The organism is Cohnella xylanilytica (assembly GCF_014212175.1).
Lineage (GTDB): Bacteria > Bacillota > Bacilli > Paenibacillales > Paenibacillaceae > Cohnella > Cohnella xylanilytica.
The window spans coordinates 1-57,671 of the sequence record NZ_JACJVR010000024.1 but is presented as its reverse complement, the minus strand read 5'-3'; the positions used below and the strand labels follow the sequence as shown (position 1 = coordinate 57,671).

Below are 57,671 nucleotides of genomic sequence, written 5' to 3'. Positions count from 1 at the left end.
TCGTGCTCGGCGATCGGACGGAGGGAGGCGCCATCCGGACCTCGCAAGAGGAGCCGGAGGGCAAGCTGCTGGCCAAGGGCGGCACGCTGCACGGCTGGATCAACTCGGATTGGAAGGTCGTCGGCCTCGACCGGGCGGCGCCGGACGTCTACGAGCTGCTTCGGAGAACGGCGGAGGGCGAAGCGAAGTAACGGCGGCAACGGATCGTCGGCTCGGGAGAGACCGGAACGCCTTCGTCCGCCGAACGTACAACATAAGATAAGATCCGTCTGTGGAAAAGGAGGAGGATGGCCATGTGGCTGCGCAAAGCGGCTTGGCTGTTCGTCATCGCGTTCGTCGCCGAGCTGGCGGGCATCGTCGCGATGGGCCATTGGATCGGCGCATGGCCGACCTTCGGCCTTCTGTTTATCGGAGCCGCGCTCGGAGGCATGCTCGCCCGCTCGGAAGGACGCAAGAGCTGGGAGGAAGCCCGCCGGCTCCTGCAGGAGGGGAGGCCGCCCGGCCACGCGGTGCTCGACGGCCTGTGCGTAGTGGCGGGAGGCGTGCTCCTCGTCATCCCGGGCTTCCTGTCCGACATCGTCGGCCTCACCCTGCTTCTGCCGTTCACGAGGCCGCTCTACCGCGCCGCCATCTTCGTGTGGCTGGAGAAGAAGTTCCGTTCCGGGGCGGTTCGGATCTACCGCGGCCCCTTCGGAAGAGGATAGACCGGGAGAATGCGGCCGGGAACGCACGAACCGCAAGCGCCGGAGAAGGCGGCTGGCCGCGGCCGGCTTCCTTCTTTATGATTTTCCCCCGTGCAGAATAAACCTTCCGATATCCCGGAACACGTTCGCCCGGTGGCAGGCCGTCAGCACGACGATCGTCACGGGCCCGACGATCAGCCCCAGGAACCCGAACAGCTTCAGCCCGACGAACATGGCGACGAGAGTCGGCAGCGGATCGAGGCCGACGCTGGTGGCGAGCACCTTCGGCTCGATGATCTGCCTGGCGACCAGAACGATGCCGTACAGGATCGACAGGGCGGTTCCGAGTCTCCAATCCCCGACGATGAACTGGTACGCGATCCAGGGCAGCATGGCCGCGCCGACTCCCAGGTACGGGAGCAGGTCCACGAAGCCGATCAGCAGGCCGATCGACACCGCGTTTTTCACCCCGATGACGAGCAGCCCCGCGATGACGACGACCGCGGTGATCGTGATCATGATCAATTGGGCGCGGACGTACCCGAGCAGCGCCTGCCGCAGATCCCGCGAGACGGCTCCCGCCCGCTTGCGAAGCGGCGCCGGGAACCATTCGGCCATCCGGCCGAGGTAGCGGTTCCAGTCCTTGCTGATGAAGAAGGACGCCAACAGTACGACGACCGCGATCGTGGCGACCTGCGGCAGCGAGGACAGCACGGTCACGATCCCGTTCAGGAACAGCCCGATCAGGCTCGAGCCCTGCTCGGCCACCGCCTTCGCCGTGTCGGAGATGCGGCTGTTGATCGTCTCCTGGTAATTCGGATTGTCGCGATAGAAGGCGTTGATTCGCTCCACGAGCCCTTGAATGTCGGGGCGGCTCAGGAAGGCGTCGATCGACTCCTCCGCCCACGCGACCATGCTCTGAAGCGAGCCGGATAAGTTCATGATCTCGCTGACGAGCCGCACGACGAGAGCGGAGACGACCGTCAGCATGGACGCGGAGAACAGAAGAAGGGTCGCGGTGACCGCCAGCCAGCGGGGGAAGCGAGCCTTCGCGTGGAGCCATCCGACGAACGGATTCAGGGCATAGGCGAGCAGCCACCCTAATAGAAATGGATAAACAAGAGGCACCGCCCAGCCGATAACAAAGAATAAACCCGCCGCCGCGGCCATGACCGCGAGCAGCCGCAGCCATTGGCCGCCGATCCGTCGATCCACGGGCCCGCCCTCCTTGCGCCGTTCGCTACTTCCATTTTAGAGGAAGGAGCCGGATATCCGCGCAAGGCTAGACGCTCATTTCCCCGAGTTATTTCGACGCGCGGGGTCGAAGGCTGCTCCATTTTACACCGCGTTAACATTACGCGAACGTTCGCTTTACATTTCTCCAACATAATGAAGGGACAAGGAAGCCGCATCGAAGGCGGTTCGAGGGGGATCCGAAGAATGACGGTGTCCAAAAAATACATCAACAGGGACCTGAGTTGGATCGAGTTCAACCGGAGAGTGCTGGAGGAAGCGGAGGACGTCTCCGCTCCCCTGCTCGAGAGGTTCCAATTCCTGTCCATCGTCTCCAGCAATTTGGACGAGTTCATGAGCGTTCGCGTCGCGGGCCTCAAGGACCAACTCAAGGCCGGCTTCAATAAATCGGATTTCACGGGCTATACGCCCCATGGCTTGACCAAGAGAATCATGAAGCGAACGAGCCAGATGGTGAGGCAGCAGTACAAGACGTACCGGGAGCTGATGCGCTCCCTCGCCAAGGAAGGAGCCGTCCTCGTCTCGTGGGAGGACCTCAGCGCCGAGCAGGAGAGAGCGATGACCGAATACTTCCAGGACATCGTCTATCCCGTCTTGACGCCGATGGCGGTCGACGTCAGCCGGCCGTTCCCTCTTCTGCACAGCAAAGAGCTGTACCTGGCCGTCGTGCTGCGCCCGAGCCTCGGCGACGAGAAGCTGACCGATCAGGAGTTCTGCGCGATCGTCCAGGTGCCGTCGATTCTGCCGCGCACGATCCGCGTCCCGGGCCGCAAGAACGCGCGCCGTCAGACGTACCTGCTGCTGGAGGATCTCATCAAGGAGCAGATCGGCCAGCTGTTCAGCGGCTATGTCACGGAAGCGGTGCACGCGTTCCGGGTGACGCGCAATTCGGACCTCGCCCTGAACGAGGAAGGGGCCGAGGATCTTCTGCAGGAGATCGAGAAGGAGCTGCGGCGCCGCCGCAGAGGCTTCCCCGTCCGCCTCGAGATCGAGAAGGGAATGCACGGGCACGCGAGGGAGCTGCTGTGCGACGAGCTCGACATCGCGGAGGACGTGTTCGAGATCGACGGCCCGCTGGACCTGACCTTCCTGTCCAAGTTCGCCGGATCGCTTCAGAACTTCGACCATCTCCGGTACGCGCCGATCGATCCGGTCTATCCGCTCGAATTCGAGGAGTCGGACGACATTCTGCCGGTGCTTCGCGAGCGGGACGTGCTCGTCTACCATCCGTACGAATCGTTCGAAGCGGTCAACGACTTCATCTGCGAGGCGGCGGACGATCCGGAGGTGCTCGCCATCAAGATGACGCTGTACCGCGTCAGCGTCAACTCCGTGCTCGTCCAGGCGCTCGCGAAGGCGGCCGAGTCCGGCAAGCAGGTGACCGTCGTCGTCGAGCTGAAGGCGAGGTTCGACGAGGAGCGCAACATCGCGTGGGCGCGCCAGCTCGAGAAGGCCGGCTGCCACGTCGTGTACGGCCTCGTCGGGCTGAAGACGCACGCGAAGATCACGCTCGTCGTCCGCCGGGAAGCGGGTTCGCTCAAGCGGTACGTGCACGTGGGGACGGGCAATTACAACGAGAACACGGCGCGGCTGTATACCGACGTCGGCCTGTTCACCTGCCATCCGGATATCGGGGCGGACGCTTCCGCCCTGTTCAACGAGATGACCGGCTATTCGACCCCGCACGACTGGCGGGCGTTCGCCGTCGCTCCGGCAGGCCTCAAGCCGAAGCTGTTCGACCTGATCGACCGGGAGATCGCCCACGCGAAGGCGGGGCGGCCGGCGAGAATCGTCGCGAAGATGAACTCGCTGTCCAACCAGTCGATGATCGACAAGCTGTACGAGGCGTCCCAGGCGGGCGTCGCGATCGACCTGATCGTACGGGGCGTCTGCTGCCTGCGTCCGGGCGTCGAAGGGCTGAGCGAGAACGTGCGCGTCATCAGCATCGTCGACCGGTTCCTCGAGCACGCGCGCATTCTGGCGGTGTCGGGCGGCGGGGAAGAGGAAGTGTACATCTCCAGCGCCGACTGGATGACGCGCAACCTGAGCCGCCGGGTCGAGCTGCTATGCCCGGTCTACGACCCGAGTCTGAGGCAGATGCTCATCAACCTGCTGAATCTGAACCTGCACGACAACGTGAAGGCCCGCGAGCTGCAGCCGAGCGGCAACTACGTCCGGGTCGGCCTCAAGGAGGATCCGCTGCGCAGCCAGTTCGACGCGGCCGACATTCCTCTCTGGAAGACGGTCGCGGCCGCTCTGGAGGAGTAGGCGGGAGCAAGGGTCGGAACGGACGGGTTATCGGAAGTCGAAAAGCAAAAGGCCCCGCCTCTCTCTTCATGAGGGAGGCGAGGCTTCTTTTATTACTTTATGGAGAACGCGCGTCGCGTTGCGATTCCGTCTTTCTGCCTAAATAACGTCTCCTGAGTTCGTAAGAGAACGGAGCCGATGAACCGGAACCGGTTGGCCGTAGCGCACCAGCACGTGCCACAGGTATTTGAGCTCCTGCAGAACTTCGGCATAGCTCCCCCTGTCGCTCCACGCCTCCGGGTTCCGCTTCAGGTCGAAGGCGGCGGCCCCGATCGCGGCGGCGTCGACCCGGCCGTTCCGGGCGATCCGTCCGGCCAGGGAAGGCATGCCGGGTCCCCGGAAGTCCGCCGGAACCCGGTCGGCGCGAAGCTCGAAGCCCCTATGCCAGCGCAGGTCGAGGCTATGGAGGGACGCCAGCCGCTCCAGCGTCCGCCCCGCGTCCGTGCCCCGGAACGACGGATCGGCGACGAGAACGTCGGCATCGTCCGACAGCGAGACGGCGCCGTGAACCTGGGCTTCGATATAGGCGTTCAGGTTCCGCCGGGCCGAGCGGGACGAAGGGTCCGGCCGCGGCTTGCCGAGCCCGTTCTTCAGGCGGTTGAGCAGCCGCCGCGGAGTCAGGGGCCGTTCGCCGAGCGCGCCCTCCTCCAGGAAGGCGTCCCGGAGCAGAGCGGCCATGACGTCGTCGAATTCGTCCAGCGTCCCCTTCTCGTCGGGGTCTTGGTGGGAGTCCAGGTAGGTGAACGTGCACCGGCGGGAGACGCCGGGCGCCAAGAGCAGATAACACGATCCGAACCGCGGAGCCGGACCGTCCGGATGCGACAGCAGGTCGAGCGCGCCGTACTTCGGCCGTTCGGCGTTCGCCGCGCCTTCGCGGTGGTACGCGCCTCCGAAGAGCTTCCGCTCCCAGAGATCCCGGGCCCCGCCCGGGTAGGCCGAGACGCTGCCGTTCGAGATTCCGGTATCGAACTGGCTCCTGTACATTCCGTCCTCGAGCAGGGACTCGGCGACGCTTCGGCCGTCGGCGGCCGGGCGGTCGGGGTGGAAGTGCAGGGCGACCCGGGCGTTCGCTCTGATCGAGGAGAGGGCATCTTCGTACGCTTCCCATGGAAGGTTCGACATCCGCAGCACGTCCCCGATCTCTCTCCTCGCGTCGTCCGCCCGGCTTCTCGCGCAGGCCTCGACATGCCGAATCGCCAGGCTCTGGAAGGAAGACCGTTCCTCTCGTTCGGACATCCGCTTCACCTTCTTTTCGATCCTGGCCTTATTTTACATAATTCTGCCGTTCCCGAGAATCTGCGCTAACATTAGACCTCTATGATAGAAGCAACGACCGACGAGAGGAGAGCGTTCATGATCGTATACGACGTCATCGTGGGCGGGAAGATCCAGGAGACGATCCGCCCGAAGCGGCAGAAGCTCAGAGAGATCTACGACTATGTGAACGAGCAGATGAAGGACATGAAGCGCAAATACGGGCAAGGCGTTCAAGTCAAAAGAAGAATGGTTTACTGAAAATAAGGTCCGCCTCGGGGCGCCTTATTTTTTTATTGCCTGGAAGCCGCGTGCAGCTTCGGCGTCAGCCCCCAGTTCTTCTTGAAGTCCTTCGCGATCGATTCGACCTCCATCTTCTCCACGGGGAGCGGATGGCTCGAGGCCGCGGCGAGCCGCAGCTTGTTGCCGCCCTGGACGGACACGTCCAGCGACGAGATCGCCTGGGATTCGCTGCGGTCCAGAGCCGCCGCGAGCTGGAGCAGGGAGCCGAGCTTCGCCGCGGTGTCGTAATCCCCTTCCTTCAGGATAGAGCGGTAGGACGCCAGCTTGTTGCGGAGCGGGCCGGGGCCCTTGTACGACGCGACGGCCGCGGTCAGCAGGATGTCCCGATGGGACAGCCCGTTCCAATGGGCGTGCATCAGAATATAGAACGTATGGTCGGAGCTGTCGTTGAAGTCGATGATCGCGCCGATGCGGAACAGGCGGGACGCGGCGTCCAGCAGCTTCCGCGACGATTCGGGCAGCCCGGCGGCGGGGGCGAGCCGGTCGTACAGCGTCATGGCGAGCCGGTTCACCTGCGCCAGATGCTCCTCCGGGGCGGAAGGATACAGGGCGATCAGGTTCCGGATGCTGTCCTCCAGCACTTGGCCGGGGACGGTCGGCTCCCGCTTCGGGAGGCACGTCTCGAAGAACAGGCCGTCCCGGAGACCGGCGCCGCAGATGACGATGCGGGAGGCCGAGCTCTCGCGGAACACCGCGCGGAGAATGGCCAGCCCGGGAACGATGACGTCGGCGCGGTCCTTGGAGAGGCCGGGGATCTTGCGGCGCTTGTCCACGTTGAGCGGCGCCAGCTTCGCGATCATGTCGTCGAGCGCCCGGTCCGGCGGCTCGTAGCCGTGCAGGTTGGCGTAGGGATAATCGCCCGAGCGCTGGCACAGCTTGGCGAACGCCCGGGTCGTGCCGCCGAGGCCGATCAGGGGCAGGCCGGGGTTCTGCGCGATCCAGGGCTCCGAGCGAAGCCGGGCGCGGATCTCCTCCTGAATGAGCTCGAGCTGGGCGGCGGAGACGGCGTTGCCCTGCAGCGAATGCCGGGCCGCCGTGTTGACGCAGCCGAACGGGAACGAGACGGCTCGAACGAGCTTGCGGTCGCGGAGAAGGCTGATCTCGGTGCTGCCGCCCCCGATGTCGACGAGGAAGGCTTCGCGGACGTCCATCGTCCGCAGCATGGCGACGCTGCCGTAGCGGGCTTCGTCCTCGCCGGACAGCAGCTCGATGGACAGCCCGGTGTCGCGGTTCAGCTTGTCCAGCACCTGGCTCCCGTTGGCCGCCTGCCGGATGGCCGCGGTGGCCACGGCGCGGATGCGGGAGGCGCCGTGCATCGTGCAGATGCGCCGGAAGTGCCGCAGCACTTCGGCCAATTCTTCTATCGCTTCGAGGGGAAGAATGCCGTCCTCGTTCAGCTTCTGGCTGAGCCGGGCCGGCCAACGGCCCTGGTCGATGACGCGGTGCGCGCCGTTCTCCGCCACTTGATAGACGGCGAGGCGAACGGTGTTGGAGCCGATGTCGATCATGCCGGTCACTTGCGCGGAATCCTTCAAAGCGGGTGCGCCTCCTTCGGTATGTCAAGCGGAACGGACGCGGCTGCCTGAGCCGCCGCGGAGTGCCCTCGCTGTCGGAATGGTGGAATGGGTGTCGGGTCTGAACCTATTTTAACATCCGGGGCCTTGCGGCAAAAGAACCTTTCTGCCGCCGCCGATCGACGTCCGGGTTCATTTCGACGCGAGGGGCCCCGATCCAGAATCAGGAATACGGGGGCGGCCGGCGGGGCACAATGAAGCTCGGCGTTCGCCCGCCGCGTCCCTTTTCTCGCGGGCGCTCATCGCATTTTTCTATGGCGTCGATAAAGCATTTTTATTCCCCGTTCGGTTCCATTCAATGTCAAAATCGTTTATCATTAAAAATGACTGAAATTCCGTAGCAATTTCCGTTTTCCGGTCCTAATCGCGCGGGATATCCGCCATGCGCGGGCGGAGCGCGGTTTATGTCGCTCTTATGCGCGTTCCCGATCGCCTTAGCGCGATTTCTTCAATTTGCGAACGAAGGAGAGAATCCCCATGACGGCAACGAAAGGTCTTGAAGGCATCGTGGCCGCGGCCTCGTCGATCAGCTCCATTATCGACGGCGTGCTGACGTACCGCGGCATCGACATCGACGAACTGGCGGAGAAGGCGACTTTCGAAGAAGTCGCTTATTTGTTGTGGCACGGCAAGCTCCCGACCCAATCGGAGCTGGACGCTCTAATCCGCGAGCTCGGCGAGAACGCGGCCGTTCCGGAGGAGGTCATCGCCGGACTGCGCCTGTATCCGGCCGGAAGCAACTCCATGGCCGCCCTCCGCACGGTCGTGTCGAGCCTGGCGCTCTACGACGCCGAAGCGCAGGACATGAGCCGCGAAGCGAACATCCGCAAGGCGGTCAAGCTGCAAGCCCAGCTGCCGACGGTCGTCGCCGCGTTCGCGCGCATCCGCCAAGGCAAGGACCCGATCGCTCCGAAGAAGGGCGTCTCCATCGCCCATAACTTCCTGTACATGCTGACGGGCGAAGAACCGGCCGCCGTCGCGGTCGAAGCGTTGGACAAGGCTCTCGTGCTGCACGCCGACCACGAATTGAACGCCTCCACGTTCGCGGCCCGCGTTACGGTCGCCACGCTGTCGGACATCTACTCCGGCGTCACGTCCGCGATCGGCGCCCTGAAGGGTCCGCTGCACGGCGGCGCCAACGAAGCGGTTATGGTCATGCTCGACGAGATCGGCTCGCTCGCGAACGTCGAGCCGTACATCCAGGCGAAGCTGGACAAGAAGGAGAAGGTCATGGGCTTCGGGCACCGCGTCTACAAGAACGGCGACCCGCGCGCGAAGCATCTGCAGCAGATGTCCCGCCAGCTCGGCGAGCTGAAGGGCGACATGACGCTGTACGAGATGTCCGTGAAGATCGAGGACCTGGTCACCGGCCAGAAGGGCCTCAAGCCGAACGTCGACTTCTACTCCGCTTCGTGCTACACGATGCTGGGCATCCCGCGCGACCTGTTCACGCCGATCTTCGCGATCAGCCGCGTGTCCGGCTGGACGGCCCATATCCTCGAGCAGTACGATGACAACCGCCTCATCCGTCCGCGCGCCGAATACGTCGGCCCGGTCGGCCAGCACTACGTTCCGATCGCCCAGCGCGGCTGAACCGATAAGGGTTAACGCCGGCGGACCGTTCTTGGCGCCTCTCGCGGGAGAATCGCCCAAGGACGGTACGCCGTTGTTGCGGTCATACGCACCAATCAGATCTTTTTCTAGGAGGAGAACACACACATGGCACAATTCGAGAAATTCGCGGCTCCGGCTTCCGGCCAAGCCATCACGGTCGACAACGGGGTCCTGAACGTCCCGAACAACCCGATCATTCCGTTCATCGAAGGCGACGGCACGGGCCGCGACATCTGGCGCGCTTCTCAGCGCGTTCTGGACGCGGCGGTCGAGAAGGCGTACAAGGGCGAGAAGAAGATCGCCTGGTACGAAGTGTTCGCCGGCGAGAAGGCCTTCAATACTTACGGCGAGTGGCTGCCTAACGACACTCTGACCGCGATTCGCGAATACATCATCGCCATCAAGGGACCGCTGACCACTCCGATCGGCGGCGGCATCCGCTCCCTGAACGTCGCTCTGCGCCAGGAGCTCGACCTGTACGTCTGCTTGCGCCCGGTCCGCTACTTCGACGGCGTTCCTTCGCCGGTCAAGCGTCCGGAGCTGGTCGACATGGTCATCTTCCGCGAGAACACCGAGGACATCTACGCGGGCATCGAGTACCAAGCCGAGACGGCCGACGTGAAGAAGGTCATCGAGTTCCTGCAGAAGGAGATGGGCGTCAAGAAGATCCGCTTCCCGGAGACGTCCGGCATCGGCATCAAGCCGGTCTCGTCCGAAGGCTCGAAGCGTCTCGTGCGCGCCGCGATCGAATACGCGATCAAGCATAAGCGCAAGTCCGTCACCCTCGTTCACAAGGGCAACATCATGAAGTTCACGGAAGGCGCGTTCAAGAACTGGGGCTACGAAGTGGCCGAGACCGAGTTCGCCGACCAGACCTTCACGTGGGGCCAATACGACAAGATCAAAGCCGAGCAAGGCGAAGAAGCGGCCAACGCGGCTCAGAAGGCGGCTCTTGACGCGGGCAAGATCCTGATCAAGGACGCCATCGCCGACATCGCGCTGCAGCAAGTTCTGACCCGTCCGACCGACTTCGACGTCATCGCGACGCTGAACCTGAACGGCGACTACCTGTCCGACGCCCTGGCCGCTCAAGTCGGCGGCATCGGCATCGCACCGGGAGCCAACATCAACTACGTGACCGGACATGCCATCTTCGAAGCGACTCACGGCACCGCGCCGAAGTACGCCGACAAGGACGTCGTCAACCCGGGCTCCGTCATCCTGTCCGGCGTCATGCTCTTCGAGCACCTGGGCTGGCTGGAAGCGGCCGACCTGATCTACAAGGGTCTGGAGAAGTCCATCAACAGCAAGATCGTCACGTACGACTTCGCCCGTCTGATGGAAGGCGCGACCGAAGTCAAGTGCTCGCAGTTCGCGGACGAGATTATTAAGAATATGTAAGCAAACGCCCCCCTAGCTCCCCCTTCCCTTTCCAAGGGGGACCGAGGGCTCTCGCCCTCTGGAGACCCGTCCGAATAACGTCGGGGAGACAGAGGCGCGATGGCTAAGGGGCTAGAGGGGAGAGCTGAACCGCATTCGGATGGATCCGAATGCGGTTTGTGCTTAGTACGGGACAAAGAGTTGGCAAAAATCGGGTTAAGGGCGTTATGGAAAGGCGAAAATAGGTAGTGAGCAGTAAAAGCGAAACCGAGCGCGGAGATAAAGATCGTTATATTAGTGCGAAGACCGAGCGAAAGACATGGCGGCCGTTAGGCAGGATGGCGCCTGACCCCATGGCGCAGAAATAAGCGAGACCGAGCCGGTAAAGGCGGCGGTTGGCGATCGATAAGGAGGCAATAGGCGTATGGCTATTCAACGCGCGAAAATTACGGTTGTCGGGGCGGGCTTCACCGGCGCGACGACCGCATTGATGCTGGCCCAGAAGGAACTGGGCGACGTCGTTCTGCTCGACATTCCCCAGCTCGAGAACCCGACCAAGGGCAAGGCGCTGGACATGCTCGAATCGACTCCGATCCAGGGCGTCGACTCCCGCATCGCGGGCACCGCCGACTACGCGGATTCCGCGAATTCCGACGTCGTCGTCATTACCGCCGGCATCGCCCGCAAGCCGGGCATGAGCCGCGACGACCTCGTGAACACGAACGCGGGCATCGTCAAGTCCGTGTGCGAGCAGGTGAAGGCATCCAGCCCGAACGCTTATGTCATCATCCTGTCCAATCCCGTCGACGCGATGACCTACGTGGCCTACAAGACGCTCGGCTTCCCCAAGAACCGCGTCATCGGCCAGTCCGGCGTCCTGGATACGGCCCGCTACAACACGTTCCTGGCGCAAGCCCTGAACGTCTCCGTCGAAGACGTCCGCGGCGTCGTGCTCGGCGGCCACGGCGACGACATGGTGCCGCTCGTCCGCTACACGACGATCGGCGGCATTCCGGTCGAGAAGCTGCTTCCGAAGGAGCGGATCGACGCGATCGTGGCCCGCACGCGCACCGGCGGCGGCGAGATCGTGAACCTGCTAGGCAACGGCAGCGCCTATTACGCCCCGGCCGCGTCGCTCGTTCAGATGACCGAAGCGATTCTGAAGGACAAGAAGCGAATTTTGCCGGTCATCGCCCTGATCCAAGGCGAATACGGCTATGAGAACCTGTTCATGGGCGTCCTCGCCGTGCTCGGCGGAGACGGAATCGAGAAGATCATCGATATCGAGCTGACCGCTGAAGAGAAGGCCGCTCTCGACAAGTCGGCCGAATCCGTCCGCAACGTCATCAAGATCGTCGAGAACGTCTAGCGCCATAGCGGGATGCTCGGTTAACGAGAGAGTTTCTCCGCTTCTTCGCGCCCCTTGCACAGGCTTTGCCGCCCTTGCAAGGGTTTTTTTCGCGCGCGGGGTCTAGTCCCCGACCCTGGCAGGTTTTGTTTGCTCTCCAATTTGTGTATACTGGACATGACCTTTCTTACATAGGCCAAGGAGGACTCTACGTACATGTACAAAATCATGATTTTTCTTCACATCGTCGGAGCCGTCGGAATGGGAATTTATGCGATTCTGCCGTTCGTCGCGTCGCGCTTCAAGCAATTGTCGACGCCGGCTCAAGAGGGGCTGGCCAGCGGCCTGCTGACGGCGGGCCGGATCGGGCAGTTCGCCCTCGTCCTGCAGCTGCTCACCGGCGGCTACCTTATCTCGCAGAACGACTACACGGTAGCCTGGATGATCGTCATTATCGTTCTCTTCGTCGCGATGGGCGCGTTCTCCGGCATTCTGCAAGGGCCGCTGAAGCGCATCAAGACCGCGGCCGCGAGCAGCCAGGACGCTTCCGCCGCCGTATCCCGCGTTCAGACGCTCAGCGCCCTGACGCTTATCGTCTTCCTCGTCGTCCTCTGGCTGATGAAGAACCCTTGGTTCGAATAAGCCGATGACGGAGGCGTTTCGCAGCCGAACGAAGTCCCGCCGATCCGACAGGATGGCGGGATTTTTTTTCATCCCCGTTCCCGCCGGAACTAGACCGGATATGGTATGATAGTTGGAATCATAACCTCTATCGGAGGAGCATCGGACGTTGTACGATATCGTCTATTCGTTCGCCAAGGGATTCCTGCTTAGCCTCGCCTTATGCCTCGACATGGGAGTCGTCAACATCGCGATTATGAAAACCGGTCTGGACCGCGGCTTCGCCGCGTCGTTCCGGATCGGGTTCGGCTCCTGCTTCGGGGACGCCTTCTACCTGCTGCTGGCTCTGCTCGGCTGGACGGCGATCTTCAAGCTGGCCGCGGTGGAATGGATTCTCTGGATCGGAGGAACGCTCGTCCTGCTCTGGCTGACGAAGAACATGATCCGCGACACGATCCGGCCGAAGAAGCTCGATCCCGACTCGCCCCAGACGGGCGCGATCGGAGGAGAGGGAAGGCCGGCCTGGAAGGACGTCGCCGTCGGCCTCGGCCTCGCCGTCTCTTCCCCGACGCTGATTCTGTCGTTCGCCGTCATCGCGGGACCGGTCGTGGCCGACATCGACATTCGCGACGCCGGCGTGATGACTTCGTTCGTCATCGGCTTCTTCGCCGCGGGACTGCTCTGGTCGCTTGTCATCGCGTGGCTGGGCAGCCGGGCGAGCCGGCTCGGCCAAGGGACGCTTCGGGCGCTATCCCTGGCGTCGGCCGCGCTCTTCCTGGCGTTCGCGGTCAGCCTGTTCGTGAACGGGCTGCGTTCGCTCGTTCTCGGCCACGAATAGGACGCGACTCCGCGTTCGTTCGCTCGCCTCAGCCCCCCCCCAAAAAAAAGGGCCGGATCACATAGATCCGGCCCTTTCGGCTCGTAGGGGGTGGTTGTTGCCCAGTATGGTTTCGCACCAAACAGGAACCAACCGTGTCTACTTCCTTTTCTCGATGAACGTCAGCAGCGCGATCATAAACATCCCGAATGCGAAGAGAACTGAGAGAGTCTGAAAGAGATCCACGAACAGCCTCCTCCTTCCCGAGAAGCTGCCCACCCTCCTGCGAGTCTTACTTTAAATGATAGACCTATTCTGGTTAAAAATGGAAGATCATTCCGAACTATTTATTCCTCATATTTCGATGTTCAAAGGCCTGGGCCGCCGGTCTCCTCCGACAGCTCGTCGATCGTCTTCCCGAAGCTCGGGGCGAGCCGGTCCAGGAACCAATCGACCTCCGGCATGTCGAATCCGCGCAGTCGGTCCTCCATCTGCCGGCGGGCGGTCGCGAATTCGCGGTTGCCCGCGGACATCTCGCTTACGCACTTCAGGTACGCGTCCAGCACGTCGGCCGCCTTCACGAGCTTCGCGAGCTCGGGCGAATCGGCCTCCCGGGACAGCAGGGGCCGGTACACGTCCCGCAGCTCGTCCGGCACGGTCGACAGCAGCCGCTCGGCGGCCAGCGTCTCGATCTGGCGGAAGTTGCCGAGCAGCTCCGGGTTGTGATGCTTGACCGGGGTCGGAATGTCTCCGGTGAACACTTCGGTCGCGTCGTGGAACAGGGCGTAGGCCGCGGCCTTGTCGGGATCGACTTCGCGCCCGAACACGTTCCGGGCGATGCTGGCGAGCAGATGGGCGAGCAGGGCGGAGTGGTACGAGTGCTCGGCGACGTTCTCGCCGGTCGTCTTGCGCATGAGGCTCCAGCGCTCGATATATTGCAGGCGGTACAAATAAGCCAGAAAATGATGCGACATGATAGACTCCTTTTCTCCCGGCGCGTCTCTCTGTGCTATTATATAACTATTGAAGCAACGCGAACAGAGAGGAGATTCTACCCTACCATGTCTACCTTTGAAGAGAGTGTCTACAAGCTTATCGTCGAGACGTCCACGAACCTGCCCGCCGACGTGCGCCGCACGATCGCCGCGGCCCGGGAAGCGGAAGACAGCGCCACGCGCGCCGGCCTGTCGCTCTCCACGATCGCGCAGAACATAGAGATGGCCGAGTGCAACGTGTCCCCGATCTGCCAGGACACGGGGATGCCGACGTTCGTCGTGCACACGCCGGTCGGAGCGAACCAGATCGTCATGAAGAAGGAGATCCGCCAAGCCGTCGCCCGGGCGACGAAGGACGGCAAGCTGCGCACGAACTCCGTCGACTCGCTCACGGGCGCGAACACGGGCGACAATCTGGGGCCGGGCACGCCGGTCATCCACTTCGAGCAGTGGGAGCGGGACGACGTCGACGTCCGTCTCATCCTGAAGGGCGGCGGCTGCGAGAACAAGAACATCCAGTACAGCCTGCCGTGCGAGCTGGAAGGGCTGGGCAAGGCCGGCCGCGACCTCGACGGCATCCGCAAGTGCATTCTGCACGCCGTTTACCAGGCGCAAGGCCAAGGCTGCAGCGCGGGCTTCATCGGCGTCGGCATCGGCGGCGACCGGACGACGGGCTACGAGCTGGCGAAGCAGCAGCTGTTCCGCCATATCGAGGACGTGAACCCGATTGAAGATCTGGCGAAGCTGGAAGACTACATCCTGGAGACCGCGAACCAGCTCGGCATCGGCACGATGGGCTTCGGCGGCAACGTCACGCTGCTCGGGTGCAAGATCGGCGTCATGAACCGGCTGCCGGCGAGCTTCTTCGTCTCCGTCGCCTATAACTGCTGGGCGTACCGCCGCCAAGGCGTCCTCCTCGACGGCAGCACGCACGAGATCAAGGAATGGATCTACGAGACCGGCTCGAATGTGAAAATGAACGAGGATGCCAAGCCGGCGGCTGCAGCCGCCGCCGTGCCGGCAGGCGAACGCCGCGAAGTCGTGCTGACCGCGCCGCTGACCGAAGAGCAGGTTCGTTCGCTCAAGGTCGGCGACGTCGTCATCCTGAACGGCGAGATGCATACGGGCCGCGACGCCCTGCACAAGTACTTGATGGACCACGACTCTCCGATCGATCTGAACGGCGGCGTCATCTACCATTGCGGCCCCGTCATGCTGAAGGATGACGAAGGCTGGCACGTGAAGGCGGCCGGGCCGACGACGAGCGCGCGCGAGGAGCCGTACCAGGGCGACATCATGAAGAAGTTCGGCATCCGCGCCGTCATCGGCAAGGGCGGCATGGGGCCGAAGACGCTCGCGGCGCTCAAGGAGCACGGAGGCGTCTATCTGAACGCGGTAGGCGGCGCGGCGCAGTATTATGCCGAATGCATCAAGAAGGTGAACGGCGTCGACTTCATGGAATTCGGCATCCCGGAAGCGATGTGGCATCTGCAGGTCGAAGGCTTCGCCGCCATCGTCACGATGGACTCGCACGGGAACAGCCTGCACGCCGACGTCGACCGCGATTCGAAGGAGAAGCTGGCCCGCTTCAAGGAGCCGGTATTCGCATAATATAACGCAGACCGACTGCGGGGAGTACGTCGATGCATAAATTCCGCTTCAAGCTGACCGCGCTGTTCCTGCTGCTCATCGGTCTGACCGTCCTCGCGGCGGGCATTCTGATGAGCTTCTCCTACAAGGAGAACCATCAGAACGCCTTGAAGGACCATATGGTGGCGGAGATCCGGGTGCTGATCGCCGCCGCTCCTTGGCCGGCGGGCCAGCCGGAGTCCGAGCAAGCCGCCTATCTTCAGTCGCAGGCGCAGAGATTCAAAGATTTGGCCGACATGCGAATCACGTACATTCGGCCCGACGGCCTCGTGCTCGGCGACTCCGACCACGACCCGGCGACGATGGACAACCACTCGGACCGCAAGGAAGTGAAGGAAGCGCTCGAGAGCGGGCTCGGCAGCAGCATCCGCAACAGTCCGACGCTCGGCCAGAACATGCTGTACGTAGCCATGGCTGTGAAGGACGGCGACAAGACCGTCGGCATCGTGCGGCTGGCCGTCAGCCTGAAGGACGTCGAGCGCAGCCTCGGGAACATGTGGATCGCCCTCGTGTCCGGCCTGCTCATCCTGTTCGTCATCGCCGCGGCCGTCAGCTACCGGATCGCGCGGAGCGTGACGCGCCCGCTCGAGCGAATGACGTCGGCCGCGAAGCGGATGGCGAACATGGACTACGAGATCCGGGTGCCGGACGCCGGCCGCGACGAAGTGAGCGAGCTGGCGCGGGCTCTGAACGCGATGGCGGCCAGCCTGCAGGATCAGGTCGACGAGATCCGCCAGAACGAGATCCGGCTGCAGTCGGTGCTCGACAACATGACGAGCGGCGTCGTGATGATCGGCCCGGACGGGCGGGTCAAGCTCTACAACCGCAGCGCGGAGCAGCTTCTCGGAAGCACGACCCGGGAGAGGGTCGGACGAAGCTATTCCGAGGCGAAGCAGCAGTACGAGCTGCTGCAGCTCATTCGCGAGGCGCTGCAGAACCACGAGCCGCTGCATGAAGAACTGACGGTCTACTACCCGGAAGAGCGGCTGCTTGAAGTGAACATCGTCCCGATGAGCATGGGCGAGGAGAGCGGCGATCCCGGCTTGCTGCTCGTTCTGCAGGACGTGACCGCCATCCGGAGGCTGGAGCGGATGCGCAGCGAATTCGTCGCCAACGTCTCCCACGAGCTCAAGACGCCGGTCGCGGCGGTCAAGGGCTTCGCGGAGACGCTGCTGGCGGGAGCGGTGAACGATCCGGAGACGGCCCATTCGTTCCTGACGATCATCCACGACGAGAGCGAGCGGCTCAACCGTCTGATCGGAGATATCCTGGAGCTGTCCAAGATCGAATCGAGGCGCTCCCCGCTGCAATTTTCTCCCGTCGACGTCCGTGCCTTCCTGGAACGGCTCATGGAATTCATGTCGACGGAAGCGACCAAGAAGAACATCGCGCTCGACCTGCAAGCGGAGGAAGAGCTGTTCGTGGAAGCGGACGAAGACAGGCTGGGCCAGATTCTGCTCAACCTTCTCCAGAACGGGATCAACTATACGCCCGAAGGGGGAACGGTGCGCGTGAAGGCGGAGTTCGTCGAGGGGACCGATCCGGAAGGCGGGGACGACCGCGTGCGGATTACCGTCTCCGACACGGGGATCGGCATCCCGAAGAAGGATCTCCCTCGCATCTTCGAGAGGTTCTACCGGGTGGACAAAGCCCGCTCGAGAAGCTCCGGCGGCACCGGGCTGGGCCTGTCGATCGTGAAGCATCTGGCGGAGCTGCATCACGGCTCCATCCGGGTCGAGAGCACGGTCGGAGTGGGTTCCCATTTCATTCTGGAGCTTCCTTTAATCCAGGCTTAGTAATCTCGACGCCTTTTTAATCTCCGGATAACAATCGGATGACGTTACGTTTACAGTGGCATGATAAATTGGCTATGCGAGCACAACACGGCATGCTTGTGCCGGACCGGAGGTACCTATGTCGGACAAGGTGCTAATCATTGAGGACGAACCGACTATTGCGCGGCTTGTGACCTACAACCTCTCGCTGGAAGGATACGAGACGGAGGTCGTCGGCAATGGAGCGGAAGGACTGCATAATGCCATACACGAGGATTACGCGATTATTTTCCTCGATCTCATGCTTCCGGGCATGAACGGATTCGAAGTGCTGCAGAAGCTGCGGCAGAACGGGGTCAAGACGCCGGTCATCATTCTGACGGCGCGCAACGCGGAAGAAGAAGTGGTTCAAGGGCTGAAGCTCGGGGCGGACGACTACATCACGAAGCCGTTCGGAGTCGCGGAGCTGCTCGCCCGGACGTCGGCCGTTCTGCGCAGGTCGCGCAACGAGGAGACCAAAGAGACCGCCTCCGAGAGAGGCGATAAAGTGATCACCCTCGGCGATCTGCAGATTTATCCCGACAAGTATGAAGTGTGCCTGAACGGCCAGTGGATCACCCTTCGGCCGAAGGAATTCGAAGTGCTGCTGTATCTCGCCGAGCGGCCGGGAATCGTCATCACCCGGGACGACCTCATGAACGTCGTATGGGGCTTCGACTACATCGGCGGGCAGCGCACCGTGGACGTTCACGTCAGCTCGCTTCGCAAGAAGCTCGAGTTGAACCAGCAGACGGTTCAGATCGAATCGATCCGCGGAGTCGGCTACAAGCTGATGATCAGCCGCAAGAGCGCGTCGAGTCCGACGATGACCAAATGAGGCGAGAAGCCGCTCCTTATCGGGGCGGCTTCTTCTTATTCTGCGAGGCTTGCGCCACTATCCCCTCAGCTCAGTTCGGACCTCTCCGGCCATTTATCTGATTTGCAGCACGTGCCATTATCCCTTCGAATCAGGTTTGCTGGCCGGGTAGGCATATCTTCGTTTTGCATGGCTTGTGCCACTATCCCCTATGCTCAGTTTGGGCCTCTCCCGCCATTTATCCGATTAGCAGCATATGCCATTATCCCTTCGCATCAGGTTTGCCGGGTAGGCTATATCTTCGTTTTGCGCAGCTTGTACCGCTATCCTCTCTGCTCAGTTTGGAACTCTCACGCCATTTATCCAATTAGCAGCATATGCCATTAACCCTTCGAATCAGGTCCGCCGTGTAGGCAATATCTTCGTTTTGCGCAGCTTGTACCACTATCCCGTCTGCTCAGTTCGAGCCTCTTCGGCCATTTATCCGATTAGCAGCGCGTGCCATTATCCCTTCGATTCAGGTCCGCCGGGTAGGTAATATCTTCGTTTTGCGCAGCTTGTACTACTATCCCGTCTGCTCAGTTCGAGCCTCTTCGGCCATTTATCCGATTAGCAGCGCGTGCCATTTTCCCTTCGATTCAGGGAAGCCGGGTTGGCTATATCTTGGTTTTGCGCAGCTTGTACCACTATCCCCTTTGCTCAGTTCGGATCTCTCCCGCCATTTTTTCAATTAGCAGCTCGTGCCATTATCCCTTCGAATCAGGTCCGCCAGGTAGGCAATATCTTCGTTTTGCGCAGCTTGTACCACTATCCCGTCTGCTCAGTTCGAGCCTCTTCGGCCATTTATCCGATTAGCAGCGCGTGCCATTATCCCTTCGATTCAGGTCTGTCGGTAGGTTACCAATACTGAGCGAAGGGGAGAGTGGCACAAAGATACTAGGAGGACGAATGAATACGGCTGAGCCGAGGGGATAAGAGTATAAAGCGGTAAAAAGAGGGACAAGTGCCGACCTCAGCGCTCCTGAGTAAAGGGGAGAATGGCACAAGGGTACGAGGAGGACGAATGAAAGCGGCTGAGCCGAGGGGATAAGAGTATAAAGCGGTAAAAAGAGGGACAAGTGCCGACCTCAGCGCTTCTGAGCAAAGGGGAGAGTGGCACAAGGGGACGAGGAGGACGAATGAATAAGGCTGAGCCGAGGGGATAGGAGTATAAGGCGGTAAAAAGACGGACAAGTGCTATCCTCAGCGCTCCTGAGCAAAGGGGAGAGTGGCACAAGGGTACGAGAAGGACGAGGAGGACGGGGGGGCGGCTGAGCCGAGGGGATAAGAGTATAAGGCGGTAAAAAGAGGGACAAGTGCCGACCTCAGCGCTCCTGAGCGAAAGGGAGAGTGGCACAAGGGGACGAGGAGGACGGGGGGGTGCGGCTGAGCCGAGGGGATAAGGCGACTAAGGAGAAAAGAAGAAGAGCCGGAGACGGACTCCGGCTCTTGCAACACGCGCGCGGTTACAGCACCTGCTCCAGGAAGCGGGCGGCGCGTTCGGTTTGAGGCTGGGCGAAGAAGTCGGCGGGCGACGAACGCTCGAGGAGCTTGCCGCCGTCGAGGAAGTAGATCGTATCCGCGGCTTCGCGGGCGAACTTCATCTCGTGGGTGACAATCAGCATCGTCATTCCCGAGGAGCCGAGGTCGCGGATAACCGCGAGCACTTCCTTGACCATCTCGGGATCGAGCGCCGAGGTCGGCTCGTCGAACAGCATCACGTCCGGGTCCATGGCGAGGCTGCGGGCGATCGCGACGCGCTGCTTCTGGCCGCCGGACAGCTTGGACGGATAATCGTCCGCCTTATGCTTCAGTCCGACGCGTTCGAGCAGCTGCAAGCCCTTGGCGTGGGCCTCGTCGCGGGACATTCCCTTCACCCGGGTCGGGGCGAAGATAAGGTTCTCCATGACGGTCATATGAGGGAACAGGTGAAAGTGCTGGAACACCATTCCGATGCGCTGCCGGAATTGGGTGATGTTCGTCCGGCGGTCGGTCAGGTCGACGCCGTCCACGACGATGCGCCCGGAAGTGGGCGTCTCCAGCAGGTTGAGGCAGCGGAGGAACGTGGACTTGCCGGAACCGGACGGCCCGATGACGGCCACGACCTCCCCGCGATCGACGGTGGTGGAGATGTCTCGCAGCACCTCGTTCTTGCCGAAGCTCTTGGTCAAATGTTCGACGTTAATCACTGCGGCGCATCCTCCTCTCGAGCAATCGCGCCAACGAAGTCAGCACGAGTACAAGCGCGTAATAGATGGCTCCGACGACGATCAGCGGCTCGAACGCCATGAAGGTGTTCGCCTGCACGACGCTGGCGCGGCGCATAAGGTCGGCGACGCCGATGACGGACACGAGCGAAGACTCCTTCACGAGGGCGACGCATTCGTTCACCAGAGCGGGCAGAATGTTCTTGATCGCCTGCGGCATGATGATGCTGACCATCATCGTCCGATAAGGGATGCCGAGGGCGAGCGCGGCTTCCCGTTGGCCCTTGTCGACGGCCAGAATGCCCCCGCGGATCGTCTCCGACAGATAGGCCGCCGAGTTGAGGCCGAACGCGAGCCCGGCCGCCAGCAGCGCGGGAATGTTGTAGTGGAACAGCTGGGGGATCGCGTAATAGATGAGTGCGAGCTGCAAGAGCAGCGGAGTTCCCCGGAAGATCGAAGTATAGACGGTGGAAAACCAGCGCAGCGGCGCGATTTTCGAAATTTTGAACAAGGACAGGACGGACCCCCACACGAATCCGAACGCGGCGGAGACGAGGGTGAAGAGCAAGGTTACGTAGACGCCCCGGAAAATGTAGCCCATGTATTTGCCGAGCCGTTCGAAATGGAAGACGCCGCCCGAGTCTCCGCTCGAGGCTTCGGTGCCGAACCACTGGTCGACCATCTTCTGCAGCGTGCCGTCTTCCTTCATCTGCGCGAGCACGCCGTTGAATTCTTCCCTAAGCTCCGAGCCCTTCGGGAAGGCGATCGCGTAGCCTTCTCCTTCGCCGGAGGGGGGGATCATGGAGAACTTCAAATCCTCGTTGGCTCCGGCATAGCCGGCGGCAACGGCGTCTTCGACGATAACGGCGTCGATCCGGTTCGCCTTGAGAGCCTGGATGAGATCGGGAATCTTGTTAAGCCGCAGAATCGTGGCATCCTTCAGCTCATCCGTCACCTTCTCCTGGGTGGAACCGAGCTGGACGCCGACCCGCTTGCCCTTCAGCTCGTCCAACGTGCCCAGGCTCTTGTCTTTCAACGAGACGATCGTGTTCGTCGCGTTGTAATAGATATCGGAGAAGTCGACGCTCTGCTTGCGCTCCTCCGTAACCGACATAGCCGACATGACGAAGTCGACGCGCTTCGTCTGGAGGGCTGCGATCAGCCCGTCGAAGTCCGACGGAGCGAACTTCAGCTCGTAGCCGAGCTTGCCGGCGATGTACTTCGCGATGTCGACGTCGAGGCCGACGATGTCCCCGCTGCCCGCCGCGTCGACGTTCTCGTAGGGCGGATAGTCCGGGGACGTGCCCATGGTGATCGTCTTCTCGCCGGCCGCTTCGGCCGTTCCCGGGACCGGCGCGAACAGGGCGCAGGCCAGCAGGAGGAAGCAGGCGATCGGGAGCGCGAACCGCTTGAATGCTCTGACGTTCATGATGTCACTTCCACTGTCGAATTTGGACGCCGCAAAAAGCGCCTATGTTAATATACCCAAAAGAAACCAACGGCTCAAGATTGAATTTATTCCATTCCTCCTAATCGGCCTTCTCGTGTCCGATGACGGATCACGTGACCCCGGTAACTACCGCCGCGGTTCCTCGGAACGTAAAATGACTTCCATAGCGATGCGAGAGGGGGCGAGGCGCGGGAGAACGGAAGCCTGACGCGGGCTTGGGCACGGAATGCGCATTCGTCCCGGACGGCAGTTATAGAGGATAGGAAGAGGGATAGGATAAGGATGAGAAAAAGAAGACGGATGCTCGCGCGCAAGATCGTCATCGCGGCGCTGGCGGTCGTCGGCGCGCTCGGGGCGGTTCAAGGAGCCTCGGCCGCGCGGCCGGCCGGCGTCGCGAACGGAGGGCACAACGAACCTCCGACGGGCGGATGACGGAAGGGATTACCATATCAAGCCGCTATATGCAGCAAGAAGGGCCGCCCGGCTGGGCGGCCCTTCGGTCGTTCTATCGTCTTCCCCAAGCCAGCATCTTGCGCTGGAATTCCTTCGGGGAGCAGTTGTTGAAGCGCTTGAACATCTTGTAGAAATGCGCCATGTTCGGCATGCCGGTCTGGTCGCCCACCTCGCTGATGCTCAGATCCCGCGTGAGGAGGAGCTGCTCGGCCCTTTTGATTTTCCGAAAGTTGACGTATTCCGTAAAGCTCAGCCCCATCGTCTTCTTGAAAAACTTGACGAAGTAATAATAGCTCATATTCGCGAGCCGGCACGCTTCCTCCACGGTCACTCTCTCGGCGATGTTGTCCTCGACGTAATCCAGCACCGGCTTGAGCCGGATCCGCTCCACGCGGTCCTGGTCCGCGAGAAGGCCGAGCGTGTCGGCGCGGATCAGGATGAGGAGAATCCGCTTGATCAGCAGGTTGACGGCCAGCTCGTAGCCGCTCTCCTTCCGCAGGGCTTCTTCGTAGATCTCCCGGATGCAATGGGCGACCTGATTGCGGGCGTCGGGGTTGTCGCGGAAAATATAGTTCATCGCGCTAAGCGGAACCTTCGTCTCGTTGAAGTATTGAAGATACGGGATCGTGCTCTGGTCGAAAAAAGTCTGCAGGTCGAATTGAAGCACGGTATATTCGACTCTCTCCCCATAGCTGCGGTCCCGGTGAAGCTGGGAGCTCCCCAGCACGACCACGTCGCCGGGGTGAAGCGGGAACACTTCGTTGTCGACTTCGACGTCGAGCCTTCCCTTCTCGATGAGCAGCAGCTCGCATTCGGGGTGGTGGTGCCAGCCGATCGGGAAGTTGCTGTCGCGTCTGGCCTGCCATACTTTAATGGAGAGCAAGGGGTTCTCGTATTCTATCTTTTCCTTATAAACCTGCATGGTCGATAGTGGCCCCCTAACAGCAAAATAGCATAACGACGACTCATGATCGAGGATGGGATTCCGGCTTCTGCATGCTATACTTGAATTGTAGAAGGAATTCAGCATCCATGCAAGGAGGACGAGAATTGAGCACAGTCAATGTCGGCATGATCGGCTGCGGGGACATCGCCTACGGCAAGCATCTGCCCTCCCTGGCCAAAGTCCCGGAAGCCCGGCTGACGGCCTTCTTCGACGTGTCGGAGGAGAGAGCCCAGGACGCCAGGGCGAAGTACGGCACGCCGGACGCGAGAGTCTACGGCAGCGTGCAAGACCTGTTGAACGACCCCGACGTCCAAGTCGTTCATGTCTGCACGCCCAACGATACCCATGCGGAGATCTCCATCGCCGCCATGGAAGCCGGCAAGCACGTGCTGTGCGAGAAGCCGATGGCGAAGACGTCCGCGGACGCCCGCCGGATGCTCGAGGTATCGGAGCGGACGGGGCGCAAGCTGAGCATCGCGTACCAGAACCGGTTCCGCGCGGACAGCCGCTGGCTGAACGAAGCGTGCCGCCAAGGCGAGCTCGGCGAGATCTACTTGGCCAAGGCCCATGCGGTTCGCCGCCGGGCGGTCCCGACGTGGGGCGTCTTCCTCGACCTGGAGAAGCAGGGCGGCGGACCGCTGATCGATATCGGCACGCACGCGCTCGACCTGGCCCTCTGGATGATGGACAACTACGAGCCGCGCGCCGTTCTCGGCACGACCTATCGCAAGCTCGCCGAGCAAGGCAGCGCCGCCAACGCCTGGGGCAACTGGGACCCGTCCAAGTTCACGGTCGAGGATTCGGCCTTCGCCATGATCACGATGAAGAACGGCGCGACGGTATGGCTGGAGTCGAGCTGGGCTCTCAATACGCTGGACGTGGACGAGGCGAAGGTGACCCTGTGCGGGACGAAGGCGGGCGCCGACATGAAGAAGGGCCTCCGGATCAACGGCGAAGAGCACGGTCATCTGTACACGAAGGAGATCGTGCTCGGCGACCAATGGAACGCGGAGGCGCCGAACGATTCGGCGGAGCGGGAAGCGCGCGCCTGGATCGACGCGATTCTGAACGATCGCGCGCCGGTCGTCACCGCGAAGCAGGGCCTCGTCGTCCAGGAGATTCTGGAGGCGATCTACGAGTCCGCGGCGAAGGGACAAGCGGTGTCGTTCGTCTGACATTGCCCGGGAAATTTCGACAGCGAAGGGGCTGTTCGGACGGGGGAGCGAGAGGGCAACATGGCTTCCTGATGCGCGATAAATTCGAAATCGGTCCATGGGATGGATGACAGCGCTTCATTTTTGAAGTAAACTAAGTTTGTCGATTAAACAAAGGGGACGGCCAAGCCGCGGCGTTCCGCTCGTCTCGAAGACCGCCCGGTCGTCGGCCCGACGTCCCCAATATCCGTAAAGGTCAGGTGAAGGCAGTGAAACTCGGAATTTTCCTTGTCCTGTTCGGCCAGCAATCGCTGGAGCAAGCGCTCGACACCGCCAAGTCGGCGGGCATCCAGACGGTAGAGCTCGGAACGGGAGCCTATCCCGGCACCGCCCACGTGAACGCGGCGGCCATCCTTAACGACGAAGAAGCGATTCAACGCATACGCAACGCCGTCGAGTCGCGCGGTCTGACGATCAGCGCGCTCAGCTGCCACGGCAACCCGCTCCATCCGGATCAAGCCGTCGCGAAGGCGCACCACGACGACTTCGTCGCCACCGTGCAGCTCGCCGAGAAGCTCGGCATCGATACGGTCATTACGTTCTCCGGCTGCCCCGGCGAATCCCCGAACTCGAAGTACCCGTCCTGGGTCACCTGCCCGTGGCCGCCGGACTTCCTGACGGTGCTCGAATGGCAATGGAACGAGGTCGCCATTCCTTATTGGAAGGAACAATCCGAGTTCTGCCGCAAGCATGGGGTGAAGGTCGCGATCGAATCGCACCCGGGCTTCCTCGTCTACAACACGGAGACGGCTCTTCGCCTGCGCCGCGAAGCGGGGGACAACATCGGCGTCAACTTCGACCCGTCCCATCTGTTCTGGCAGGGCATGGACCCGATCGAGTGCGTGAAGGCGCTCGGCGACTCCATCTACCACGTGCACGCGAAGGATACGAAGATCGACGCGCGCAACACGGCGCTTAACGGCGTTCTCGACACGAAGCACTACGGCGACATTCTGAACCGTTCGTTCGTGTTCCGCACCGTCGGCTACGGCCACGACGACGACTTCTGGAAGCACCTGATCAGCACGCTGCGCACGATCGGCTACGACGGCGCGATCAGCATCGAGCACGAGGACGGCCTGATGAGCGTCAACGAAGGCTTCACGAAGGCCGCGAACTTCCTGAACGGACTTATTCTCAAAGAAAGCGCTGGTGAGATGTGGTGGGCGTAAACAAGAAAATCAATGTGGGCATGGTCGGATACAAGTTCATGGGCAAAGCCCACAGCCATGCCTATAAAGACGTCAACATGTTCTTCGACATGGACGCCGAAGTCGTCATGAAGGCGATCTGCGGACGCGACGAAGAGGGAGTCAAGGCCGCCGCCGACAAGTTCGGCTGGGACGGCTACGAGACCGACTGGCGCAAGCTCGTCGCCCGCGACGACATCGACTTCATCGACATCAACGCGCCGAGCGACGCGCACAAGGAGATCGCGCTGGCCGCGATCGCGGCGGGCAAGCACGTATTCTGCGAGAAGCCGCTGGCGCTGAACCTGTCCGACGCCCGCGAGATGCTCGAAGCCGCGGAGAAGGCCGGAGTGAAGCACGGCATCTGCTTCAACTACCGGTTCCTGCCGGCGGTGCAGCTGGCGAAGTCGATCATCGACAGCGGCAAGCTGGGCGAGATCCATCATTACCGCGCGACCTATCTGCAGGACTGGCTCGTCGATCCGCAGACGCCGCTCGCCTGGCGCCTGAAGAAGGAAGTCGCCGGCTCCGGCGCGCACGGAGACATCAACGCGCACAGCATCGACCTCGCCCGGTTCCTGATCGGCGAATTCGACCGGGTCGTCGGCCACAACCGCACGTTCGTGAAGGAGCGTCCGCTGCTGACCTCCTCCCAGGGCTTGGCGGGCCAGGCTTCCGCGACCGAGAAGGGCGAAGTGACCGTCGACGACGCGACGGCGTTCCTCGCGGACTTCAAGAACGGCGCGATGGGCATCTTCGTCGCCAGCCGCTTCGCGACCGGCCGCAAGAACCACAACACGTTCGAGATCCACGGCAGCAAGGGAACGATCCGCTGGGATCTGGAGCGTCTGAACGAGCTCGAAGTGTACTTCCGCGAAGACGAGCCGGAGCTGGCCGGCTTCCGCCGCGTTCTGGCGACGGAACCGCAGCATAAGTACGCGGGCAACTGGTGGCCGACGGGCCACATCATCGGCTACGAGCACGGCTTCGTGCACATCGTGTACGAATTCGTGCAGCACCTGGCGACGAATTCCCCGTTCGCCCCGACGTTCGCGGACGGCGTCCGCTGCCAGGAAGTGCTCGAAGCGGTCGACCTGTCGATCGAGAGAGGCACTTGGGTCAGCGTAGACGAAGTATAACGGCAACGAGAAGCTCCTGCGGCGTCCTCGAACGGCGCGGGAGCTTCTTTTTTGTGCGCAGGTAAGGTTGAACGCCGACCGATTGGAGAACGATGACCGGGATTTCGGCGAATCGGCCGTCGAGCGGGTCAAGTCATTCAGCTGTACCTGAAGCTGGGGTTGACGATTGACGAGATCGCCGTCCTGTTCCGAGGGGAGGCGTCCGATCCCGACGACTATGAATATTGCGAGGAGATGCTGGCCGCGTAAGAACGAAAGCTGAGCGACGCGAAGCGGCAAATCGAAGCGCTTCAGGGATGGAGAAGGGGCGCGGCGAAGACAGCTTCACCAGCCTGGTCGAGATCTTCAAGGCAGGGGGCAAGCCCTGACTTGACGGGCTTCCCGCTGCACGCAACGAAAAAAAGCCTCTCCGGCGAACCGGAGAGGCTTCTTCCTATTCGAATTCCATTAGGATACGGTAATCGTGCCCGTCATGTTGTCGTGGCCGGAACCGCATTGGATGGAGCAGTTGAAGTCGTACGTGCCGGCTTTGTCGACCGTGAAGGTAGCCGTCTCGCCGTTCTTGAGGTTGACGCCCAGATCCGGGATCTCCAGACCGTGGTTGCCGCTGTCGTTCTTCAGAGTCAGCTTGACGGTGTCGCCGACGTGCAGTTGAATGTCCGGTTGGTCGAACTGGAAGTTCGTAGCGGTGACGGTGATCTCTTTGGTCTCGCCGCCGCCTGCCGCAGGAGCGCTAGCCGAAGCGCTTGCGGACGGGCTCGCCGAAGGGCTCGCCGCGTTATTGTTATTGTTGCTGCCGCACGCGCTCAGGGCGAGAACGGCTGCGATAGCGACCATCGCCAGGAAAAGGTAAGATTTCTTGCTCATGATTGAAGACCTCCCGATGTGTGTGTAGTGAATCCGCCTTACTAGTAAGATTCCTGTCAACGAGCAAGTATACGCCTCCGTGACGGAGCTCGTCAACCCTAAGTTACCCGTTATCCCCTCCTTTTAACCATGACGTGCGATCCTTCATCAATTCGACATATTTCGCGATCATTCCGCACGTTTGGACACGATTTAGACAAAAAATTCGTTGACGGATGAATTATTTGAGAGTAAGATACGTGTTGCTAGAAGTCTTACTGGTAAGAAGAAAGTCCTGTCAACGGTTATTCGCAATATGCCTTCGGAATTAAAAGGGGTTAGGTCATTCCCGAGCGTTGCCGCTGTTGTTTAAACAGCGGTCTTTTGTTCCGCCCAAGCAAGGATGCAGGAAGAAAGTCACATTTTGCGTGGTCATCTGAGGAGGAGTCATCCGTGAGAAAATCTTATGCAGTCATCGGCGCCGTATTGGCAGCCAGCCTTGCGCTCACCGCGTGCAGCGGCAATAACAACAACGATTCCGGCTCGAGCGCTTCGGCCTCCCCGTCGGCTTCCGGCTCCGCATCGCCGTCGGCATCGGCCTCGGCGTCGGCATCCCCGGCTGCGGTAACGGGCACGAGCTTCGAGAACTGGGGTACTTACGGCTTCGATCTGAACAACACCCGCCACGTTCCTTATAAAGAGATTACGGCGGACAACGCGAACGAGCTGGGCGTCGTCTGGTCGGCCGACCTGAAGACGCTGGACAAGGACGTGAAGAACGGCAACCAGGCTTATCCGGTCGTCGTCGACGGCGTCATCTACATCTCCACCTCCGGCAACCAGGTGTTCGCGTTCGACGCCGTGACCGGCAACCAGATCTGGCACTGGAAGCCGCCGGCTGAAGAAGCGGCCAACTACAGCAAAGCCGGCATCATCGCCAACCGCGGCGTGGCGGTAGGCGACGGCAAGGTGTTCATGCTGACGATCGACTGCCAACTCGTCGCTCTGGACCAGAAGACCGGCGAGCTGGTCAAGAAGGTCAAGCTGAGCGACTACTATCCGGACGTCACGCTGGAGAACGGCTACTACGAGACGACGGCTCCGCTGTTCTACAACGGCATCGTCTACATCGGCAGCAGCGGCGGCGACAACGGCGTCCGCGGCTTCGAAGCGGCCTTCAAGGCCAGCGACCTGACCCCGGCTTGGGACAGTCCGTTCTGGACCGTTCCGCCGAAGGGCCAAGACTGGCTCGCGAACAGCAAGTTCCAAGGCGGCGGCGCCGTATGGAACCCGCCGGCGATCGACGCCGAGACCGGCATCATGTACTTCGCGGTCGGCAACCCGGCCCCGGACTTCTACGGCGCGGACCGTCCGGGCGCGAACCCGTACACGGACTCGGTCGTGGCCGTCGAAGCGGCGACCGGCAAGCTCGTCTGGGCGAAGCAGGAGATCAGCCACGACCTGTGGGACTATGACGCCGCGGCTTCCCCGATGATCCTGAACGCGACGGTTAAGGGCAAGAAGCAGAAAATCGTCGTCGAAGGCGGCAAGTCCGGCCAATGGTTCGCGTGGGACGCGGCGACCGGCGACGTCGTGTGGGACGGCATCCCGTTCGCGAAGATCGACCACCCGGAACCGACCCCGGAAGGCGTTCTCGTCTCCCCGGGCGCGCTCGGCGGCGAGAACTACGCTCCGGAGACATATGATCCGGCCACGAACTACGTCCTCATCCCGGGCGTCGAGCAGCCGATGCTGATCAAGTCGGCCAAGAACCAGGACGAAGCCGCTACCCCGGACATGCCGGGCGCGAAGGCGTTCGGCACCTCGATGGGCGAGACTCCGGCCGACGTCAAGACGTACGGCACGATCACCGCGATCGACGTGAACACCGGCAAGCAAGCGTACCAGGTCGAGACGAAGGACCCGCAGCGCGGCGGCCTGACGAGCACCGACACCGGTCTGGCGTTCTTCGGCGAGCTGGACGGCAAGATCAACGCGCTGGACATCAAGACCGGCAAGATCGTCTGGACGTTCCAAACTTCCGGCGACAACATTCAAGCGGCACCGGCTATCTTCACGGTAGACGGCAAAGAATATATAACGTTCACTTCCGGCGGCACGAAGCCGAAGGTTCACGTGTTCGCTCTGGGCGGCGACAAGACCCAAGGCGCGAAGGGCACGGCGGATACGTCCGACGCGCACGACGCCAAGAAGTAATCGGCATCGAGAACGCAACGTCTGCATCATACCCGTTCAGGGCAAGGCTGCCACAGTCTTGCCCTGATCTTCTGAGAAGGAGCTGCTCGATCATGAAGTACTTATCGAAGTCGGCCGCGTTCGTCCTGCTCGCCGCGGGATTGGCGGGCTGCGCTTCCAACGGCGGCGATAACGCCGCCGCTCCGTCGGCGTCCTCCTCGGCGTCCGCCGCGACGGCATCGGCTTCCGCATCCCCATCCGCTTCCGCGGCGGTATCGGCATCGGCTTCCCCGATCCGGGCGGAGGACATTCGCCTGGACATCGACCGGACCTCATACACGCTGAAGCAATGGAAGATGGACGGTTCCCATACGACTTCGTCTTCGGGCAAGCTGCTTATCGGCGACAAGCCCGTCGCCCATGCCGTAATCCATGTCGGAGACAGCAAGCGCGACATCGCGACCGAAGACGACGGGTCCTTCGACATGCTCGTGGACCAGAGCCTGTTGGCGGAAATTCCGGTGCGAGTCGTGTCGCTCGACCAAGCGACCGTGAACGGCCAGCCGATCGGCAAGGACGCGGCGGAACGACTGCTGTCCGTCTCGACCTCCATCAGCGTCTACTATCCGATCGAGACGACGAAGATCGTCCCTTCCGCGAAGGATCCGAGCCAAGTGGAAGTGCACGCCCGCGTCGTCGGCAACGACGGGGATGTCGTTTCCTTTTTCCAGATCGACAAATACCGGATCGGCGGCATCGTGAAGGATGCCGAAGGCCATCCGATCAAGGACGCGATCGTCTGGATCGACCGCGACGAGGGGGAAGGCTTCGCCAAGTCGACGCCGACCGACGAGAACGGCCGCTATTACATGTACTACCTGCCGGAGAACGACGAGGGCACGAACCTGACGGTCACGACGGACAACGGGAAAAAGAGATATACGCTTCCGAAAGGCAAAGTGTTCTACATCCCGGACGAGACGAGCGTCGACATCAACATCACGCTGCCGAAGGAAGGCACCGAGATCGTCGACAAGCCGCCGACCCTCGTCAGCGTCACTTCTCCCGGAGCCATGTACACCGGCATTCTGGTCGGGCTGAACGTCCCCCAAGGCGTGAATTATACCGTGACGATCCCGGACAAGGAAGGGAACTTCGTGCTGACGGTCCCGAAGGACGTATGGGAGACTCATCCGTCGTTCTTCGAGACGAAGATGACGAAGTTCGTGGAAGACCGGGAACTGAGCTGGGGAGACACGCTCCCGTCGAGCTTCCTCGAGCCGGGCGCGAACGATCCGAAGAACATATCGGCCAGCCAAGCGTAACTTCTTTTCCCATCTGGACATAATTCCCATGAACGGACCGCCCGGCCGCCACCAGCCGGCAGCGGTCTGTTCGTCGTTTGGGCCGCTGCTCGCCTCTTCCCCTTCACCCCTAGCACCGCAAGGTCGCGAACGCCCTTCCTCTCTCGAAAAGATAGTAAGAAAAGCTCGTTGACAGGAAACCCCTTAAGAAGAAATAATGAACTTAAATTTCGACAAAATTTCCCGGAATATGTCGAAATATCGGGAAACGACAAATCCCCGGCCGGTGGGCCGAGGCTTGCGGAAGGATCATACAACGAAGGGACGGGATCTTCATGAGCTCGACGACGAGCGCGGGTCAGTATGTCGAATTCGGCATAGGCGCCGAGAATTACGCGATCCCGATCTCGGAAGTCCACGAGATTATCCGGATGCAGGATATTACCGAGATTCCGAGCGGTCCTCCTTACGTCAAGGGGATCTTCAATTTGCGCGGCCGGATCGTTCCGGTCATCGGCCTCCGAAGACTGTTCGGCCTTCCGGAGGAGGAACCGGACAAGGCGACCCGAATCGTCGTGCTGAACCACGCGGACGAATACGTGGGCATCGTCGTCGACCGGGTGAACCAGGTAGTCGCCATCGGGGACGTCCAGTCTCCTCCGGACCGGATCGGCGGCCTGAGCGGGGCGTTGTTCGCCGGAATCGGCATCACCTCGTCGGGCTTGGTCGGCATTCTGAAGCTGGACGAAGTGCTGCTTCGGGACTAAGGAGGGGCTCAGTTGGACGACTCGACGAGCAATTGAACAGCATCGAGGAAGAAGTGCTCCGTCTGGAGCGGGAGGGCGCCTCGGATTCCGGCATTCAGCGGCTGTTCCGCGCCGCCCATACGCTCAAGGGATCGTCGGCCGCCATGGGGTTCGCCAAGATCAACGAGCTGACGCACGAGATGGAGCATCTGCTGGACCGGGCGCGCAACGGGGAGCTTCGCGTGTCGGCGGACATGACCGATCTGTTCTTCCGCTGCCTGGACGGATTGAAGCGGCTTCAAGCCGAGATCGTCGGCGGCCGGCCGGAGCGGTCCGATATCGGCTCCTTGGTGAGGGAGCTGCGCGAATTCGCGGCCCAAGCGAATCCGGGGGCGAATTCGCGCGACGGCTCGGGCGCGGGAGCGGGAGCCGCGGCGAGTGACGAGGCGGGAGCCGCGGAAGAGGCCGATCCGTTCCGGGCGGCGCCGGAGGAAGCCTGGCGCGATCTGCGGGCGGCGGCATCGGCCGGGCGGCCGGCCTTCAAGCTTCGGGTTCGGCTCGCCGACGCGTGCGAGATGAAGACCGTTCGCGCTTACCTGATCGACGTGCAGATTCGCGGCATCGGCGCCGTGGTCTGGTCCGACCTCGAGGAAGCGCGGGCGGCGGGAGAAGAGCGGGGGGAATTCGCCTGGCTGCTGACCGCGGACGGCAGCGCCGAAGCGCTGAAGGAACGGGTCGCCGGCATTCTGGACGTCGAAGAGGCGTTCGTCGCGCCTGCCGAATCGGCGGCGCTGCCCGCGCGGGCGGGCGAAGAGAGCGGCGGCGCCGAAGCTCGGGGGGAGGAGAAGGAACGGCAGGAGGAGAGGGCCGAAGGCGACGCCGCCGCCGGAGCCGCCGCCAAGCCGAGATCGCAGACGATCCGGGTGCAGGTCGACCGACTCGAGCACCTGATGAACCTGGTCGGGGAGCTCGTCATCGACCAGACCCGGATGCAGCAGGTGCAGAAGCTGTTCCGGCAGCAGCTCGGCTCCGACGACAAGGTCGAAGCGTTGACGGCTCTGACCGACCATTTGACGCGAACGATCGGCGAGCTGCAGCAGAGCGTCATGAAGGTCCGGATGCTGCCGGTGGACCAGCTGTTCAACCGGTTCCCCAGAATGGTCCGGGATACCGCGAGAGCGCTCGGCAAGGAAGTCGAGCTCGTCATCGAAGGCAAGGACACCGAGCTCGACCGCACCATTATCGACGAGATCGGGGATCCGATCACCCACCTGATCCGGAACGCCCTCGACCACGGGCTGGAAGCTCCCGAGGACCGGATCCAAGCCGGCAAGCCGAGGAAGGGAACGCTTCGGATCGGGGCCGTCCATGAGGACAACCAGGTCGTCTTGTCCGTCGAAGACGACGGGGCCGGCATCCGGGCGGACCGAATCCGCAGCTCGGCCGTCGCCAAAGGGATCGTCTCGTCCGAGGAGGCCGCGAAGCTCTCGGGCCCGGAAGCGGTACGCCTTATTTTCCGGCCGGGCTTCTCGACCGCTTCCCAGGTGAGCGAGATCTCGGGCCGCGGCGTCGGCATGGACATCGTGCGCACCGAGATCGAACGGATGAACGGCACGATCGAGATCGATACCGAAGCCGGCAGAGGGACCCGGTTCCTCATTCGGCTGCCGCTGACGCTGGCGATCATTACCGGACTGCTCGTGAGCGCGGCGGACCGGGAGTTCATCCTTCCGATGAGCAGCGTCGCGGAGATCGTGCGGACGGAGGCCGCCTCCATCCGCACCGTGAACGGGAGCCCGATCGCGAGAATCCGGGACCAGATCGTCCCGATCGTCTGGCTGCACGATCTTCTCGGGCTGCCCAAGCGCCGGGAGACGCGCAAGCAGCTCCCCCTCGTCATCGTCGGACGGATGGAGAACCGGCTGGCGCTGGCGGTCGACGAGTTGGTCGGCAACCAAGAGGTCGTCATCAAGTCGCTCGGCTCGTTCATCGGTCAGTCGGAGGGCATCTCCGGCGCGACCATTCTGGGGACCGGCAAGGTGGCGCTCATTCTCGATACGGCCGATCTGCTGCGGATGGCCGGCAGAATTCATTAGAAGGAAGATCGACGAACACGACCCCCACTACATACCGAGGTGACCTCCAAGATGACATGGTTCCGGAATCTCAAGACGAGCGCCAAGCTGATCTCTTCCTTCCTTACGATAGCCGCGATGATGGCCGCCTTCGGCATTTACAGCATTATGAATTTGGGGAAAATGAACGACAGCCTAAACTTCATGTATGACGGCAACCTCGTGTCGGTGTCCGCTCTCATCGAAGCGAAGTCGAGCGTCAACGAGATCCGCAAAGTCATTCGCGACTTCTATATCGACGACACCGCGGAGGAACTGGCCAACCGGCATCAGCAATTGGACGGCTACGTTCAATCGGTCGATCAGAACATGGCCAAGTTCGCCGAGACGTGGCAGAGCGACGAATCGCAGAAGATTTACGCCAAATACGACGCCGTCTGGAAAGCGTATTCGGACGAAGTCCGCCAAGGCGCCAAGCTGGCCGACGAGAACCGCAAATCCGAGCTGCTGACGCTTATCAAGGGCGATCTGGACGCCAAGTCCACCGAGCTGCGCCAAGTGCTGGACGATCTCATTCGCGTCAATACGGCGGACGCCGACCAGTCCCGCGACGACGGGAATCGGCTGTTCGAGACGTCCCGCAGCATCACGATCGCCGTCTTGGCGGCCGCGGTCCTTCTGTGCGTCGCGTTCGGCTATGCGATCGCCCGGATCATCTCCAGCCCGCTGAACGAAGTCGTCCGGCTCGTGAAGAAGGTCGCTTCCGGCGATCTGACCGAGAAGACCGAATACCGGTCCAAGGACGAGGTCGGCGCGGTGGCCGCCGCTACGAACGACATGGTCGACAACCTTCGGGCCATCGTCGGCAACATCTCCGTCTCGTCCCACGGCGTCGCGGCCGCGGCCGAGCAGATCTCGTCCAGCACGGAGGAGATCGCGAACGGCTCCACCGCGCAAGCCCATTCGGCCCAGACGATCAACGAGCTGTTCGCGGAGCTGTCGACGGCCATTCATTCGGTCGCCCAGAATACGGAGCAGGCCGCGGAGATCTCGGACCGGACGATCGAGATCGCCGAAGAAGGCGGGCAGGTCATCCGTTCCTCCTTGGACAGCATGAATACGGTCCGGGTACAGATGTCCAAGCTTGAAGAGGATTCGGGGAAAATCGGGGACATCATCGAGGTCATCGAGGACATCGCCGACCAGACGAACCTGCTCGCTCTGAACGCCGCCATCGAAGCCGCCCGCGCGGGCGAGCAGGGCAGAGGCTTCGCCGTCGTCGCCGACGAGGTGCGCAAGCTCGCCGAACGAAGCGGGGAAGCGACGAAGCAGATCGCCGGCATTATCAAAGGCATGCAGGAGAACACCCGCCTCAGCGTGCAGGCCTTCGGCGACAGCTCCAGCCTGTCCCAGCGCACGGGGGAATCGTTCCGGGCCATCGCCGATATGGTTCATCGCGCGGGGGAGAAGGTGTCCGAGATCGCGGCCGCCAGCGAAGAGCAAGCGGCCCAATCGTCCAGCGTGCTGACGGCGGTCGAGAACATCTCTTCCGCCGCGCAGGAGGCGGCCGCCAGCAGCGAGGAGACGGCGGCGACCGCCCAATCGCTTGCGCAGCTCGCGGAAGACCTGCAGCATTCGGTCCGCGCGTTCAAGCTCTCCTAATATTGCCGCTCGATAACGGGGCTCCAGCCGCATCCGATTCAGGATGCGGCTGTTTATTCTGGCGTTCATGACTAGAGCGCGGAGGCCGGTGGAATGATAGGGTCAGTTTTCTGGATCACACAGACCTGATGGATCGGGAGGAACGACACGTGAGGAAGACAACCATCTTCATCGGCGCCGCCTTGGCGGCGAGCATGGCGCTGACGGGCTGCGCCAAGAACAACAATAACGCCGCGAGCCCGGGCGCTTCCCCGTCCGCCAGCCCTTCGGCGAGCGCGACCGGAACCTCGAGCCCGTCGGCGCCGGCCGGAACGGTCACGGGGAAGACGTTCGAGAACTTCGGCACGTACGGCTTCGATCTGAACAATACCCGTCACGTGCCCTATAAAGGGATTACCGCCGACAACGTGAAGGATCTGGGCGTCATCTGGTCCGCGGATCTGAAGACGCTCGACAAGGACGTCAAGAACGGCAACCAATGCTATCCCGTCGTCGTCGACGGAGTCGCCTACATCACGACGTCCGGCAACCAGGTGTTCGCGTTCGACTCCGTCACAGGCAACCAGCTCTGGCATTGGAAGCCGCCCGCGGAGCAGGCAGCCAACTACAGCAAGGCCGGCATCATCGCCAACCGCGGCGTGGCGGTCGGGGAAGGCAAGGTGTTCATGCTGACGATCGACAACACGATCGTCGCGCTGGACCAGAAGACCGGAGAACTGGTCAAGCAGGTCCAGATCGCCGATTCGGTCCAGGGAGTGTCGCTCGAGAACGGGAACTACGAGACGACCGCGCCGGTCTATTACAACGGCAACATTTATATCGGGAGCAGCGGCGGCGACAACGGCATCCGCGGCTTCGTGATGGCCTACAAGGCGAGCGACTTGTCTCCGGCCTGGCAGACCCCGTTCTGGACGGTTCCGCCGAAGGGGCAGGATTGGCTCGCGAACAGCAAGTTCCAAGGCGGCGGCGCCGTCTGGAATCCGCCGGCCATCGACAAGGACACGGGCATCATGTACTTCGGGGTCGGCAACCCCGCGCCCGACTTCTACGGCAAGAACCGTCCGGGCGCGAACCCGCATACGGACTCGGTCGTCGCCCTGGATTCCAAGACCGGCAAGCTGATCTGGGCGAAGCAGGAGATCAGCCACGACCTGTGGGATTACGACGCCGCCGCTTCCCCGATGATTCTGAACGCGAAGGTCAAGGGCAAGACCCAGAAGGTCGTCGTCCAAGGCGGCAAGTCGGGCCAATGGTGGGCTTGGGACGCCAAGACCGGCGACGTGATCTGGGACGGCGTTCCGTTCGCGAAGATCAGCCATAAGGAACCGACGCCGGAAGGCGTGCTCGTCTATCCGGGCGTTCTAGGCGGCGAGAACTACGCGCCCGAGACGTTCGATCCGGCGACCAACTACGCTCTGATCCCGGGCATTGAGCAGCCGTCGCTGCTGAAGTCGGCCAAGAGCGAGGCCGAAGCGAGCACGCCGGATATGCCGGGCGCCAAGGCGTTCGGCACGACGATGGGCGAGACGCCGGCCAACGCCGAGAACTACGGGACCATCACCGCGATCGACCTCAACACCGGCAAGAAGGTCTATCAGATCAAGACGACCAATCCCCAGCGCGGCGGCTTGACGAGCACCGACACCGGCCTCGCCTTCTTCGGGGAGCTGGACGGCAAGATCAACGCCCTCGACATCAAGGCCGGCAAGGTGATCTGGACGTTCCAGACGGCGGGCGACAACATTCAGGCGGCCCCGGCGCTCTTCACGGTCGACGGGAAGACGTACATGATCTTCACTTCCGGCGGCACGAAGCCGAAGGTGTACGTCTTCGGCCTCGGCGGCGACAAGACCCAAGGCAAGGGCGGAGCCGCCAACACCGGCAGCTCTCACGCCGGCTGACGCGGCGGGCAGCGCCGGGCGATGACGGGCGACGGCTCGTCCGGGCCGCGTTCGTCACGCGAATAACCGATAGGCCAGAGCAAGCTTGGCGGCGCAAGGGAGGTTATCCCTGCGCCGCTTTTTTTTTGAGCCTGCCCCCGCAAAGTCGACTCTGTAACCTCCATTTTGGAGGTTACAGAGCGTGAGATCCTCAAAGGCCGCCCTGCAACCTCCATTTTGGAGGTTACAGAGCATAAGATCCTCAAAGGCGGCCCTGTAACCTCCATCTTGGATGTTGCAGAGCTTGAGATCCGCAAAGGCGACTCGGTAACCTCCATTTTGGATGTTGCAGAGCCTGAACCCCGCAAAGTCGATCCTGTAACCTCCAATGTTACAATGCTTCGCCGTACCAACCTGGGACTACTCCTCTCTATGCTAACTAAAGATTCATCCATACGGAGGCTGACCCGGATCCTCGCCGACTAGGCGCTGTCGACCAATTGTTACGCGAATCCACATTTTACATCCAATCAACAATTCCCGAACGATCGCTTGACAAGCCTCTGCTACGATCGGATTAACGATTGGAGTCCATAAGGCCTACCCCAGGCGTCAGGAGGAAAATAAACATGAGCACCGCATTGATGAATCCGCCGCAAGCGGAGACCGAGCTCCGACCGATGCCCTCCGATCCGAACGACTCCGCCCGTGCGCCCGAGAAGGCCGACGAGCCGGCGCCGCCCGAAGCGCCGGAGCCGTTCACCCCGCAGAGGCTGGCGGAGTGGCTCCGAACGTGTCCCCTCGTTCCTCCGGGGCAGTCGTGCGGGGAGGTGGCCGTGCTGCTGCGCCAGCGCAAGGAGCTCGAGTGCGTCGTGATCGCCGACGAACGCCAACGGCCCCTCGGTCTCGTCATGAAGCATCGCTTCTTCCGCTATCTCAGCTCCCAGTTCGGCATGGCTCTCTATGGAGACAAGCCGATCACGCATCTGATGGACGCCGCGCCGCTGACCGTCGATCAGGACATGCTGCCCCAGGAGCTGATCGACCTCGCGATGTCGCGAAGCGAGGAGACGCTGTACGACGCCGTCGTCGTGAAGCGGGACGGGAAGACGGCCGGCATTCTGACGATCAGCGATCTGCTGAACTTGTCCCGCCTTCTGCAGCGGGAAGCGTCCGACCGGCAGATCCGCACCGTCCGCGGAACGGAGAGCATGGTGCGCAACATCCTGGGCGCCGTCGAGCGGGTATCGGACGCGGCCGGCCATTCTCGCCTCAGCAGCGAGCGGATCGCCGAGGTGGCGGACAGCGGGCGCGAGGAGCTGACGCAGATGCTCGGCCTGTTCCGCCTGTGGCACGACACCGCGAACCGGCAAGAGGCTTCCGTCGCGGAGCTGCTCGAGAGGGCGAAGGAAGCGGTCGGCATCACGCGCATCATCGCCGAGCTGGCGGACCGCTGCAACCTGCTCGCCATGAACGCGCAGATCGAGGCGGCCAGGGCGGGCGAGCACGGCCGCGGCTTCGCGGTCGTCGCGCAGGAAGTGCGGGCTCTCGCCGACCAGACGAAGCAGTCGACCGACCGGATCAACCGCCAGCTGAAGGACATGGCCGACTCGGCGGAGCAGGCGGCGGAAGCGGTTCGGGAAGGCAAGGAAGGGTCGGACGAAGGCGTCCGGCAGGTGAGGAAAGCGGAGTCGACGTTCGCCCGGCTGTGGGAGATCAGCTCGGACAATCTGGAGGCTGCCGCCAAGCTCACGGAGGCTTCGCGCGAAGCTTCGGCGATCTCCGAGCAGATCCGCAGGCAGCTCGACAAGCTCGTGTCCCAACTGGGCGTCGCGCGTCCCCATTGAACGCTCGCCCGTTCCCGTCCGACCGCTCGTTCGGCGGGGGTGTGTTAAATGAAATCAATTTTTACATTCCGTTAACAAAACGAAAACACGCCATTTACGCAGGCCCGCTAGAATCAGAAATGCAAGAGGGAAACCAAAATACTAGATTGGCAACATGGAAAGGGGAAACCAACCGCAATGAAAAAGTCTATGGTACTGCTGCTCACGTTCATCGTCGCCCTGACGCTTGCCGCTTGCGGCAACAAGTCCAACAACTCCGCTAACGGAGGAAGCGCAAGTCCTAGCGAGAGCGCCAGCCCGAGCGAGAGCGCAAGCGCCAGCCCGAGCGAGAGCTCCGGCGGAGAGAAGCTGAGCGGATCCGTTCTGGCCGTAGGTTCCACCGCGCTTCAGCCGCTGGCTCAAGCGGTAGCGGACAAGTTCATGGCGGAAGAACAATATAAAGGCATCTCCGTCCAAGTTCAACCGGGCGGAAGCGGCACGGGCTTGTCCCAAGTGTCCGACGGCCAAGCCGACATCGGCAACTCCGACATCTTCGCCGAAGAGAAGCTGGACGCCGACAAGGCGAAGGAACTGGTCGACCATAAAGTCGCCGTCGTAGCTATGGCCGCCGTCGCCCACAAGGACGTAGGCGTCGACAACCTGACGAAGCAACAGCTGGTCGACATCTTCACCGGCAAGATCACGAACTGGAAGGACGTCGGCGGCGCCGATCAGAAGATCGTCATCGTCAACCGTCCGGCAAGCTCCGGTACCCGCGCTACGTTCGAGAAGTTCGCGCTGGGCACGAAGACGGAAGACCTTCAAGGCTCCATTCAAGAAGATTCCTCCGGCACGGTTAAGAAGCTCGTCGCGGAGACTCCGGGAGCGATCGGTTACCTGGCCCTGTCCTACCTCGACGACAAAGTCGTCGCTCTCAAATACGACGGCGTCGAGCCGACGGCCGACAACGTCAAGACGAACCAATATCCGGTATGGGCTTACGAGCACATGTACACGAAGGGCGAGCCGAACGCGGTCGTCAAGGCGTACCTCGATTATGTCCTGAGCGAAGGAGTTCAGAACGGCGAAGTCGTCGACAATGGCTTCGTGCCGGTATCCGAGATGAAGGTCGAGCGCGACGCGGCCGGCAACGTGACGAATAAGTAAGAACCCGAGCGGATCGAGATGATCTCAAGCGGCGAGAGGCGGACAACTGTGCGCCTCTCCTTGCCGTTAAAGGAGAGGCTTGCATGAATATACCAACGTCCAACGTTCAATCATCCGCCGAATCCGGCGCGAAGCCGCGCGAGCGGAAGCAGCGGCACGTCGCCGAAGAGATTCGCGGCAAGATCTATGTATACTTCTGCGTTTTGCTCATGATCGTGACCATCTTCTCCATCGTTTACTTCATCGCGTCCCGCGGCCTCGCGCCGTTCGTATCCCAGGGAGTCGCGCTGAAGGACATGCTGCTGGGCCTCAAGTGGAAGCCGGAAGGGGAGCCGCCGCTGTTCGGCGCGCTGCCGTTCCTGTTCGGCTCGTTCGCGACTTCCCTGTTCGCCGCGATCATCGCCGCTCCGCTCGCCTTCTGCGCTTCGATCTATATGACGGAGATCATGCCGAAGTTCGGCAAGACCGTGCTGCAGCCGGCGATCGAGCTGCTGGCGGGCATCCCGTCCGTCGTCTACGGCTTCGTCGGCCTGTCCGTCATCGTGCCGTTCCTGCGGGATACGTTCCCCGGACAAGGGGTCGGCGTGCTGGCCGGCGCTCTCGTGCTGTCGATCATGATTCTGCCGACGATCACCACGATCGCGACGGACTCGCTCCGCAGCCTGCCGAACGGTCTGAAGGAAGGCTCGTACGCTCTCGGAGCGACGAGATGGCAGACGATCTCGCGCATCATTCTGCCGACGACGCTGCCTTCGCTGCTGACCGGCGTCGTGCTCGGCATCGCGCGCGCGTTCGGCGAGGCGCTCGCCGTGCAGATGGTTATCGGCAACGCGCCGCATATTCCGCATTCGCTGTTCGAGTCGGCCACGACGCTGACTTCCATCATTACGCTGGAGATGGGCAACACGACTTCCGGCTCGCTTCACAATAACGCGTTATGGAGCCTTGCGCTCATCTTGCTGATGATGACGTTCCTGTTCGTCTTCGTCGTCCGCATGCTGGAGAGGAGAGTGAAGCGATGAGAGCGAAGACCGTCGACCGGATCGCCACCGGAGTCATTATCGCCGTAGCCGTTCTGATTATGGCCGTTCTCGCCGGGCTGCTCGGCTTCCTTCTCGTGCGCGGCGTCCGGCACATCGACTTCCACTTCCTGACCTCCTTCCCGCAAGCGATCAAGGAGGGGGGCGGCATCGGGCCGCAATTGTTCAACTCGCTGTTCCTGCTGGTCCTGACTATGATCATAACCATCCCGCTCGGTCTCGGAGCGGGGATCTATATGAGCGAGTACGCGAAGCCGAACCGGCTCACCGGCTTCATCCGCCTCGTGGTGGAAGTGCTGTCCTCGTTCCCTTCTATCGTCGTCGGTCTGTTCGGCCTTCTCGTTATCGTCAACACGTTCAACCTCGGCTATTCGCTGCTGTCCGGCGCGCTGGCGCTGACGGTGTTCAACCTGCCGATGATGGTCCGCCTGACGGAGCAGTCGCTGCGCAGCGTGCCCCGGGAGCAGAAGGAAGCCGGCCTCGCGCTCGGGATGTCCCGGTGGAAAACGATCACGTCCGTCATGCTGCCGGTCGCGCTTCCGTCGATCGTGACGGGCTCGATTCTGGCCGCCGGCCGGGTATTCGGCGAAGCCGCCGCCTTGCTGTTCACCGCGGGGATGAGCTCGCCGCGCCTCGACTTCACCGACTGGAATCCGCTGCACCCGACCTCGCCGCTCAATCCGCTCCGCCCCGCGGAGACGCTGGCGGTCCATATCTGGAAGATCAACAGCGAAGGGCTGGCGCCCGACGCTCCCGAGATCGCGGCGGGGGCTTCCGCCGTGCTGGTCATCATGGTGCTGCTGTTCAACCTGGGCGCCCGTTGGTTCGGCCGCGCCCTGTACCGCAAATTAACCGCGAGCAAGTAGGAGGAGCCCATGAGCGAGCACGCTTTCTATACGAAGGATCTATCGGTGTATTACGGCGAGAAGCATGCGGTCAAAAAGATCAGCATGGACTTCCCCGACCGCCAGGTCGTCGCGCTGATCGGGCCTTCCGGGTGCGGCAAGTCGACGTTCCTCCGGTCGCTGAACCGGATGAACGATCTGATTCCCGGGGCCCGCATCGAAGGCGAGGTCTGGATCGGCGGAGAGAACATCTGCGATCCGGGGACGGACGTCGTTCGCCTGCGCCAGAAGATCGGCATGGTCTGGCAGCGCCCGAACCCTTTTCACAAGTCGATCTACGAGAACGTCGCCTTCGGACCGCGCTATCACGGAATCCGCAATAAGAAGGAGCTTGACCGGATCGTCGAGGAATGCCTGCGCAAGACGGCTCTGTGGGACGAAGTGAAGGACCGTCTGCACCAGTCGGGCCTCGCGTTGTCCGGCGGTCAGCAGCAGCGGCTGTGCATCGCCCGATCGCTGGCGGTGCGCCCGAGCATTCTGCTCATGGACGAACCGGCGTCGGCGCTCGATCCGGTGTCCACCGCCAAAATCGAAGAGCTGATCGCCGAGCTGAAGAAGGAATACACGATCGTCATCGTTACGCACAACATGCAGCAGGCGGCCCGGATCTCGGACAAGACGGCGTTCTTCTTCCTCGGCGACCTGATCGAATACGACGACACGAACAGAATGTTCACGAACCCGTCCCGGAAGTCGACGGACGATTACATCTCGGGGCGCTTCGGCTAAGCGGCGACCGGAGAGGAGAAGGAGCTGGCCTCATGATTATCGAGATCGAGAAGCTTCAATTGTATTACGGCGAGTTCCAAGCCCTGAAGAACGTGGACCTGTCGATCCCGGAACGCAGCGTCACGGCCTTCATCGGTCCTTCCGGCTGCGGGAAGTCGACGCTGCTGCGCACGCTGAACCGGATGAACGACTCGATTCCGGGCGTGCGGATCGAAGGGACCGTCTCGATTCAGGGACGCGATATTTACGCTTCGGACACGGAGGTCGAATTCCTGCGCAAGCGCGTCGGGATGGTGTTCCAGCAGCCGAACCCGTTCCCGAAGTCGATCTACGACAACGTGGCGTACGGGCCCCGGCTTCACGGAAGGACGAAGAAGGCGGAGCTCGACGAGCTGGTGGAGAAGAGCCTTCGGTCCGCGTCCTTGTGGGAAGAAGTGAAGGACGTGCTGAAGAAGTCGGCCTGGAGCCTGTCCGGCGGCCAGCAGCAGCGGCTGTGCATCGCCCGCGCGCTCGCCGTGGAGCCGGACATTCTGCTCATGGACGAATCGACGTCGGCGCTCGACCCGATCTCGACGACGAAGATCGAAGAGCTGACCCGCGAGCTGTGCAAGCAATACACGATCGTCATGGTCACCCACAATATGCATCAAGCGGCGCGCATCTCGGACCGCACGGTGTTTTTCCTGAACGGGGAAGTGGTGGAAGCGGCGGATACGCAGACGCTGTTCTCCTCGCCGGTCGATCAGCGGACGGAAGATTATATCTCGGGAAGATTCGGATGAAGGGGATGTGGGAGAATCGATGGTGACGCGCAGGGAATTCGATATCGGGCTGGAACAACTGCAGAACATGCTCGTCGAGATGGGGGGCCGCGTGGAGCGGGCTCTCGCGGATTCGATGAGCGCGCTGGAGAAGCTGGACGCGGAAGCGGCGCGAGCCGTCGTGAAGGAAGACCCGCTGATCAACCAGATCGAGGAGAAGATCTCCGATCTGGGAGCGAAGCTGATCGCCACGCAGCAGCCGGTCGCCAAGGACTTGCGCCGCATTCTCGTGGCGCTGAAGATCTCCTCCGACCTGGAGCGGATGGGCGATCTGTCGGTCGACATCGCGAAGGTCGTGCTGCGCCTCGAAGGGCAGACGCTGATGAAGCCGCTGCACGACCTGCCGCGCATGGCGCTTATCGTGCGCTCGATGATCGTCGAGTCGATCCAGTCGTACATCGACGAGAACGTCGACCTGGCGTACAAGATGGCCAAGGACGACGACCAGGTAGACGCGCTGTATTCGCAGATTCTGCGGGAGATGTTCTCGCTCATGGCGGAGAACCCGAAGACGGTCACCCAGGCGATGTACCTCAGCTTCGTCGGACGCTATATCGAGCGGATCGCCGACCACGCGACGAACATCGGCGAGAGCGTCGTGTTCCTCGTCGTCGGCAAGCGACCGGATTTGAACCAATAGCCGAGAGAATCGGAGGGCCGCGTTCCGCTTTGGGACGCGGCTTTTTTTACGAATGACCCTTTCGCTAACGAGCTTCTTGGGATATGGAGACAGGGATGTCTCGTTCATGGTTGCGATCGGAATCCCGTGCTTCCGGTTCATAGGCCCCTTTTTGCTCTAACGAACCAGGAGATGCTATTTCGCGTCATAAGCTCATTTTGAATCTCTAACGAACTCCAGCGACCTTATTTAGGGGAATTGAGGGGAAAAGGGGCTTCCGGAACGAAATAGCGGCGCAATAGCGCCTCCCCCAATCGTAACGGGAACCAGGTACCCCTATAGAAGCTCAACTCGACGCGATCTCCACCCCGATCAGCGACTCTGAGCCCGGATAACAAATAGGGTCGGGTGACGCGGAAGCCCGGCTGGGACGGCGGTGAACCGACACGCGGGAGCTGGCGCGGGAGCCATGGGAGCGCCGGGCAGAGCGAGGGAGCTCGAGGGAAGAAGTTTTTTTGACAAGGTGAATGGGCCGAAAGTAGGGGGGCGACGCGTAAGGGAGGGATCAGGTTGCGTACATAGGATAGCAGCGATGGAGCGAGCTGAACGGGAGCGCGCGCCCAGAGAGAGACCGGGCTGCGCTTAGGCTCGAGGGGGGAACGCAATGGCGTTATGTCGATTCCTGCGGATTTTACGTTCGATTTACAAAAGGGCGAATTTGTCATCACATCCCGGTGATACGGTATATGAACAATACTCGACTAGTACAAGAGCCCTATCCGGGAGGATGGCGGCTAGGCGGATGTTCGCGGTAAAGTCCATTGAATCGGGGGAGTTGCTTGTGCGCAAGGAACGCCACGGCCCATGGTTGAACGGAGATTGGATGGACGGAGAATGGCTGAAGCGGATCGCGGAGAGGCTGGCCAACGGCTCGGTGTGCCTGCTCGTCGCGAGCTGGAGCGGCGGCGCCGCTCCAGCGAACCGGGGAGACGGCGGAGAGGCGAACGACCTCGGAGGACAGGCCTTCGGCGGATCGATCGCGGGCCGATCCATTGCCGGCGGATCGCTCGACGGCGAAGGGAGCCGAGGCGGATTCGGCCGGACCGAAGCCTTGCGGATGCGGAGACTGTTCCGCAGCATCGCGCTGCGGTTCTCGGTCGATTCCGACTGCGAGGTCTATTGGAAGCAATCCGGAACCGAGCTCATCCTGCTCGCCTGCGCTCGGGACGTCCAGTGGAGAGGCAGCGAAGACGACTTGCTCGGCCGTCTCGCTTATCTGCTGCGCGATATGATCGCCGCGGCGATGGCGGGGAAAGCGGCGAAGCGGCTTGGCGGGCAAACGGCGATTCGCTGCGGGGCAGCCGAGGTGGAGCGGTTCGATCGGGAGAGGCCCAACCGGGAGGAGGCCGACAGCGAGGAGCGGAGAAGGGCGGACGGAAGCCGGACGGAGAACGCCCTTCTCGCCGCGTGGCAGACGGCCTGGCGGCGATCGCTGGCGCCGTCGTCCGAGCTTCGGTGCAGGCCGTCTCGCTCGATTCCGTCTGAAGGCAGCTTGGACTTCGAAGTGCGTTATTCGCCGATCGTCTCGCTGCTGGACGGCACCTTGTTCGGCTACGAGGCGGTTCCGTACCGCGTCTCTACCGGCGAGAGATGGCCGGCGGACGAGATGTTCGCCGAAGCCGAAGCGGGCGGACGGCTGTACGAATGCGACCGGCGGTTCCGCGAGACGGCGATCCGCGGCTTGCCGATACGCCGCGGGGAAGCGAAGCTGTTCCTTCCGGTGCCGGCCGGCATCATCTACGACGCGAGGCTGTATCCCGGGACGACGTTAAGGCGCATCGAAGCCGCGGGCTTAAGGCCGGAGCACGTCGTGCTTCGGTTCGCCCTAAGGCCCGAAGGGGAAGAGCTCGACGAACGGGCGCTCCGCGCCGCGTTGCGTCATTACCGCGTGCAGGGCTTCCGCATCTCCCTCTCCGGGCTCTCCGTCGACCGGAATTCGCTGCGGCGAATGCTGGAGCTGCACCCGGATTACGCCGAGATCGACGTGAGCTGGATGGAGCGGGACCTTGACGGCTCCGGCGGCTCTAGCGGCATCGGAGGCAGCGGCGGCTCCGGGCGGCCATCGGGCGAGGCTTCGCCGGCGGCGGGAACGTTGACCCGGCATCCGGGCCGAACGGTCGACGAGACGCTTCTCGGGGCGCTCGCCGCGCTGGCGCGCAAGGAGCAAGTCGTCCTTCTGGCGACCGGCATCGATCGGGAATCCCAGCTCGGGCCGCTCGTCTCCGGCGGGATCGGGTACGGCCGGGGAAGCTGGATCGGCCCGGAGGAAGCGAAGCCTTCCGCCACCGCGCCCTCCGTCCGGGAGAGAATCCGCTTCGAAGTGAACAAGCGCTACCGCAAGGAGGCCGGCTCGCTGTCGGAGCTGACGATGCCGGTGGAGACGTTCGGCCGGGATACGCCCGTGTCGGAGATCGCCCGGCACTTCGAGAGCCATCGGGAGGCGCACGGCTTCGTCATCGCGGAGGAAGGCCGCCCCGTCGGCCTGCTCATGAAGGAGAAGCTGCATCAGATGCTGTCCGGCCAATTCGGGCTGCCCCTCTATTGGAACCGCCCCGTCGGCAAAATCATGGATACCCAGCCGATGACCGTCGACGAGGCGACGCCGATCGATCTCGTCTCGCAGATGGCGATGTCCCGCGAGCCGGACAAGCTGTACGACGCCGTCGTCGTGACGAGGGACGGCGTCGTCCGGGGAATCGCCTCGATCCGGGCGCTGCTCGAGTGGGTGACGCACGCCCGCATGGCCGACGCCCAATGGGCCAACCCGCTGACCGGCCTGCCGGGCAACGAGCCGATCCGCCGGGAGCTGACGAGGCGAATCGGCGACGGCAAGCCGTTCGCGGTGCTCTACGCCGACGTCGACCACTTCAAATGGTTCAACGATCGGTTCGGCTTCCACCGCGGCGACGAGGTGATCCGCTTCACCGCGGAGACGCTGCTCGCCTGCGCCCGGGCGCAAGGCCAAGAAGACGGCTTCGTCGGGCATATCGGCGGGGACGACTTCATCGTCGTCTCGGCGTGCGACGGCTCGATCGAGCTGGCCAGCGCGATCCTCGAACAATTCGAGAAAGGCATCTCCGGCTATGTCGGCAAGGACGCGGGCCCCGTGCTCGACCGGGACGGCTTGCCCGCGGACGCGGACGGGCTCTCGCTGTCCTTGTCCCTTCTGCTCTGCGAGCAGACGGGAGGCTGGACGCCGGATCTGCTCGCGGAGAGGGCGGCTCTGCTGAAGAAGCGGGCGAAGAGGCAGCGGGGCAACGCGCTCGTCTGGGAATCCCTCTCCTGGTCGCCGGCCGGCGGAACGATGTCAACAATTACGGTTGGAACGGAGTCCACATCATGATGACATCCTGGTTGAATATAAACGGATGGGAACGGCTGAAGGAGCGCGTAACGGAGCTCGCGTCGGGCCGGGAAGCCGAGGCGGCTTCGATCGGCCTCGTCTGCATCGATCGGAGAGACGCCGAATCCGGCGCCTCTTCCGTCGCCGCGGACCCGGAAGGAGCGAATTCGAATGACGGCCGATGGAACGATTGGCTCGCGAAGGCCTTCCCCGGCGAGAGGCTGTGGTTCGTGGACGAGCTGGGGAGTCATCTCTGGATCGGCGTGGAGATCCCGGTCCGGGGAGGAGCGGGAACTGCGGCGGAAGCGCACCTGACGCGGGTGGCCGGAAGGCTGAGGCGCCTGCTGTCGGCGGAGGCGGGGACGGCGCCGATTGAGGCTTCCGGCGTCGCCGTTCGCGGAACCGGGGCCGCCGTTCTGCCCTTGAAGGCGGGAATCGATCTTAAGGATTCGCTGTACGAAGGCATGCTGGCCGCGGTCGGACGCATGCGGAGCCTGTCCGGGGACCGGGATTCGGCGGACCTGGAGCTGCGGGCGGAGATGGAGCGGCTGCTTAAGGAGCGAAGCATCCGCAGCGTGTACCAGCCGATCACGAGAATCGGCACGGGGGAAGTGTTCGGCTACGAGGCGTTGACCCGCTGCCCGCCCGGGAGCCGGTTCGACGGGCCGCTCGCGCTGTTCAACTTCGCCGAGCGGGAGGGCTACGCCTTCGCGCTGGACCGTCTGGCGCGGGAGAAGGCGATCGGAAGCAGCCCTTCGCTGAACGGGGTTCAGAAGATTTTCATCAACGTCACGCTGGGCATCATGAACGATCCCGGATTCGTCTCCGGGCAGACGGCGCAATGGCTGAGGCAGAGAGGGCTGCAGCCGGGTCAGGTCGTCCTGGAGCTGACGGAGCGGAGTTCGATCGACGACTTCGAAGAGGCGAAGAAGATTCTGCGGCATTATCGGAGCCAAGGGTACGAGATCGCCATCGACGACGCGGGGGCCGGCTATTCGTCGCTGCAATCGATCGTCGAGCTGAGCCCGGATTACATCAAGGTCGACAAGTCGCTCGTGCAGAACGCGGATCGGGACGAGATGAAGAAGCAGATGCTGCGGACGTTCGTCCGCTTCGCCAAGCGGATGAACATCCGGACGGTGGCGGAAGGAATCGAGAGGCCGGAGGAGCTGAGGCTGGCGCGGCGGGTCGGGATCGACTTCGGCCAAGGCTATCTGCTCGGACGGCCCGGCGAATACGCGGACGATCCGGTCCGCGACGGCTTGCCCAACGGGTGAGCCGTTTTTTTTGTCGGGCGGCGGGAGAGGGAGGGCAAGAGCGGAAATGGTAGGCGGGCGGGAGGGGAGGGGGGAGTGAGGAGTGGGGAGTCTGGCGAAAGGACCTCTGCGGCTGGGAACCGAACCCAAGCAACTCAACGGAAAGTAGCTCAGTGGCTGAGTTACATTCAAACGCAGATGGGAAATTGGCGGAAAGTACCTCAGTGACTGAGTCAAATTCGAGGAATAGCGGGGATATAGGCCCAAGTAACTCAGTAGCTGAGTCAAATTCGAACGCAAACGGGATTCTGGCGGAAAGCACCTCAGCGACTGAGTCAAATTCGAGGAAAAGCGGGGATATGAACCCAAGTAACTCAGTGGCTGAGACAAATTCGCTCGCGAACGGGAGGATGTCGCAAAGCGGCTCAGCGGCGGAGACACTTCAGCGCCTCCGCGCCGTGAGAACGCATCCATCCTCTCGTCGCCTGCGAGCGGCCCTTATGGTATGATAAACGTAGAATAGGCAAGCTGCGGATAAGGTGGTTGGATAATGGGAGACGACAAGCAGAAAGTGCTTCTGATCGACGGCAACAGCATCGTGTACCGCGCGTTCTACGCGATGCCGCCTCTGACGAACAGCAGCGGATTGCATACGAACGCGGTGTTCGGCTTCACGACGATGCTTCTGAAGGTGCTCGAGGAGGAGAAGCCGACGCACCTGCTCGTTGCCTTCGACGCGGGCAAGGCGACGTTCCGCCACGAGGGCTACGAAGATTACAAGGGAGGCCGCGAGAAGACGCCTCCGGAACTGTCCGAGCAGTTCCCCCTGCTCAAGGAGCTGCTGGCCTCGTTCTCGATCCAGCAGTTCGAGCTGGGCGGCTACGAAGCCGACGACATCATCGGCACGCTGACGCGCCTCGCCGATGAGCAGGGGCAGACGGCCGTCGTCGTCTCCGGCGACAAGGACATGCTGCAGCTCGCCTCCGACCGGGTGACCGTGCTGCTGACGCGCAAGGGCGTGAGCGAGGTCGAGCGCTACACGCCGGAGGAGATCGCCTCCCGCTATGGCCTGACGCCGCAGCAGATCATCGATCTGAAGGGGCTGATGGGCGACTCCTCCGACAACATTCCCGGCGTGCCGGGAGTCGGGGAGAAGACGGCGCTGAAGCTGCTGGCGGAGTATGGCACCGTCGAGAACGTGCTGGAGCACATGGGAGAGATCAAGGGCAAGCTGGGCGAAAATATTCGAAGCCATCATGAAGACGCCCGGATGAGCAAGCGGCTGGCGACGATCTTCCGGGAGGTTCCGCTGCAGCAGACGTGGGACGAGCTGCGTTGGACCGGGTACGACCCGGCGGAGCTGGCGGCGGCGTTCCGCAAGCTCGAATTCAAGTCGCTCATCGAGCGGTTGGACTTGTCGGGAGCGACCCAGGCCGGAGGAGGCGCAGAGGGCGAGGCAGCCCATCAAGCCTCCTACGAGACGGTGTGGGTAGCCGGTCCGGCCGAGTGGGAAGCGCTGAACGGAGCGCTGAAGCGGGCGGAGGCGCTCGTCGTGGAGTCGCACGGCGAGAACCCGCACCAGAGCGAGGGCATCGGGCTCGCGATCGCGGCCGGGGAACGCGTCTACGTCGTTCCCTATGCTTCGCTTTTCTCGAACGAAGCCGCCGCTCTGCGCGATTGGCTGGCCGACGCCGACGCCGCGATAACGGGCTACGACCTGCACAAGGCGGAGCTCGTGCTGGCCCGCTCGGGAATCGAGCTGCGCGGCCAATCGTTCGACGTGCAACTGGCGGCCTACCTGCTCGATCCGACCGAGGCCGACCCGTCGCTCGCCGGACTCCTCCAGCGCATGGGATTGCCTTCGATCCCGTTCGACGAAGCGGTCTTCGGCAAAGGCGCGAAGTTCCGCGTCCCGGACGACGAAGCGCTGGCCGCCCATCTGGCCGCCAAGGCGGACGCGGTCCGTCGGCTCGCCCGGCCGCTCGCCGAAGAGCTGGACAAGGCCGGCATGCGCACGCTCTATTACGAGCTGGAGCAGCCGCTCGCCGTCATTCTGGCCGGCATGGAGAAGCAGGGCATCTCGGTGAGAGCCGAGGCGCTCGAGGAGCTGGGCAAGGAGTTCCAGAGCGGCATCGAGAGAATCATGAGCGAGATCTACCGGCTGGCGGGCTTCGAGTTCAACATCGGCTCCCCGAAGCAGCTCGGCGAAGTGCTGTTCGACAAGCTGGGCCTGCCCGTCATCAAGAAGACGAAGACCGGCTATTCGACGGACGCGGAAGTGCTCGAGAAGCTGGAACCCTACCACGAGATCGTGCGGCTCATCCTGCATTACCGGACGCTGACGAAGCTCCAGTCGACTTATATCGAAGGGCTGCTCAAGGAGATCAGGCCTGAAGACGGGAAGATCCACACGTACTACCGCCAGACGATCGCGGCGACGGGGCGGCTCAGCAGCCAGTTCCCGAACCTGCAGAACATCCCGATCCGCCTGGAGGAAGGGCGCCAGATCCGCAAGGCGTTCGTGCCGTCCGAGCCGGGCTGGCACATCGTGGCGGCGGACTATTCGCAGATCGAGCTGCGCGTTCTCGCCCATATCTCCGGGGACGAGGGGCTGAAGGAAGCGTTCCGCAACGAGATGGACGTCCATACGAAGACGGCCATGGACGTGTTCGGAGTTCCGGCCGACCAAGTCGATTCGAACATGCGCCGCCAAGCGAAGGCGGTCAACTTCGGCATCGTCTACGGGATCAGCGATTACGGCCTGTCGCAGAACCTGAACATCACGCGGAAGGAAGCGGCCGCGTTCATCGAGCAGTACTTCAACGCCTTCCCGGGCGTGCGCAAATATATGGACGACATCGTCGCCCAAGCCAAGCAGGACGGTTACGTGAAGACGCTGCTCGAGAGGCGCCGTTACCTGCCGGACATTCGCGCTTCGAACTTCAATCTCCGATCGTTCGCCGAGAGAACGGCCATGAACACGCCGATCCAGGGGACGGCGGCGGATATTATCAAGCTGGCGATGGTCCGGATGGACGAGGAGCTGCGCGAACGCGGCCTGAAGAGCCGGATGCTCCTGCAGGTGCACGACGAACTCGTCTTCGAGGTTCCGCCGGAGGAACTCGAGACGATGAAGAAGCTCGTTCCGGAGACGATGGCCAGGGCGTTCCCGCTCGACGTTCCGCTCAAGGCGGACGTCAACTTCGGGGTCAACTGGTACGAAGCCAAATAAAGTCAAACGGCCTGAACCGGGTGGTTCAGGCCTTTGCTATCCTATATAATGAGAGACAAGCATAGAATAAGGGGGAGGATGGACGATGCCGGAGCTTCCGGAGGTCGAGACGGTGCGCCGCACCTTGAACAGCTTAATAACCGGCAAAACGGTCCGGAGCGTGACGGTCCGTCTGCCCCGCATCCTGCAGAAGCCGGACGATCCCGCCGCGTTCGCCGCCATGCTCGAAGGCCGAACGTTCCTGGGCGCGGAACGGCGCGGCAAGTTCCTGAGGCTCGTTCTGGACGGCCTCGTGCTCGTGTCCCATCTTCGCATGGAAGGCCGTTACGGCTTGTACCGCGACGAGGAGCCCGTCGAGACGCATACACACGTGATTTTCCATTTTACGGATGGTACCGCCTTACGATATAAAGATGTCCGCCAATTCGGGACGATGCACCTGTTCGCGCCCGGGGAGGAGTTCCTCTCGCCGCCGCTGAAGAAGCTCGGCCTCGAGCCGTTGGACGACGCGTTCACGCCGGACGCGTTCCGCAAGGCGCTCGGCAAGCGGACGACGAAGATCAAGCCGCTGCTGCTGAACCAGGAGGTCATCGTCGGCCTCGGCAACATCTACGTCGACGAAGCGCTTCACCTGGCCGGCATTCACCCGGAGCGGACCGCGGATACGCTGAGCGGCCCGGAGAAGAGCCGCCTGTACGAGGCGATTCGCGCCACGCTCCAGTCGGCGGTGGAAGCCGGAGGCTCCTCGGTCAAGTCGTACGTCAACGGCCAAGGCGAGATGGGCATGTTCCAGCATCAGCTGCGCGCGTACGGCCGTACGGGAGAGCCCTGCGACCGATGCGCGTCTCCGATCGTCAAATTCACGGTGGGAGGACGCGGAACGCACGTCTGTCTCCGCTGCCAGAAGCCTCCGAAGGGAGCGTCTCAAGCGGCGACTGCGAACGCGGCATCGGCCGCGGCTGCATCGGCCGGCCCTCGCCGGAAGCGCGCGAACGCGGTGAAGCTTCGCCTCGACGGCGAAGGAGCCGGGGGCGGCGAACGCCCGGCCAACTAATTCGGAGGGGGCATTCGCCCTCCGCCCTGCATAGGATGATGTCGAAGGCGATCCCGGGCTAAGCCGGGACCGACCATGCTTCGCCATGCAGGAGGATCGGCATGCACCCTTACAGCTTGATGTCTTTGGCACTGCTCTCCATGGCGGTCAGTCTGGACGGATTCGGAGTCGGCATCACCTACGGCCTGCGCAAGATCCGGATTCCCCTTCCGTCCGTCGCCATCATCTCCGTCTGCTCCGGCCTGATTATCCTCGCTTCGATGATGGTCGGGGTCGCGTTGTCCGGTTGGCTGTCTCCTCGAGGAGCCTCCTCCGTCGGAGCCGTGATCTTGATCGGCATCGGACTATGGGCGTTGGTCCAGTTCTTCCGGAATCGCGAGAAGGAAGAGGGCGCGGCATCGGAGAATCCGGGTCCCCGCGCTCCGGACCGAGAGGAGACGACCGCCGAGAGGCTTCCCGTGTGGACGCTGGAGCTTAGAAGGTTAGGCATTATCATTCAAATTCTTCGCAAGCCGTCGGTCGCCGACGTCGACCGTTCGGGAGTCATTACGGCAGGGGAAGCGCTGCTGCTCGGGACGGCCCTCTCGCTCGACGCGTTCGGGGCGGGGATCGGAGCGGCCTTGGTCGGGTTCCCTCCGCTGCTCACCGCGGCTCTGATCGCCGCCGCCAGCGGCTCGTTCCTGTGGCTCGGCATGCGGGTCGGGTTCGTCGTGGCGGGCCTCCGCTGGGTGAGGAGATTGACCGTTCTTCCGGGCATTATCCTGATCGTAATGGGAATCATGAAGCTGTTATAGATAAAGAAGAGGTGCGTAATGAATATTGGATTAACCGGCGGAATCGCCACCGGCAAAAGCACCGTCAGCCAGATGCTGGAGAGGCGGGGCGCGGCGCTCGTGGACGCGGACCGGATTGCCCGGGAGGTCGTGGAGCCCGGGCAGGCTCCTCTCCGGCAGATCGCGGAGCGGTTCGGACAAGCCGTGCTGAACGAGGACGGCACGCTGAACCGGCGCAAGCTGGGCCAGATCGTGTTCTCGGACGAGGCGGAGAGGAAGGCGCTGGAGGCGATTACCCACCCCGCGATCCGGGCCCTGATGAGGGAGAGAATGGAGCGGCTCGAGGCGGAGAGGCCGGACCGGCTCGTCGTGGTCGACGTGCCTCTGCTTTTCGAGTCGAAGCTTCAATCTCTTTTTGAACAAGTCCTGGTCGTCTACGTGCCCCGTTCCGTTCAGCTAACCCGGCTTATGGAGAGGGACGGCCTCGCGGAAGAGGAAGCGCGGAAGCGGCTGGACGCCCAGATGGACATCGAGGACAAGAAGCGGCTCGCCGATTACGTCATCGACAACAGCGCCGGCCTCGCGGAGACGGAAGAGCAGCTCGAGCGGTTCTGGCGGGACAAGGTTCGGCCATGAAGAAGGGCAAGAAGTTCAAACGTAGACGAAGGCTGCTGCTCCTGCTTCTCGCGATCGTGATCGGAATTCTGTTCATCCGCTCGGAATGGCTTGGCAGAACGATCTATCCGATATACTATAAGGAAGAAATCATCCGCAACGCCAATCTGTATCAGCTGGATCCGCTGCTCGTCGCCTCCATTATCCGCGTCGAATCGAACTTCAAGCCGGAAGCGGTGTCGCCCAAGGGAGCGCTCGGCATTATGCAGCTCATGCCCGACACGGCCGAATGGATTCTGAAGAAGGAGAACTTCGGCTCCGTCACGGTGGAGGACGTCGGCCGCAAGCCGGACGTCGGCATCCGCCTCGGCACCTGGTACATACAGGAGCTGCTTCGCCAGTTCGACGGCAATCTGGTCGTGTCGCTCGCGGCGTACAATGCCGGACCCGGCAACGTGAGGCAGTGGCTGAAGAACAAGACGTGGAGCGGCGAAGAGAGCACGATCGGGGATATCCCGTTCGGAGAGACTCGGCATTACGTCCAGCGGGTTCTGTATTATTACGGGAAGTACAAGCAGGTGCATAAGAACTTATAACTTCTGCGGACTCCGGTTGCGCGCGCAAACAAGAGAAAGCCTTGAAGCCTTGCGGCCTCAAAGCTTTCCGTTATCGTTACTGACCATTACCTGAATTGACCTGCAAGTTGCTGTTCGGCGATCTGAACCAGACGCTTCGTGATTTGACCCCCGATATGACCCGTGTCGCGGGTAACCATGTTGCCATAGTAGCCGTCTTGCGGAAGGGTAATACCGAGTTCTTGCGCCACTTCATACTTGAGTTGGTCCAGCGCACCGTATGCTTGAGGGACGACCAGCTCGTTGCTGCTGCGGGATCCTGCACCCATTGTTGTTCACCTCCTTGCGGTTGGTACAAGTATTATGTGCAATGCTTCAAGCTTCATGTAAGCCAAGGTATGGGAAAATACGGATAGAGAAAAGCGATTCGGAGAGGAGGACGAGATACGCGTGAGATGCCCATTCTGCGATTACAACGGCACGAAGGTGCTCGACTCGAGGCCGGCCAACGATAACAAGTCGATCCGCCGCCGCCGGGAATGCGAGCAATGCAGCCGCCGCTTCACGACCTTCGAGATGGTCGAAGAGACGCCGCTCATCGTCATCAAGAAGGACGGAGGGCGCGAGGAATTCAGCCGGGACAAGGTTCTGCGCGGTCTTCTTCGCTCCTGCGAGAAAAGGCCCGTGTCGATCGAGCAGCTCGAAGTGATCGTCTCCAACGTGGAGCGGGAGCTTCGCAACACGGCGAACCCGGAGATCGAGAGCCGCGTCATCGGCGAGCTTCTGATGGAGCAGCTGTACGCCGTCGACGAGGTCGCGTACGTTCGCTTCGCGTCGGTGTACCGGCAGTTCAAGGACATCAACATGTTCTTGAAGGAGCTGAATTCGCTCATCAACAAGCACGGCATTTAAGGCTCTGCGGCAGAAAATTAGCCAAATGAGCTTGCGGGCGATTTTGTTGAATTTGGATGCGCAAAAGCGTTGACAAGTGGTCGCCCGCCGTGATAAACTCATTCTTGTCGTCACGAGGACGGCAAGAGATACGGGGCCATAGCTCAGCTGGGAGAGCGCATCGCTGGCAGCGATGAGGTCAGGGGTTCGATCCCCCTTGGCTCCACCAAACGCATAAATGGAACGCGCCAATAAGGGCGCGTTTTTTTGCGTTTGGTAGAGCGTTACAAGGGGGCGAACCCCAGGATTCGTTCCGCGCGGACGAAGTGATGAAAAACTTCATTGAATTAGCATCAACGGAGGAGCACGGCATCGATATCTACCGCTGCGCTCTACTTCGGCGAATCACTTCGACAGCAAAGTTAATCGGGGTATCGTTATGCCCCGTTCTGGCTCCACCAAAACAACAACCAACACCACGTCTACGGACGTGGTTTTTTGTTGTTTTGGTGGAGTTTCCCAAGGGGTCGAACCCGGGGGCGTTCCGCGCGCAGGGAGCCGGAGGCGGACGAGCACGGCATCGATATCAACCGCTGCGCTCTACTTCGGCGAATCGGCTTCGACAGCAAAGTTAATCAGAATATCGTTATGCCCCGTTCTGGCTCCACCAAACGCATAAATGGAACGCGCCGATAAGGGCGCGTTTTTTTGCGTTTGGTGGAGCGTTACAAGGGGGCGAACCCCAGGGGGTCGTTCCGCGCGGACGCAGTGATGAAATACTTCTTCGATGCATCTTCAACGGAGGAGCACGGCATCGATATCAACCGCTGCGCTCTACTTCGGCGAATCACTTCGACAGCAAAGTTAATCAGGATATCGTTATGCCCCGTTCTGGCTCCACCAATTTTTTTAATCCTGCAGCCTGTTGGGGCTGTTTTTTGCTTACTGTTGCAGTTTGTACGATTTATCGTTACTACTTAGGTCTAT

Annotated in this window: 47 protein-coding genes, 1 tRNA gene and 1 pseudogene (1 of these 49 running past the window's edge); 39 read left to right on the top strand and 10 right to left on the bottom strand. The window is 62.1% G+C overall.

From position 1 onward, the window contains the following. Together H7B90_RS07550 and H7B90_RS07545 are read left to right on the top strand one after the other, a co-directional pair. A protein-coding gene (locus tag H7B90_RS07550; RefSeq protein WP_185135242.1) for an acyl-CoA thioesterase crosses the window boundary here: on the top strand, positions 1-191 show its final stretch. Its footprint begins 289 nt before the window's first position; only the last 191 of its 480 coding nucleotides appear in the window; the start codon falls outside the window, past its left edge; it ends in the stop codon at positions 189-191. 102 nt (positions 192-293) lie between these two features. Beyond that, entirely contained in the window at positions 294-704 is a 411-nt protein-coding gene (locus H7B90_RS07545; protein ID WP_185135241.1) for an FxsA family protein, read from the top strand. A 75-nt stretch (positions 705-779) separates the two neighbouring features. Here H7B90_RS07545 and ytvI read toward each other — a convergent pair whose 3' ends face one another. Beyond that, on the bottom strand, positions 780-1,898 hold the full coding sequence (gene ytvI, locus H7B90_RS07540) for a sporulation integral membrane protein YtvI (RefSeq protein ID WP_185135240.1): 1,119 nt from the start codon (positions 1,896-1,898) through the stop codon (positions 780-782). Between the two features lie 225 nt (positions 1,899-2,123). Here ytvI and ppk1 point away from each other — a divergent pair, with 225 nt between their 5' ends. Continuing rightward, positions 2,124-4,205 (top strand): polyphosphate kinase 1, encoded by a 2,082-nt coding sequence (gene ppk1, locus H7B90_RS07535; protein ID WP_185135239.1) that lies wholly within the window; start codon positions 2,124-2,126, stop codon positions 4,203-4,205. A 138-nt stretch (positions 4,206-4,343) separates the two neighbouring features. Here the strand turns inward: ppk1 and H7B90_RS07530 are convergent, their stop codons facing one another. Continuing rightward, the gene (locus H7B90_RS07530; RefSeq protein ID WP_185135238.1) at positions 4,344-5,480 is read right to left on the bottom strand and encodes a DUF3626 domain-containing protein; all 1,137 of its coding nucleotides are present in this window, start codon (positions 5,478-5,480) and stop codon (positions 4,344-4,346) included. Positions 5,481-5,597: 117 nt separating this feature from the next. On the opposite strand from H7B90_RS07530, the gene H7B90_RS07525 reads away from it, so the two are divergent. After that, on the top strand, positions 5,598-5,759 hold the full coding sequence (locus tag H7B90_RS07525; RefSeq protein ID WP_185135237.1) for a mechanosensitive ion channel protein MscL: 162 nt from the start codon (positions 5,598-5,600) through the stop codon (positions 5,757-5,759). Between the two features lie 32 nt (positions 5,760-5,791). Here the strand turns inward: H7B90_RS07525 and H7B90_RS07520 are convergent, their stop codons facing one another. Further along, positions 5,792-7,336 carry a Ppx/GppA phosphatase family protein gene (locus H7B90_RS07520; RefSeq protein WP_260410838.1) on the bottom strand — a complete coding sequence of 515 codons (1,545 nt, stop codon included), beginning with the start codon at positions 7,334-7,336 and terminating at the stop codon, positions 5,792-5,794. A 516-nt stretch (positions 7,337-7,852) separates the two neighbouring features. On the opposite strand from H7B90_RS07520, the gene citZ reads away from it, so the two are divergent. From citZ to H7B90_RS07495, 5 genes are all read left to right on the top strand, one after another. Then, on the top strand, positions 7,853-8,968 hold the full coding sequence (gene citZ / locus H7B90_RS07515; protein ID WP_185135236.1) for a citrate synthase: 1,116 nt from the start codon (positions 7,853-7,855) through the stop codon (positions 8,966-8,968). A 126-nt stretch (positions 8,969-9,094) separates the two neighbouring features. Further along, on the top strand, positions 9,095-10,390 hold the full coding sequence (gene icd, locus H7B90_RS07510) for an NADP-dependent isocitrate dehydrogenase (protein ID WP_185135235.1): 1,296 nt from the start codon (positions 9,095-9,097) through the stop codon (positions 10,388-10,390). 403 nt (positions 10,391-10,793) lie between these two features. After that, positions 10,794-11,738: a malate dehydrogenase gene (gene mdh / locus H7B90_RS07505; RefSeq protein WP_185135234.1), complete on the top strand. Its 945-nt coding sequence runs from the start codon at positions 10,794-10,796 to the stop codon at positions 11,736-11,738. Between the two features lie 195 nt (positions 11,739-11,933). Next, a complete protein-coding gene (locus H7B90_RS07500) occupies positions 11,934-12,359 on the top strand; it encodes a hypothetical protein (RefSeq protein ID WP_185135233.1) in 426 nt (141 codons plus the stop codon). A gap of 148 nt (positions 12,360-12,507) precedes the next feature. Further along, complete coding sequence (locus H7B90_RS07495) at positions 12,508-13,176, top strand: LysE family translocator (RefSeq protein WP_260410837.1); 669 nt, start codon at positions 12,508-12,510, stop codon at positions 13,174-13,176. Positions 13,177-13,314: 138 nt separating this feature from the next. Here H7B90_RS07495 and H7B90_RS33685 read toward each other — a convergent pair whose 3' ends face one another. Together H7B90_RS33685 and yfbR are read right to left on the bottom strand one after the other, a co-directional pair. After that, on the bottom strand, positions 13,315-13,401 hold the full coding sequence (locus tag H7B90_RS33685; RefSeq protein WP_373315878.1) for a putative holin-like toxin: 87 nt from the start codon (positions 13,399-13,401) through the stop codon (positions 13,315-13,317). Between the two features lie 122 nt (positions 13,402-13,523). Next, entirely contained in the window at positions 13,524-14,129 is a 606-nt protein-coding gene (gene yfbR / locus H7B90_RS07490) for a 5'-deoxynucleotidase (RefSeq protein WP_185135232.1), read from the bottom strand. Positions 14,130-14,216: 87 nt separating this feature from the next. Here yfbR and H7B90_RS07485 point away from each other — a divergent pair, with 87 nt between their 5' ends. The 3 genes from H7B90_RS07485 to H7B90_RS07475 all read left to right on the top strand — a co-directional run bounded on the left by H7B90_RS07485 (position 14,217) and on the right by H7B90_RS07475 (position 18,452). Beyond that, the gene (locus H7B90_RS07485; protein ID WP_185135231.1) at positions 14,217-15,761 is read left to right on the top strand and encodes a fumarate hydratase; all 1,545 of its coding nucleotides are present in this window, start codon (positions 14,217-14,219) and stop codon (positions 15,759-15,761) included. 32 nt (positions 15,762-15,793) lie between these two features. Continuing rightward, on the top strand, positions 15,794-17,596 hold the full coding sequence (gene pnpS / locus H7B90_RS07480) for a two-component system histidine kinase PnpS (protein ID WP_185135230.1): 1,803 nt from the start codon (positions 15,794-15,796) through the stop codon (positions 17,594-17,596). Between the two features lie 118 nt (positions 17,597-17,714). Continuing rightward, positions 17,715-18,452: a response regulator transcription factor gene (locus tag H7B90_RS07475; RefSeq protein ID WP_185135229.1), complete on the top strand. Its 738-nt coding sequence runs from the start codon at positions 17,715-17,717 to the stop codon at positions 18,450-18,452. Positions 18,453-19,936: 1,484 nt separating this feature from the next. On the opposite strand, the gene H7B90_RS07470 is transcribed toward H7B90_RS07475, so the two are convergent. Continuing rightward, positions 19,937-20,659, bottom strand: coding sequence for an amino acid ABC transporter ATP-binding protein (locus H7B90_RS07470; protein WP_185135228.1), 723 nt, complete (start codon positions 20,657-20,659; stop codon positions 19,937-19,939). Then, positions 20,652-22,106 carry an ABC transporter permease subunit gene (locus H7B90_RS07465; protein ID WP_185135227.1) on the bottom strand — a complete coding sequence of 485 codons (1,455 nt, stop codon included), beginning with the start codon at positions 22,104-22,106 and terminating at the stop codon, positions 20,652-20,654. The genes H7B90_RS07470 and H7B90_RS07465 overlap by 8 nt, the downstream gene beginning before the upstream one ends. Before the next feature lie 303 nt (positions 22,107-22,409). On the opposite strand from H7B90_RS07465, the gene H7B90_RS07460 reads away from it, so the two are divergent. Beyond that, positions 22,410-22,559: a hypothetical protein gene (locus H7B90_RS07460; protein WP_185135226.1), complete on the top strand. Its 150-nt coding sequence runs from the start codon at positions 22,410-22,412 to the stop codon at positions 22,557-22,559. A 73-nt stretch (positions 22,560-22,632) separates the two neighbouring features. Here H7B90_RS07460 and H7B90_RS07455 read toward each other — a convergent pair whose 3' ends face one another. Continuing rightward, positions 22,633-23,502 (bottom strand): helix-turn-helix domain-containing protein, encoded by an 870-nt coding sequence (locus tag H7B90_RS07455; protein WP_185135225.1) that lies wholly within the window; start codon positions 23,500-23,502, stop codon positions 22,633-22,635. Positions 23,503-23,630: 128 nt separating this feature from the next. Here H7B90_RS07455 and H7B90_RS07450 point away from each other — a divergent pair, with 128 nt between their 5' ends. The 4 genes and pseudogenes from H7B90_RS07450 to H7B90_RS33330 form a co-directional block, all read left to right on the top strand. After that, positions 23,631-24,701 carry a Gfo/Idh/MocA family protein gene (locus tag H7B90_RS07450; RefSeq protein ID WP_185135224.1) on the top strand — a complete coding sequence of 357 codons (1,071 nt, stop codon included), beginning with the start codon at positions 23,631-23,633 and terminating at the stop codon, positions 24,699-24,701. Between the two features lie 248 nt (positions 24,702-24,949). After that, positions 24,950-25,912: a sugar phosphate isomerase/epimerase family protein gene (locus H7B90_RS07445; RefSeq protein ID WP_185135223.1), complete on the top strand. Its 963-nt coding sequence runs from the start codon at positions 24,950-24,952 to the stop codon at positions 25,910-25,912. 20 nt (positions 25,913-25,932) lie between these two features. Beyond that, a complete protein-coding gene (locus H7B90_RS07440) occupies positions 25,933-27,069 on the top strand; it encodes a Gfo/Idh/MocA family protein (protein WP_185135250.1) in 1,137 nt (378 codons plus the stop codon). Between the two features lie 67 nt (positions 27,070-27,136). Next, positions 27,137-27,315 (top strand): annotated as a pseudogene (locus tag H7B90_RS33330) (MerR family transcriptional regulator); the annotation flags it as partial. Between the two features lie 201 nt (positions 27,316-27,516). On the opposite strand, the gene H7B90_RS07430 reads toward H7B90_RS33330, so the two are convergent. Next, the gene (locus H7B90_RS07430) at positions 27,517-27,936 is read right to left on the bottom strand and encodes a cupredoxin domain-containing protein (protein ID WP_185135222.1); all 420 of its coding nucleotides are present in this window, start codon (positions 27,934-27,936) and stop codon (positions 27,517-27,519) included. Positions 27,937-28,368: 432 nt separating this feature from the next. On the opposite strand from H7B90_RS07430, the gene H7B90_RS07425 reads away from it, so the two are divergent. From H7B90_RS07425 to H7B90_RS07330, 20 genes are all read left to right on the top strand, one after another. Further along, on the top strand, positions 28,369-30,132 hold the full coding sequence (locus tag H7B90_RS07425) for a pyrroloquinoline quinone-dependent dehydrogenase (protein ID WP_185135221.1): 1,764 nt from the start codon (positions 28,369-28,371) through the stop codon (positions 30,130-30,132). 92 nt (positions 30,133-30,224) lie between these two features. Next, positions 30,225-31,436: a carboxypeptidase-like regulatory domain-containing protein gene (locus H7B90_RS07420; protein ID WP_185135220.1), complete on the top strand. Its 1,212-nt coding sequence runs from the start codon at positions 30,225-30,227 to the stop codon at positions 31,434-31,436. Between the two features lie 314 nt (positions 31,437-31,750). Then, positions 31,751-32,182 (top strand): chemotaxis protein CheW, encoded by a 432-nt coding sequence (locus tag H7B90_RS07415; RefSeq protein ID WP_185135219.1) that lies wholly within the window; start codon positions 31,751-31,753, stop codon positions 32,180-32,182. Positions 32,183-32,214: 32 nt separating this feature from the next. Further along, complete coding sequence (locus tag H7B90_RS33680) at positions 32,215-34,257, top strand: chemotaxis protein CheA (RefSeq protein WP_185135218.1); 2,043 nt, start codon at positions 32,215-32,217, stop codon at positions 34,255-34,257. 51 nt (positions 34,258-34,308) lie between these two features. After that, a complete protein-coding gene (locus H7B90_RS07405) occupies positions 34,309-35,898 on the top strand; it encodes a methyl-accepting chemotaxis protein (RefSeq protein ID WP_185135217.1) in 1,590 nt (529 codons plus the stop codon). A 149-nt stretch (positions 35,899-36,047) separates the two neighbouring features. Beyond that, positions 36,048-37,799, top strand: coding sequence for a pyrroloquinoline quinone-dependent dehydrogenase (locus H7B90_RS07400; protein WP_185135216.1), 1,752 nt, complete (start codon positions 36,048-36,050; stop codon positions 37,797-37,799). 608 nt (positions 37,800-38,407) lie between these two features. After that, positions 38,408-39,625: a methyl-accepting chemotaxis protein gene (locus H7B90_RS07395; RefSeq protein ID WP_212963048.1), complete on the top strand. Its 1,218-nt coding sequence runs from the start codon at positions 38,408-38,410 to the stop codon at positions 39,623-39,625. A 177-nt stretch (positions 39,626-39,802) separates the two neighbouring features. Then, positions 39,803-40,771, top strand: a complete 969-nt coding sequence (locus H7B90_RS07390) for a phosphate ABC transporter substrate-binding protein (protein ID WP_185135215.1) — start codon at positions 39,803-39,805, stop codon at positions 40,769-40,771. Positions 40,772-40,854: 83 nt separating this feature from the next. Beyond that, a complete protein-coding gene (gene pstC / locus H7B90_RS07385) occupies positions 40,855-41,793 on the top strand; it encodes a phosphate ABC transporter permease subunit PstC (RefSeq protein WP_185135214.1) in 939 nt (312 codons plus the stop codon). Continuing rightward, a complete protein-coding gene (gene pstA, locus H7B90_RS07380) occupies positions 41,790-42,677 on the top strand; it encodes a phosphate ABC transporter permease PstA (RefSeq protein ID WP_185135213.1) in 888 nt (295 codons plus the stop codon). Before pstC ends, pstA begins: the two co-directional genes overlap by 4 nt. A gap of 9 nt (positions 42,678-42,686) precedes the next feature. After that, positions 42,687-43,445, top strand: coding sequence for a phosphate ABC transporter ATP-binding protein PstB (gene pstB / locus H7B90_RS07375; RefSeq protein ID WP_185135212.1), 759 nt, complete (start codon positions 42,687-42,689; stop codon positions 43,443-43,445). Positions 43,446-43,477: 32 nt separating this feature from the next. Further along, the gene (pstB, locus tag H7B90_RS07370; RefSeq protein ID WP_185135211.1) at positions 43,478-44,227 is read left to right on the top strand and encodes a phosphate ABC transporter ATP-binding protein PstB; all 750 of its coding nucleotides are present in this window, start codon (positions 43,478-43,480) and stop codon (positions 44,225-44,227) included. A gap of 19 nt (positions 44,228-44,246) precedes the next feature. After that, on the top strand, positions 44,247-44,906 hold the full coding sequence (phoU, locus tag H7B90_RS07365) for a phosphate signaling complex protein PhoU (RefSeq protein ID WP_185135248.1): 660 nt from the start codon (positions 44,247-44,249) through the stop codon (positions 44,904-44,906). An 820-nt stretch (positions 44,907-45,726) separates the two neighbouring features. Further along, positions 45,727-48,288: an EAL domain-containing protein gene (locus tag H7B90_RS07360; protein WP_185135210.1), complete on the top strand. Its 2,562-nt coding sequence runs from the start codon at positions 45,727-45,729 to the stop codon at positions 48,286-48,288. After that, on the top strand, positions 48,285-49,565 hold the full coding sequence (locus H7B90_RS07355) for an EAL domain-containing protein (protein ID WP_185135209.1): 1,281 nt from the start codon (positions 48,285-48,287) through the stop codon (positions 49,563-49,565). Before H7B90_RS07360 ends, H7B90_RS07355 begins: the two co-directional genes overlap by 4 nt. Positions 49,566-50,094: 529 nt before the next feature. Further along, the gene (gene polA / locus H7B90_RS07350) at positions 50,095-52,776 is read left to right on the top strand and encodes a DNA polymerase I (RefSeq protein WP_185135208.1); all 2,682 of its coding nucleotides are present in this window, start codon (positions 50,095-50,097) and stop codon (positions 52,774-52,776) included. An 85-nt stretch (positions 52,777-52,861) separates the two neighbouring features. Continuing rightward, positions 52,862-53,830, top strand: coding sequence for a DNA-formamidopyrimidine glycosylase (mutM, locus tag H7B90_RS07345; RefSeq protein ID WP_185135207.1), 969 nt, complete (start codon positions 52,862-52,864; stop codon positions 53,828-53,830). A 101-nt stretch (positions 53,831-53,931) separates the two neighbouring features. Further along, positions 53,932-54,624, top strand: a complete 693-nt coding sequence (ytaF, locus tag H7B90_RS07340) for a sporulation membrane protein YtaF (RefSeq protein ID WP_185135206.1) — start codon at positions 53,932-53,934, stop codon at positions 54,622-54,624. A gap of 18 nt (positions 54,625-54,642) precedes the next feature. Beyond that, positions 54,643-55,239 carry a dephospho-CoA kinase gene (gene coaE / locus H7B90_RS07335; protein ID WP_185135205.1) on the top strand — a complete coding sequence of 199 codons (597 nt, stop codon included), beginning with the start codon at positions 54,643-54,645 and terminating at the stop codon, positions 55,237-55,239. After that, positions 55,236-55,814 carry a lytic transglycosylase domain-containing protein gene (locus tag H7B90_RS07330; RefSeq protein WP_185135204.1) on the top strand — a complete coding sequence of 193 codons (579 nt, stop codon included), beginning with the start codon at positions 55,236-55,238 and terminating at the stop codon, positions 55,812-55,814. Before coaE ends, H7B90_RS07330 begins: the two co-directional genes overlap by 4 nt. 86 nt (positions 55,815-55,900) lie before the next feature. On the opposite strand, the gene H7B90_RS07325 is transcribed toward H7B90_RS07330, so the two are convergent. After that, the gene (locus H7B90_RS07325; RefSeq protein ID WP_185135203.1) at positions 55,901-56,122 is read right to left on the bottom strand and encodes an alpha/beta-type small acid-soluble spore protein; all 222 of its coding nucleotides are present in this window, start codon (positions 56,120-56,122) and stop codon (positions 55,901-55,903) included. A gap of 121 nt (positions 56,123-56,243) precedes the next feature. Here H7B90_RS07325 and nrdR point away from each other — a divergent pair, with 121 nt between their 5' ends. Next, on the top strand, positions 56,244-56,705 hold the full coding sequence (nrdR, locus tag H7B90_RS07320; RefSeq protein ID WP_185135202.1) for a transcriptional regulator NrdR: 462 nt from the start codon (positions 56,244-56,246) through the stop codon (positions 56,703-56,705). A 132-nt stretch (positions 56,706-56,837) separates the two neighbouring features. Further along, a tRNA-Ala gene (locus H7B90_RS07315) sits at positions 56,838-56,913 on the top strand. Positions 56,914-57,671 lie beyond the last annotated feature (758 nt).

Bases quoted from the DNA above. Each gene is read 5' to 3' on its own strand.
- H7B90_RS07545 (WP_185135241.1), top strand. From the start codon at position 294: ATGTGGCTGCGCAAAGCGGCTTGGCTGTTCGTCATCGCGTTCGTCGCC.
- ppk1 (WP_185135239.1), top strand. From the start codon at position 2,124: ATGACGGTGTCCAAAAAATACATCAACAGGGACCTGAGTTGGATCGAG.
- H7B90_RS07530 (WP_185135238.1), bottom strand. From the start codon at position 5,480: ATGTCCGAACGAGAGGAACGGTCTTCCTTCCAGAGCCTGGCGATTCGG.
- H7B90_RS07525 (WP_185135237.1), top strand. From the start codon at position 5,598: ATGATCGTATACGACGTCATCGTGGGCGGGAAGATCCAGGAGACGATC.
- citZ (WP_185135236.1), top strand. From the start codon at position 7,853: ATGACGGCAACGAAAGGTCTTGAAGGCATCGTGGCCGCGGCCTCGTCG.
- icd (WP_185135235.1), top strand. From the start codon at position 9,095: ATGGCACAATTCGAGAAATTCGCGGCTCCGGCTTCCGGCCAAGCCATC.
- mdh (WP_185135234.1), top strand. From the start codon at position 10,794: ATGGCTATTCAACGCGCGAAAATTACGGTTGTCGGGGCGGGCTTCACC.
- H7B90_RS07500 (WP_185135233.1), top strand. From the start codon at position 11,934: ATGTACAAAATCATGATTTTTCTTCACATCGTCGGAGCCGTCGGAATG.
- yfbR (WP_185135232.1), bottom strand. From the start codon at position 14,129: ATGTCGCATCATTTTCTGGCTTATTTGTACCGCCTGCAATATATCGAG.
- H7B90_RS07485 (WP_185135231.1), top strand. From the start codon at position 14,217: ATGTCTACCTTTGAAGAGAGTGTCTACAAGCTTATCGTCGAGACGTCC.
- pnpS (WP_185135230.1), top strand. From the start codon at position 15,794: ATGCATAAATTCCGCTTCAAGCTGACCGCGCTGTTCCTGCTGCTCATC.
- H7B90_RS07475 (WP_185135229.1), top strand. From the start codon at position 17,715: ATGTCGGACAAGGTGCTAATCATTGAGGACGAACCGACTATTGCGCGG.
- H7B90_RS07465 (WP_185135227.1), bottom strand. From the start codon at position 22,106: ATGAACGTCAGAGCATTCAAGCGGTTCGCGCTCCCGATCGCCTGCTTC.
- H7B90_RS07460 (WP_185135226.1), top strand. From the start codon at position 22,410: ATGAGAAAAAGAAGACGGATGCTCGCGCGCAAGATCGTCATCGCGGCG.
- H7B90_RS07455 (WP_185135225.1), bottom strand. From the start codon at position 23,502: ATGCAGGTTTATAAGGAAAAGATAGAATACGAGAACCCCTTGCTCTCC.
- H7B90_RS07440 (WP_185135250.1), top strand. From the start codon at position 25,933: ATGGTCGGATACAAGTTCATGGGCAAAGCCCACAGCCATGCCTATAAA.
- H7B90_RS07430 (WP_185135222.1), bottom strand. From the start codon at position 27,936: ATGAGCAAGAAATCTTACCTTTTCCTGGCGATGGTCGCTATCGCAGCC.
- H7B90_RS07420 (WP_185135220.1), top strand. From the start codon at position 30,225: ATGAAGTACTTATCGAAGTCGGCCGCGTTCGTCCTGCTCGCCGCGGGA.
- H7B90_RS07415 (WP_185135219.1), top strand. From the start codon at position 31,751: ATGAGCTCGACGACGAGCGCGGGTCAGTATGTCGAATTCGGCATAGGC.
- H7B90_RS07405 (WP_185135217.1), top strand. From the start codon at position 34,309: ATGACATGGTTCCGGAATCTCAAGACGAGCGCCAAGCTGATCTCTTCC.
- H7B90_RS07395 (WP_212963048.1), top strand. From the start codon at position 38,408: ATGAGCACCGCATTGATGAATCCGCCGCAAGCGGAGACCGAGCTCCGA.
- H7B90_RS07390 (WP_185135215.1), top strand. From the start codon at position 39,803: ATGAAAAAGTCTATGGTACTGCTGCTCACGTTCATCGTCGCCCTGACG.
- pstC (WP_185135214.1), top strand. From the start codon at position 40,855: ATGAATATACCAACGTCCAACGTTCAATCATCCGCCGAATCCGGCGCG.
- pstA (WP_185135213.1), top strand. From the start codon at position 41,790: ATGAGAGCGAAGACCGTCGACCGGATCGCCACCGGAGTCATTATCGCC.
- pstB (WP_185135212.1), top strand. From the start codon at position 42,687: ATGAGCGAGCACGCTTTCTATACGAAGGATCTATCGGTGTATTACGGC.
- pstB (WP_185135211.1), top strand. From the start codon at position 43,478: ATGATTATCGAGATCGAGAAGCTTCAATTGTATTACGGCGAGTTCCAA.
- phoU (WP_185135248.1), top strand. From the start codon at position 44,247: ATGGTGACGCGCAGGGAATTCGATATCGGGCTGGAACAACTGCAGAAC.
- H7B90_RS07355 (WP_185135209.1), top strand. From the start codon at position 48,285: ATGATGACATCCTGGTTGAATATAAACGGATGGGAACGGCTGAAGGAG.
- polA (WP_185135208.1), top strand. From the start codon at position 50,095: ATGGGAGACGACAAGCAGAAAGTGCTTCTGATCGACGGCAACAGCATC.
- mutM (WP_185135207.1), top strand. From the start codon at position 52,862: ATGCCGGAGCTTCCGGAGGTCGAGACGGTGCGCCGCACCTTGAACAGC.
- ytaF (WP_185135206.1), top strand. From the start codon at position 53,932: ATGCACCCTTACAGCTTGATGTCTTTGGCACTGCTCTCCATGGCGGTC.
- coaE (WP_185135205.1), top strand. From the start codon at position 54,643: ATGAATATTGGATTAACCGGCGGAATCGCCACCGGCAAAAGCACCGTC.
- H7B90_RS07330 (WP_185135204.1), top strand. From the start codon at position 55,236: ATGAAGAAGGGCAAGAAGTTCAAACGTAGACGAAGGCTGCTGCTCCTG.
- H7B90_RS07325 (WP_185135203.1), bottom strand. From the start codon at position 56,122: ATGGGTGCAGGATCCCGCAGCAGCAACGAGCTGGTCGTCCCTCAAGCA.